Origin of the sequence: Marinomonas atlantica, assembly GCF_001639725.1 — a bacterium.
GTDB lineage: Bacteria > Pseudomonadota > Gammaproteobacteria > Pseudomonadales > Marinomonadaceae > Marinomonas > Marinomonas atlantica.
In genome coordinates, this window is record NZ_LTAW01000014.1 from 1 (window position 1) to 57,309 (window position 57,309).

57 protein-coding genes, 1 tRNA gene and 2 pseudogenes (1 of these 60 only partly in view) are annotated in these 57,309 nt (G+C 44.2%); 27 read left to right on the forward strand and 33 right to left on the reverse strand.

What is annotated here, in order from left to right; all coding sequences use genetic code 11:
• Window positions 1–77, reverse strand: a tRNA-Asp gene (locus AYW75_RS17325).
• Window positions 78–343: 266 nt separating this feature from the next.
• On the opposite strand from AYW75_RS17325, the gene AYW75_RS17330 reads away from it, so the two are divergent.
• Entirely contained in the window at window positions 344–1,264 is a 921-nt protein-coding gene (locus tag AYW75_RS17330; protein ID WP_067102209.1) for a LysR family transcriptional regulator, read from the forward strand.
• Between the two features lie 25 nt (window positions 1,265–1,289).
• Here the strand turns inward: AYW75_RS17330 and AYW75_RS17335 are convergent, their stop codons facing one another.
• Entirely contained in the window at window positions 1,290–1,754 is a 465-nt protein-coding gene (locus tag AYW75_RS17335; protein WP_067102211.1) for an Lrp/AsnC family transcriptional regulator, read from the reverse strand.
• Window positions 1,755–1,929: 175 nt separating this feature from the next.
• On the opposite strand from AYW75_RS17335, the gene AYW75_RS17340 reads away from it, so the two are divergent.
• The 3 genes from AYW75_RS17340 (at window position 1,930) to AYW75_RS17350 (ending at window position 4,675) form a co-directional block, all read left to right on the forward strand.
• Window positions 1,930–2,883, forward strand: a complete 954-nt coding sequence (locus AYW75_RS17340; protein ID WP_067102214.1) for a DMT family transporter — start codon at window positions 1,930–1,932, stop codon at window positions 2,881–2,883.
• A gap of 12 nt (window positions 2,884–2,895) precedes the next feature.
• A complete protein-coding gene (locus AYW75_RS17345; protein WP_067102216.1) occupies window positions 2,896–4,083 on the forward strand; it encodes an amino acid aminotransferase in 1,188 nt (395 codons plus the stop codon).
• A 109-nt stretch (window positions 4,084–4,192) separates the two neighbouring features.
• Window positions 4,193–4,675: a hypothetical protein gene (locus AYW75_RS17350; protein WP_067102218.1), complete on the forward strand. Its 483-nt coding sequence runs from the start codon at window positions 4,193–4,195 to the stop codon at window positions 4,673–4,675.
• 49 nt (window positions 4,676–4,724) lie between these two features.
• Here the strand turns inward: AYW75_RS17350 and AYW75_RS17355 are convergent, their stop codons facing one another.
• The 6 genes from AYW75_RS17355 to AYW75_RS17385 all read right to left on the reverse strand — a co-directional run bounded on the left by AYW75_RS17355 (window position 4,725) and on the right by AYW75_RS17385 (window position 12,253).
• Entirely contained in the window at window positions 4,725–5,705 is a 981-nt protein-coding gene (locus tag AYW75_RS17355; protein ID WP_067102220.1) for an FtsZ/tubulin family protein, read from the reverse strand.
• A complete protein-coding gene (locus AYW75_RS17360; RefSeq protein ID WP_067102223.1) occupies window positions 5,702–6,058 on the reverse strand; it encodes a hypothetical protein in 357 nt (118 codons plus the stop codon). Before AYW75_RS17360 ends, AYW75_RS17355 begins: the two co-directional genes overlap by 4 nt.
• 513 nt (window positions 6,059–6,571) lie before the next feature.
• Window positions 6,572–8,806, reverse strand: a complete 2,235-nt coding sequence (locus tag AYW75_RS17365) for a DUF2075 domain-containing protein (protein ID WP_231886240.1) — start codon at window positions 8,804–8,806, stop codon at window positions 6,572–6,574.
• Window positions 8,807–9,590: 784 nt separating this feature from the next.
• Window positions 9,591–10,601 carry an HNH endonuclease gene (locus AYW75_RS17375; protein ID WP_067102229.1) on the reverse strand — a complete coding sequence of 337 codons (1,011 nt, stop codon included), beginning with the start codon at window positions 10,599–10,601 and terminating at the stop codon, window positions 9,591–9,593.
• Between the two features lie 7 nt (window positions 10,602–10,608).
• Window positions 10,609–11,199, reverse strand: a complete 591-nt coding sequence (locus tag AYW75_RS17380) for a class I SAM-dependent DNA methyltransferase (protein ID WP_067102231.1) — start codon at window positions 11,197–11,199, stop codon at window positions 10,609–10,611.
• 52 nt (window positions 11,200–11,251) lie between these two features.
• Window positions 11,252–12,253, reverse strand: coding sequence for a helix-turn-helix transcriptional regulator (locus tag AYW75_RS17385; protein ID WP_067102233.1), 1,002 nt, complete (start codon window positions 12,251–12,253; stop codon window positions 11,252–11,254).
• A 151-nt stretch (window positions 12,254–12,404) separates the two neighbouring features.
• On the opposite strand from AYW75_RS17385, the gene AYW75_RS17390 reads away from it, so the two are divergent.
• Window positions 12,405–12,842 (forward strand): pseudoazurin, encoded by a 438-nt coding sequence (locus AYW75_RS17390; protein WP_067102236.1) that lies wholly within the window; start codon window positions 12,405–12,407, stop codon window positions 12,840–12,842.
• 84 nt (window positions 12,843–12,926) lie between these two features.
• Here AYW75_RS17390 and ggt read toward each other — a convergent pair whose 3' ends face one another.
• Window positions 12,927–14,678: a gamma-glutamyltransferase gene (gene ggt / locus AYW75_RS17395; RefSeq protein ID WP_067102239.1), complete on the reverse strand. Its 1,752-nt coding sequence runs from the start codon at window positions 14,676–14,678 to the stop codon at window positions 12,927–12,929.
• A gap of 106 nt (window positions 14,679–14,784) precedes the next feature.
• Complete coding sequence (dinB, locus tag AYW75_RS17400; protein WP_082856583.1) at window positions 14,785–15,861, reverse strand: DNA polymerase IV; 1,077 nt, start codon at window positions 15,859–15,861, stop codon at window positions 14,785–14,787.
• A gap of 441 nt (window positions 15,862–16,302) precedes the next feature.
• On the opposite strand from dinB, the gene AYW75_RS17405 reads away from it, so the two are divergent.
• Window positions 16,303–16,689 (forward strand): DUF2158 domain-containing protein, encoded by a 387-nt coding sequence (locus AYW75_RS17405; protein WP_067102244.1) that lies wholly within the window; start codon window positions 16,303–16,305, stop codon window positions 16,687–16,689.
• 266 nt (window positions 16,690–16,955) lie between these two features.
• Here the strand turns inward: AYW75_RS17405 and catA are convergent, their stop codons facing one another.
• The 4 genes and pseudogenes from catA to AYW75_RS17425 form a co-directional block, all read right to left on the reverse strand.
• Window positions 16,956–17,873 carry a catechol 1,2-dioxygenase gene (catA, locus tag AYW75_RS17410; protein ID WP_067102247.1) on the reverse strand — a complete coding sequence of 306 codons (918 nt, stop codon included), beginning with the start codon at window positions 17,871–17,873 and terminating at the stop codon, window positions 16,956–16,958.
• 71 nt (window positions 17,874–17,944) lie between these two features.
• On the reverse strand, window positions 17,945–18,223 hold the full coding sequence (catC, locus tag AYW75_RS17415; protein WP_067102250.1) for a muconolactone Delta-isomerase: 279 nt from the start codon (window positions 18,221–18,223) through the stop codon (window positions 17,945–17,947).
• Window positions 18,224–18,259: 36 nt separating this feature from the next.
• The gene (locus tag AYW75_RS17420) at window positions 18,260–19,378 is read right to left on the reverse strand and encodes a muconate/chloromuconate family cycloisomerase (RefSeq protein ID WP_067102254.1); all 1,119 of its coding nucleotides are present in this window, start codon (window positions 19,376–19,378) and stop codon (window positions 18,260–18,262) included.
• 699 nt (window positions 19,379–20,077) lie between these two features.
• Window positions 20,078–20,857, reverse strand: a pseudogene (locus AYW75_RS17425) (DctP family TRAP transporter solute-binding subunit); the annotation flags it as partial.
• A gap of 71 nt (window positions 20,858–20,928) precedes the next feature.
• Between AYW75_RS17425 and AYW75_RS17430 the strand changes: the two are divergent.
• On the forward strand, window positions 20,929–21,894 hold the full coding sequence (locus AYW75_RS17430) for an IS5 family transposase (RefSeq protein ID WP_067102257.1): 966 nt from the start codon (window positions 20,929–20,931) through the stop codon (window positions 21,892–21,894).
• A 132-nt stretch (window positions 21,895–22,026) separates the two neighbouring features.
• Complete coding sequence (locus AYW75_RS17435) at window positions 22,027–22,767, forward strand: tyrosine-type recombinase/integrase (RefSeq protein ID WP_082856584.1); 741 nt, start codon at window positions 22,027–22,029, stop codon at window positions 22,765–22,767.
• Window positions 22,768–22,778: 11 nt separating this feature from the next.
• On the opposite strand, the gene AYW75_RS17440 is transcribed toward AYW75_RS17435, so the two are convergent.
• The 5 genes from AYW75_RS17440 to AYW75_RS17460 form a co-directional block, all read right to left on the reverse strand.
• Window positions 22,779–22,973, reverse strand: a complete 195-nt coding sequence (locus tag AYW75_RS17440) for a helix-turn-helix transcriptional regulator (protein ID WP_000127614.1) — start codon at window positions 22,971–22,973, stop codon at window positions 22,779–22,781.
• Between the two features lie 121 nt (window positions 22,974–23,094).
• Entirely contained in the window at window positions 23,095–24,789 is a 1,695-nt protein-coding gene (locus tag AYW75_RS17445; RefSeq protein WP_067102260.1) for an FAD-binding oxidoreductase, read from the reverse strand.
• A gap of 25 nt (window positions 24,790–24,814) precedes the next feature.
• Window positions 24,815–25,420, reverse strand: a complete 606-nt coding sequence (locus tag AYW75_RS17450) for a glutathione S-transferase family protein (RefSeq protein WP_067102263.1) — start codon at window positions 25,418–25,420, stop codon at window positions 24,815–24,817.
• A gap of 21 nt (window positions 25,421–25,441) precedes the next feature.
• Window positions 25,442–26,071: an NAD(P)-dependent oxidoreductase gene (locus tag AYW75_RS17455; RefSeq protein ID WP_067102265.1), complete on the reverse strand. Its 630-nt coding sequence runs from the start codon at window positions 26,069–26,071 to the stop codon at window positions 25,442–25,444.
• Window positions 26,072–26,106: 35 nt separating this feature from the next.
• On the reverse strand, window positions 26,107–26,745 hold the full coding sequence (locus AYW75_RS17460) for a DsbA family protein (protein WP_067102268.1): 639 nt from the start codon (window positions 26,743–26,745) through the stop codon (window positions 26,107–26,109).
• 106 nt (window positions 26,746–26,851) lie between these two features.
• Here AYW75_RS17460 and AYW75_RS17465 point away from each other — a divergent pair, with 106 nt between their 5' ends.
• Complete coding sequence (locus AYW75_RS17465; protein ID WP_067102271.1) at window positions 26,852–27,763, forward strand: LysR family transcriptional regulator; 912 nt, start codon at window positions 26,852–26,854, stop codon at window positions 27,761–27,763.
• A gap of 55 nt (window positions 27,764–27,818) precedes the next feature.
• On the opposite strand, the pseudogene AYW75_RS19250 reads toward AYW75_RS17465, so the two are convergent.
• Window positions 27,819–28,010 (reverse strand): annotated as a pseudogene (locus AYW75_RS19250) (glutathione binding-like protein); the annotation flags it as partial.
• A 71-nt stretch (window positions 28,011–28,081) separates the two neighbouring features.
• Between AYW75_RS19250 and AYW75_RS17475 the strand changes: the two are divergent.
• Window positions 28,082–29,047, forward strand: a complete 966-nt coding sequence (locus AYW75_RS17475) for an IS5 family transposase (RefSeq protein WP_067102257.1) — start codon at window positions 28,082–28,084, stop codon at window positions 29,045–29,047.
• A gap of 65 nt (window positions 29,048–29,112) precedes the next feature.
• Here the strand turns inward: AYW75_RS17475 and AYW75_RS17480 are convergent, their stop codons facing one another.
• Complete coding sequence (locus AYW75_RS17480; RefSeq protein WP_067102276.1) at window positions 29,113–29,394, reverse strand: hypothetical protein; 282 nt, start codon at window positions 29,392–29,394, stop codon at window positions 29,113–29,115.
• A gap of 187 nt (window positions 29,395–29,581) precedes the next feature.
• On the opposite strand from AYW75_RS17480, the gene AYW75_RS17485 reads away from it, so the two are divergent.
• On the forward strand, window positions 29,582–30,484 hold the full coding sequence (locus AYW75_RS17485; protein WP_067102279.1) for a LysR family transcriptional regulator: 903 nt from the start codon (window positions 29,582–29,584) through the stop codon (window positions 30,482–30,484).
• Between the two features lie 19 nt (window positions 30,485–30,503).
• Here the strand turns inward: AYW75_RS17485 and AYW75_RS17490 are convergent, their stop codons facing one another.
• A complete protein-coding gene (locus tag AYW75_RS17490) occupies window positions 30,504–31,304 on the reverse strand; it encodes an IclR family transcriptional regulator domain-containing protein (RefSeq protein ID WP_231886241.1) in 801 nt (266 codons plus the stop codon).
• A gap of 177 nt (window positions 31,305–31,481) precedes the next feature.
• On the opposite strand from AYW75_RS17490, the gene AYW75_RS17495 reads away from it, so the two are divergent.
• From AYW75_RS17495 to AYW75_RS17515, 5 genes are read left to right on the forward strand one after another with little or no spacing between them, the layout of a single operon-like run.
• Complete coding sequence (locus tag AYW75_RS17495; protein WP_067102284.1) at window positions 31,482–32,297, forward strand: CoA transferase subunit A; 816 nt, start codon at window positions 31,482–31,484, stop codon at window positions 32,295–32,297.
• A 1-nt stretch (window position 32,298) separates the two neighbouring features.
• Window positions 32,299–33,132 carry a CoA-transferase subunit beta gene (locus tag AYW75_RS17500; protein ID WP_067102287.1) on the forward strand — a complete coding sequence of 278 codons (834 nt, stop codon included), beginning with the start codon at window positions 32,299–32,301 and terminating at the stop codon, window positions 33,130–33,132.
• Entirely contained in the window at window positions 33,129–34,340 is a 1,212-nt protein-coding gene (gene pcaF, locus AYW75_RS17505) for a 3-oxoadipyl-CoA thiolase (protein WP_067102290.1), read from the forward strand. The genes AYW75_RS17500 and pcaF overlap by 4 nt, the downstream gene beginning before the upstream one ends.
• Complete coding sequence (locus AYW75_RS17510; protein ID WP_067102292.1) at window positions 34,340–35,101, forward strand: alpha/beta fold hydrolase; 762 nt, start codon at window positions 34,340–34,342, stop codon at window positions 35,099–35,101. The genes pcaF and AYW75_RS17510 overlap by 1 nt, the downstream gene beginning before the upstream one ends.
• A gap of 45 nt (window positions 35,102–35,146) precedes the next feature.
• Window positions 35,147–35,374, forward strand: a complete 228-nt coding sequence (locus tag AYW75_RS17515) for an aldehyde dehydrogenase family protein (RefSeq protein WP_067102295.1) — start codon at window positions 35,147–35,149, stop codon at window positions 35,372–35,374.
• A gap of 44 nt (window positions 35,375–35,418) precedes the next feature.
• Here AYW75_RS17515 and AYW75_RS17520 read toward each other — a convergent pair whose 3' ends face one another.
• From AYW75_RS17520 to AYW75_RS17565, 10 genes are all read right to left on the reverse strand, one after another.
• Window positions 35,419–36,162 carry a helix-turn-helix domain-containing protein gene (locus AYW75_RS17520; protein WP_156490882.1) on the reverse strand — a complete coding sequence of 248 codons (744 nt, stop codon included), beginning with the start codon at window positions 36,160–36,162 and terminating at the stop codon, window positions 35,419–35,421.
• A 308-nt stretch (window positions 36,163–36,470) separates the two neighbouring features.
• Window positions 36,471–37,760, reverse strand: coding sequence for an amidase (locus AYW75_RS17525; protein ID WP_067102300.1), 1,290 nt, complete (start codon window positions 37,758–37,760; stop codon window positions 36,471–36,473).
• Window positions 37,761–38,053: 293 nt separating this feature from the next.
• Entirely contained in the window at window positions 38,054–38,557 is a 504-nt protein-coding gene (locus AYW75_RS17530) for a flavin reductase (protein ID WP_067102303.1), read from the reverse strand.
• A 28-nt stretch (window positions 38,558–38,585) separates the two neighbouring features.
• Entirely contained in the window at window positions 38,586–39,539 is a 954-nt protein-coding gene (locus AYW75_RS17535; RefSeq protein WP_067102306.1) for a PDR/VanB family oxidoreductase, read from the reverse strand.
• An 81-nt stretch (window positions 39,540–39,620) separates the two neighbouring features.
• Window positions 39,621–40,376: an SDR family NAD(P)-dependent oxidoreductase gene (locus AYW75_RS17540; RefSeq protein ID WP_067102308.1), complete on the reverse strand. Its 756-nt coding sequence runs from the start codon at window positions 40,374–40,376 to the stop codon at window positions 39,621–39,623.
• A 33-nt stretch (window positions 40,377–40,409) separates the two neighbouring features.
• Window positions 40,410–40,892: an aromatic-ring-hydroxylating dioxygenase subunit beta gene (locus AYW75_RS17545; RefSeq protein WP_067102311.1), complete on the reverse strand. Its 483-nt coding sequence runs from the start codon at window positions 40,890–40,892 to the stop codon at window positions 40,410–40,412.
• A 1-nt stretch (window position 40,893) separates the two neighbouring features.
• Window positions 40,894–42,183 carry an aromatic ring-hydroxylating oxygenase subunit alpha gene (locus tag AYW75_RS17550; protein WP_067102315.1) on the reverse strand — a complete coding sequence of 430 codons (1,290 nt, stop codon included), beginning with the start codon at window positions 42,181–42,183 and terminating at the stop codon, window positions 40,894–40,896.
• 52 nt (window positions 42,184–42,235) lie between these two features.
• The gene (locus AYW75_RS17555) at window positions 42,236–42,754 is read right to left on the reverse strand and encodes a nuclear transport factor 2 family protein (RefSeq protein ID WP_067102318.1); all 519 of its coding nucleotides are present in this window, start codon (window positions 42,752–42,754) and stop codon (window positions 42,236–42,238) included.
• Between the two features lie 29 nt (window positions 42,755–42,783).
• Window positions 42,784–43,146 (reverse strand): IacB protein, encoded by a 363-nt coding sequence (locus AYW75_RS17560; RefSeq protein ID WP_067102321.1) that lies wholly within the window; start codon window positions 43,144–43,146, stop codon window positions 42,784–42,786.
• 59 nt (window positions 43,147–43,205) lie between these two features.
• Complete coding sequence (locus tag AYW75_RS17565; RefSeq protein WP_156490883.1) at window positions 43,206–44,402, reverse strand: acyl-CoA dehydrogenase family protein; 1,197 nt, start codon at window positions 44,400–44,402, stop codon at window positions 43,206–43,208.
• A 616-nt stretch (window positions 44,403–45,018) separates the two neighbouring features.
• On the opposite strand from AYW75_RS17565, the gene AYW75_RS17570 reads away from it, so the two are divergent.
• The 10 genes from AYW75_RS17570 to AYW75_RS17615 all read left to right on the forward strand — a co-directional run bounded on the left by AYW75_RS17570 (window position 45,019) and on the right by AYW75_RS17615 (window position 55,920).
• Window positions 45,019–46,164, forward strand: a complete 1,146-nt coding sequence (locus tag AYW75_RS17570) for an ABC transporter substrate-binding protein (protein ID WP_067102324.1) — start codon at window positions 45,019–45,021, stop codon at window positions 46,162–46,164.
• 119 nt (window positions 46,165–46,283) lie between these two features.
• The gene (locus AYW75_RS17575; RefSeq protein WP_067102326.1) at window positions 46,284–47,321 is read left to right on the forward strand and encodes a branched-chain amino acid ABC transporter permease; all 1,038 of its coding nucleotides are present in this window, start codon (window positions 46,284–46,286) and stop codon (window positions 47,319–47,321) included.
• Window positions 47,322–49,121, forward strand: coding sequence for a branched-chain amino acid ABC transporter ATP-binding protein/permease (locus AYW75_RS17580; protein ID WP_067102328.1), 1,800 nt, complete (start codon window positions 47,322–47,324; stop codon window positions 49,119–49,121).
• A complete protein-coding gene (locus tag AYW75_RS17585) occupies window positions 49,121–49,882 on the forward strand; it encodes an ABC transporter ATP-binding protein (RefSeq protein WP_067102330.1) in 762 nt (253 codons plus the stop codon). The genes AYW75_RS17580 and AYW75_RS17585 overlap by 1 nt, the downstream gene beginning before the upstream one ends.
• 79 nt (window positions 49,883–49,961) lie before the next feature.
• The gene (locus AYW75_RS17590) at window positions 49,962–50,945 is read left to right on the forward strand and encodes a ketopantoate reductase family protein (protein ID WP_067102333.1); all 984 of its coding nucleotides are present in this window, start codon (window positions 49,962–49,964) and stop codon (window positions 50,943–50,945) included.
• Between the two features lie 37 nt (window positions 50,946–50,982).
• Window positions 50,983–51,744, forward strand: coding sequence for a class II aldolase/adducin family protein (locus AYW75_RS17595; RefSeq protein WP_067102335.1), 762 nt, complete (start codon window positions 50,983–50,985; stop codon window positions 51,742–51,744).
• 165 nt (window positions 51,745–51,909) lie between these two features.
• Window positions 51,910–52,392 carry a MarR family winged helix-turn-helix transcriptional regulator gene (locus AYW75_RS17600; protein WP_067102338.1) on the forward strand — a complete coding sequence of 161 codons (483 nt, stop codon included), beginning with the start codon at window positions 51,910–51,912 and terminating at the stop codon, window positions 52,390–52,392.
• Between the two features lie 513 nt (window positions 52,393–52,905).
• Window positions 52,906–53,940, forward strand: coding sequence for a TRAP transporter substrate-binding protein (locus AYW75_RS17605; protein WP_067102340.1), 1,035 nt, complete (start codon window positions 52,906–52,908; stop codon window positions 53,938–53,940).
• A gap of 95 nt (window positions 53,941–54,035) precedes the next feature.
• Window positions 54,036–54,593 carry a TRAP transporter small permease subunit gene (locus tag AYW75_RS17610; RefSeq protein ID WP_067102343.1) on the forward strand — a complete coding sequence of 186 codons (558 nt, stop codon included), beginning with the start codon at window positions 54,036–54,038 and terminating at the stop codon, window positions 54,591–54,593.
• The gene (locus AYW75_RS17615) at window positions 54,586–55,920 is read left to right on the forward strand and encodes a TRAP transporter large permease (RefSeq protein WP_067102344.1); all 1,335 of its coding nucleotides are present in this window, start codon (window positions 54,586–54,588) and stop codon (window positions 55,918–55,920) included. Before AYW75_RS17610 ends, AYW75_RS17615 begins: the two co-directional genes overlap by 8 nt.
• A 412-nt stretch (window positions 55,921–56,332) precedes the next feature.
• On the opposite strand, the gene AYW75_RS17620 is transcribed toward AYW75_RS17615, so the two are convergent.
• Window positions 56,333–56,707 (reverse strand): type 2 periplasmic-binding domain-containing protein, encoded by a 375-nt coding sequence (locus AYW75_RS17620; protein ID WP_156490884.1) that lies wholly within the window; start codon window positions 56,705–56,707, stop codon window positions 56,333–56,335.
• Here AYW75_RS17620 and AYW75_RS17625 point away from each other — a divergent pair.
• On the forward strand, window positions 56,694–57,309 hold the 5' portion of the coding sequence (locus AYW75_RS17625; protein ID WP_067102349.1) for a copper amine oxidase. 140 nt of this gene lie beyond the right edge of the window; 616 of the gene's 756 nt are visible here — the first part of the coding sequence; the start codon lies at window positions 56,694–56,696; its stop codon lies beyond the right edge, outside the window. The genes AYW75_RS17620 and AYW75_RS17625 overlap by 14 nt on opposite strands.

The following is a 57,309-nucleotide window of genomic DNA, read 5'->3' on the forward strand; positions in this document are numbered from 1 at the left end:
TGGCGGAATGGACGGGACTCGAACCCGCGACCCCCTGCGTGACAGGCAGGTATTCTAACCAACTGAACTACCACTCCAATCAACGACGTACTAAGTCAGTGCGTCAGAAGATGAGGGCGTATTATAGGTTAAGTTTTCATGAAATCAATAATTTATTTAAAAACAGTTCGTTAAGATTAAAAATATTATTAAATTGGAGATAACAGCCCTATTTTGTTCAAATTTTAAACGACTTGTTAGGCTTTTTATAAAATTTCATTCCTGGCAGGTAGCAGTTTTAGCTATTCTTTCTCGCGGCGCTTAGTTAAGTTATTAAGAAACTCACCATCCGCAGGTTCAATCGATGCTCAACAACAAAAAACGTGCTCTGATTAACCAAATCACTGACTTTGATATCAAGCTCATTCGTTTGTTTAAAACAGTGATTGAGTGCGGAAGCTACACGGCTGCTGAATCCATACTTGGCATTACAAAGTCGGCTATTTCTATTCAAATGAATGACCTTGAAAAACGCTTAGACATGAGACTTTGCCATCGTGGCCGTGGTGGCATCAGACTTACGGAAGAAGGCGAGGCCGTTCTAAATTTATCAGAAGTGCTATTGGCTTCGATTGAGCAGTTTAGAAGTGACGTGAATCAAATTAACAACGAGCTACGAGGTGACTTAAACATAGCGCTCGTTAATAACCTCGTTACGCAACCACAAATGCGTGTTACCCATGCACTAAAAGACCTGCGCAACCTTAGCGATAAGATTAACATCAACATCACCATGTCAACACCCAGTGATATTGAGAAAGGCGTAATTGATGGACGTTTCCACGTTGGTGCGGTCCCCTCAAATAACAAAGTATCAGGGCTGGACTATCACCCTCTGTATACTGAGCAATATTACTTATATTGCAGCAATGAACACCCTCTTTTTTCTTGCTCTAAACTCGATAAGGCTTTAATAGAGCAAAGCAATACCGTTATCACTGGGCACCGTATGACCACAGACGTTGCCTTGCTTTATCAGTCGTTAAATTGTTGTGCCACCGCATCGGATCACGAAGGCATTGCTTTTTTAATTCTCACTGGCACTTATATTGGCTTTTTGCCAGATCATTACGCAGAGTACTGGATAACAAAAGGCCGAATGAAAAAGTTACTGCCCAAAACCTATAAATTTAAATCTGAGATCAATCTGGTCACCAAACGTGTTGCGTTACACAATCAAATTTTAAATCAGTTTCTCGAATTTATACAAAATGAGCGTGCTTGACAGATACCCTGACGGATTGGTCGCTTTATTGACTGTCTTCAATCGGCAACGGGGCATCCGTTTTGACGGCACGAATGGCAAAGTTACTATGTATGTCTTTCACAAAGGGCAAGGTTTGGATGGTGCGAAGAATCGCCTCGTATTCTTTTAAATTGTGTACCACCACTTCCAAGCGATAATCCGATTGCCCAGACACCACAAAGCAGCTCAACACATTAGCCATGGCAATGATTGAGGTTTCAAATTGTAAACTGGTTTGATCTTTATGATTTTCCAGTGAAACATCCACGAACACGGTCATACCAAGCCCCACTTTCTCTCGATCGAGCGTCGCTCTATAACCTGTGATCACCTGCTCACGTTCCAACTTTTTGACACGTCTTAGACAGGGTGACGGCGACAAGTGAATGCGCTCCGACAACTCTACATTGGTAAGACGACCATCTTCTTGCAGTTGGCGTAAAATCGAAAAATCTACTTTATCCGTCATTTGGCATACTCAATCTATTAGTGTCTATAAATTAGCACATTATGCCTTTATGAACATAAAGCCTTACCAACATAGCAAGGACATGCCTCGCCTGTTTCCTGAATAATGATGGCTGACCGATGCGTATTGAAACGCTTTCTTACGCCATATTCCTCATTATTAAAGGTACGCTCAGATGGCTCAACTGCACGCTTCTACATCCTCCACGGTGCCCCAGTATCGACAGCTAGCGCAAGGAAATGCGTTTCAACTTGGCATCGGCTCTGCCCTAGCAACGGTTTTCATCTGGAGCGGTTTTTTACTGTCAATGCGAGCCGGCGCCATATCTGCGTTAACCACGTATGACCTAGCGCTGATGCGTTTTGTTTTACCTGCTCTCGTGTTGTTGCCTTGGATGATTCGAGATTGGTCGTGCGTCATGGCCACCTCTAAGTGGGTGTTAGCGGGCATCGTGATTGGTGCGGGGGTGCCGTTTTTTTACCTGAGTAGCATCGGTGCGTCTTTTGCTCCGGCTGCCCATTCAGGCCTGTTGATTCCAGGCACCTTCCCATTATTCGTCACCGGCATTGCCGTTTTAGTATTTAAAGAGCCCATTTCCAAACAGCGCTTAACGGGCCTAATCTGTATTGCCATCGGCGTCTTTAGCCTAGTTGCAGTTTCCCTGCTAGATGTTGGCAGTCAGGTTTGGAAAGGTGATCTTATTTTCTTGATGGCGTCGTTACTGTGGGCGCTTTACACCCTTTGCCTAAGACTGGCTGGGTTGCCCCCGCTGGCGATTACCGGTTTTTTATGTGCTGTTTCCAGCGCAGCTCTGTTGGTGCTCTATGGGTTGGGCTATGCCAATACAGGCTTAACAGAAACCCCCATCACCACGATCGCCATACAATTTACGATACAAGCGGTGTTTGTTGGCATTGTGGCAGGTTTCACCTATGGCTTTGCGATTAACCGCATTGGCGCGGAATTGAGTGCCGCGCTTGGCTCGTTAACACCGGTTGTAGTCGCCTTATTAGCCATTTTTGTTCTTCATGAGCCGTTTACGCTTTCCACCTTTTTAGGCTTGGGATTGGTCTGCGGCGGCGTATTACTGGCCAGTGGTTTTTCTTTTCGATCAGTCTTCTCTCAATAATAGGTAACGTTTATGTTTTTTAACGCTCTTAGCGCGGCAGCGCCGGACCCGATCATGGCATTGTCTTCTCTTTGCCAACAAGATGCTCGTCCATCCAAGTTAGATTTGGGGATTGGCGTTTACCGCAATGAAGCGGGCAATACGCCAATATTTGAAGCCGTCAAAATGGCTGAACAAACGCTTTTGCATCAGCAAGACTCAAAAGCCTACGTCGGAATGCAGGGCAATCTACGTTTTAACCAAGCCATGACCACGCTCATACTCGGCGATCAACAGCCTTATGATCGTGTGCGTACCTTACAAACCCCAGGAGCCAGCGGCGCCTTGCGCTTGCTTGCGGATCTTATTGCTCGAACACAGCCTCACGCCACGGTATGGCTAAGTGACCCTAGCTACACCAATCACGAGCCTATTTTCCGCGCAGCGGGTCTAAAGGTCCGTCACTACCCTTACTTTGACCTCGCCACCAAGCAGATCAACCATCATGCAATGATGTCTCAATTTGCGCAGCTGGACACAAGCGATGTTGTGCTGTTACATGGCTGTTGCCACAACCCAACGGGCGCAGATCTGACTTTTACCCAGTGGCAGCAGGTAACGGAGCTTGCTTTACACAGGGGCTTTCTACCCTTTATTGACATGGCCTACCAAGGATTTGGTCAAAGTCTTGTGCAAGATGCCAAAGGGGTGCGTTACCTAACGGAACACGTTCCTTCGTATCTATTAGCCAGCTCGTGCTCCAAGAATTTTGGTTTGTACAGAGAACGCGTTGGCGTGGCGATGGTCGCAGGTGAAACCGAGACCGTCAGCGATCACATGTTGTCTCAACTGATTTGCTTAGCACGCAACAGCTATACGATGTCGCCTGATCACGGCGCGGCCGTTGTCGCACACATACTCAATGACATAGCACTAAAAGATAACTGGCAAAACGAGCTCTACACGCTTAATCAACGTATTCGTCATACACGCAGCGCTCTGCGCCAAGCGTTAGAAACTCGTTTTGATAAAGACTTTCGTTTTATTGAACAACACCAAGGTATGTTCACAATGATGGGATTATCCGCTGATAGCATTAAACGTTTGCGCACAGAAAAAGCCATTTACCTACTCGACAACGGCCGACTCAACATTGCTGGGCTAACCTCTTCGCAGGTTGACCACTTTGCAGAAAGTTTGAGAAGCGTGACCGAAGAATAAATTCTAATCGTTAGCTAAATTCTTGATTTTTCTATACTTACTTTTTAACGTATCAGGACGCTAAATAATGCTAAGCTAATCACAGTTTTATCACTCAAAAGGAATGCCCATGTTGAAACGTAACCTAACCTTTGTTGTACTGCCTTTATTATTAACAGCGTGTGCGACATTGTCTGAACCTACGAGTGAAGCTCAGATTACACATCAAATTGCATCTGATACGGCTGTTGCATCACCGAAAACAACCGAACCAAAAGAATTGTCGCTAATTGATAAGATGAAACAAAACCAGCAACAATCCAAGCAAGAACAGTTTGAAACAGAGCAAGAGACCCATTCTCGTCAGGCACGATTCGAGCACAACCTAAAACAGCCCAAGCCAGTCGGCACACAAGTTTGCACATGGCAAAACAGCATTGGTCATGTTTCAGCGGTGGAAAAAGACCGCATCCAGATCAACGTTCATGGACGAGCGCCGGAAACCACCTATGGCGCCTTCTTTGGTGCCAACCCTACAAACCAAGACATTGAAAAACAAGAAGCAATGGTCTGGACCGACGGAGATGATTGGGCAGTGTGTGGCGGTAAATAGTACTTGGGGGCCTACATACAAATCATTTTAATGAGAAAAGCATGAACGGCTAACCTGATAATCGATTGACAAACAACACCACCTTAAAGCTGGGCTTTCCCCAAACACTGAAGCCGCTCGACAAGTCTAAGTTGTCTGAAAGCCGTTCATGCAACTCTTCACTGATTCCCGCATAATCTGACAAAGTGAAACTGTCCGGCGCCCAGATATGCAGTATTACATGAGTATTGTCTTGCATTCTTCGGATATGAGGCGGCCCTTGTAGCAAAGGAAAATCCGTTAGTTTCTCCAAGATACCGTCATAGCTGTCTGCCTCAATGACCGCGCCATGACCCATACCTCGGCCTGCAAGGGCTGATAGAAAGTGGGCAAAGTCGATCCGCGCCACCGCCTCACTGTCGATCAACGCCAGCAAGCCAGTGATCAATTCATTGATATAGTGATTGGCCGCATCAAGGGCATCGTTCAGTTTGACGTTATCGCCTAATGCCTGCTGCAACTTGGCATTTTCCAGTACAAAGGTCGCGCCTGCAGATTGTCGGCAGCGTTCAATCAGCGTATCCGCCAAGATAATCCGGCGCCGCCCTTCAAAAGCAAAGGGTCTTACTACAAAAGCTAAGGTAGGAATATTTTGCTGCTCGCAGATTTCTAACAACACCGGCGTCGCGCCAGTGCCTGTTCCCCCACCGCCACCACTGACGGTGATAACCAAGTCGAACCCTGCAATCATATTCTGCAATGCTTCGGTCGATTCACGGGCAGACTGCTCCCCAACATGAGGCATAGAGCCTGCGCCAAGCCCCCTCGTCAGAACCTCACCAATCGACACCTGCACAGGCGCTTGGGTCAAATTCAGTTCTCGTTGATCCGTATTAACCGCGGCCTGTTTCACCTTGTCCAAAATAGCCGTTTGCGCCATGACCTCCACAGCACTGCAGCCGCAGCCGCAGCCACCAATACCTACTAACAAAATGTTAGGCGCCCCATCTTCAGCAAGATCAAATACCACTTCTGAATGGTTTGTGTTCATAGCAACTCTCCTTGCTCTAACACCATCCAATCCTGGTCTGCACTGTGTGTTCCAAGCCACCAAGCTAGGAGTTCGGTATCATCTTGGCGTCGAGTACCATCACGACGAACGGCATGAATCACTTCCCAACGGCCTTTACCCAAACACTCAAATTCAATCACGCGTTCTTTAACGGGCTCGTCCACTCGATAGACATAGCGTTCACCGTTTCGAATCTGCTCAATAGTGCTTTGAATATGATCGTTCATATATCGTTGCTCGTTATGAAACATCTGCTCGGTTTCGATCGCTGTCAAAGGTGGCTCCGACACAAACGGTGGCATTGGGAAAAACACATCATTAGGTCTTGCCATTAGAGCGAAGCTATGAATATCAAAAATGCCCCCTCAAAATAGAGGTTCTGCGCATAAAATTCAGACAGTAGAGGGTTGTAGAATTCGCGAAATGGACTTGGCGACAACACAGCCATAAACATAGAGAATCTATATGCCTAATATTGGAATATTTTGGTATTTGAACGGAAACGTCATTGGTCGAAGCCGACCTTTTCAGGAAGGAGAATGCAGCCTACCAGGCCTGTGGGATACACCAGATAATCATATCGATATGGGAACATGCCCCCGATAGCATCCAACTGCCGAATGAACTGAGGCAGTTGGAATATCAGTCCATACCGAGAGGGAGAGTCCTATACAATAAAAGAAGCAGAACAGCCGAATCACTCGAAAGTACTGGTAAGCGGCGTATGAATAGCTTGGTGTACCACTGATGCCGAACCTAAAAAGGCATATCTTAACTAGGGCTAATAAAAACCAATATAATTTTAACTCTCCACAAAACTCTTAGTTTTTAAGTAGCCACAATAATCATGACACTATAGATAAAAACTCGCCAATAACCATTAACTCTTCTGAGTCGTCTGCGAGCTCAATATTTGAGTACCCAAATGACGACGTATCTGGTTTAAGAATTACTTTAATGTTCACTTGCTCATCATTATCAAAGCTCTTTAAGCTTTGATAGACCTTTATAGTAAAACTACCGCCATGATCTGGATCTTCGATACTTCGATGTTGAACTAAAACTACTTTACCGTTTCTCGATCCACCGGGGTTTGACTTGAACAAACACCACGATCCACTAGGAATTCTACGATTCATGGACTCACCGATTACTTGAGCAATAAACATACCTTCACTTGCACGAATATAATCAGGAAGCTCCACCCAATCGCTACTATCCGCTATCTGCGCATCACTGAATCCACCTGCAGCTGCTTGTATATCAAATACTGGAACGTGTGTCACATAAGGGTTTGCCTCATCAAACGCAACAATATTTAATGCAAGTCCATCAAACGGTGAAGCCATATTGTTTATCTCTCGCTCGGTTGAGCAAATTGCGCTGGCTTTAAGATAGTCTAAGGTTTCTTTATCAGTAGAGTATATAAAGCAGCCTTTTTGGCCGCGCGTCATTAAGGTTCTATATGTATTCTTTATGATTTCATCAGTCAGGCTTTTTGCAAGCTCTTTGTCTTTCTTGAGCATTGTTTTAAAACCTCTAATTGATCGATCATTAGACGATCGGTTCCTTGCATCAGTGACTACGATGCCATCTCGAATAACGAAATCATCACCTAAAATCACCCCAACGTAATCAAGTTCTAACCCCTGACAAGTATGTATACAACCAACCTGATCAACCGATTTTTCAGCAATTAACCAAAGGCTTCCATCGTCCGTTAAATTCCATTGTGCTTCGAAGTTAAACTCAGGAATTACTATGTCCATTGCAGACTTATCTTTCTTACTCTTCCAATCCCAGCAATACCCTGCAACCATTCGCGCTTTGTTGGACAACCTATTCTTCTCTAAAATTGCTGTACGCATAGCATTTGGGTCATCGAATACACGAACTTCATAGTCGATATCAACGAGTGTGGTGTTCGCTGTTTGACGTACTTGAAGGACGTTATCGACCCACGAAAGATAGCCATCAGAACCGTTACATCGAAACTGAGAGCTCAAATTCAACTCTGTCACGTTTGATGAAAGCATATCCGCCCATGATCGAATAGAATCATTGGTACCGATATCTTGAAGTGTTACTCGCTGATATTCATCGATGAAGAAAATGGACAGTCTCGATCCCGAAATGATCTCTTTAATTTGATTTTCGCCAAGATTTCCATATAAACCAGACTTTAAATTAAGACGGTGAGCCTCGTCGACAATAAGCGCATGAAATTGATCTTTCTCTACTTCAGTATAAGAACCAGAACCTTTAAACAGTTGGTCGATGTGCGTCTTTTTTTTAGTACCAGTCAACTTCTTTTTAAAAACTTCTCGAGGCGCTGCGTTTTTGGAAACATATTGCACTAGCATTTCACGATTTGTCATTTCTACAAGTAAGTTAATCGCAACAACAGATTTTCCTGTTCCTGGTCCACCGTTAACTATTAGTGTTTGCTTTTTGCCAGATTTAGCCTTATGAGCCAAATCAAGCGCAGTTTCATAGACTAGCTTTTGATCATCAATCATCAAAAATTCAGGGTTACCCTTAAGCATTGAAGCTAATGCATCCGCAAGGTTTTTAGAGGGCTTTATTACACCATGCTCTATACGGTACAAAATGTTGTCACTGTCGCCGTAACGGACATACTTTTTTAGAAAGCTAGCCAAACGTATGGCATCTTGTTTAATAAATACTGGCGCCTTATTGGTGTGTGCCTCATAAAATGGATCGTTGATTACATGACCAAAATCCATGTTATGAAGGTATGCACAAGGCTGCAACAGAATGGATTCTTTACGAACGGTTTCATTGTAATCTTGAATCAACGCACCATACGACCATGCTTGATAGGAAGGATGATTTGTTTCTTTCATCCCGTGCTGAAAACGGGTTTTAACGATGGCATCTTTATTTGTCTTCTCAACATTCTGCCATTGCTTTAGCTCTATTAGGACTGCCGTATCTCGTCGATCCTTGTCCTTCCCTGTAAGAATGAAATCTACTCGTCGATTGGTCATTGGTAAATTATACTCAATTGCGACACCAGCAGATGCAGGAATATCCTCGTCCCATAAGACTTGAGACATATATTGAAGCGAGTTCTCCCAAGATATTTTTTCATTTCTAGGGGAGTTACGGTTTAATTTTCGAAAAACCTCAGTCTCTACTTTGTCAGCAATTACGTTCGATCTGACGTCAGCTAAAAATTCGCGCTTAGTTCCCGAATATACAATCATTCGTAATATTATCCATGTACTGATAGTAGCACTATTTTGATACCTCAAAGCTAATATGAGCTTGGAGCCAGTTTCTCAGAAATCCCCCCCCCACTACTACGGACGATGTAGAGTACAGTTAGAGGTTATTGATTGAAGAAATAGCACTCCAACTATATTATCTTTATCAGTTCCTCGTATGCTTAGATTTCAGCAATAACCGACACACTTAGTAAAGTAGAATGAGGCCAAGTGGCCTATATGCTTTTGGTTCTAACACAATCCGCTAAGGTGCTCAAATGAACACCCCATTTAAGCAAATCATTCTATGTGAACGATACCAGATTGAAGGCTTAAAGAAACTAGGATTTTCCGCTCGAAAGATCGCTGACAAGAAGCTGGAGCCAAGCTCATTCCAAACCAAGTATATATTGACTAACGGCCAGCACACTTTGATGCGAAAGAAGGGATTGGACACTGGGAAGGAGATACAGTCTATGGTCAGGGTGCCATCTGGTTACAGTCAAAGAGCGTGTTTCAGAGACACTGCTCATGTGCCAAGCGAAGAATAAGACAAAGAAAGTGGTATATCAGGGGATCAAACGAGTGTTAAAACCCGCACATTCATTTACTAACCCTATATCTAACTAAACACTCACGCCAATCTAAACTCGCTCTTGCTTTGCCATAGGTTCGAAGCGCTGCTCCTCGCTATCTGATACGCCCAATCTGCTACAGCCATGGATTTCTCTTTATCGCACTCAACGTAGCTGGCAAGTTCCTCAGATATCATATTCGCGTGGTTGGCAAGATTGTTTTCTTCCCATTTGTACTTGTGTTCATAGCTGGCGAGGTAATCTCGTTTACTGTTGTTGCAAGCACGATCAGCCAATACAAAGTTGTGGCCAAGATCGAACGCGTATTTGGCAAATGGGATAAAGTGATCCACTTCGGCATGTTGCTCGAGCTTTTTGCCGCAGTAGAAGCAGGTATTTTTCTGTATCTCTTGAAGTAAAGGCTTGGCATAGGCTAAAGCCTTGCGGTCTTGACCAAATAGAAATTCCGGCAAGTTGGCCTGCGCACCTACAAGATATTGGTTGTGCTTGAAAGAAATGATTCTGTCGATCCAAGCGGCCCGTGCGAGGTAAGTGATCAGGTGATAAAACTCACGAAAATAGCCCGCGATGCCAGCATTTAGCTCAATATAATTCTGTTTTTTATCATGCGGATATAAAAAGCATTCTTCTTTTTTTGCCAATATCTGCAAACGCCACAGTGGGCCATTTTTGAGGGCTGTCTTTGCTACTCTATGCACGGTTCTATAATGAGGGCTTTTATATAGCTGATTGATGTTATACAACCCTGTTTGCTGGATGCTTTGTACCGCCGTGATAATAGCGATTTGCTTATGTGAATCACTGTTTTGGTGCAATTGCATTGTTTGGCTAGAACCACCAAACGGTCGGGCCTGGTTCCAATACAAACGAAGCATTTTGTCCGCTAAAACATCTAACTGAATAGGGAGTTTACTGTTTACAGTCACACTAGAACTTTCCACACAGACATCCGCAATCGCATGTAATAACGCATACTTGTATGTTGCGGTAAAATCGCCTTCCACCAACATCCGTTGAATGTAAGCAATAAACTCGATGGCCGTTTTCATCGTTAGACTACTCTTGCTTTTCAACGATTATGTTGAGCCACTGTTCGGACGAGCGGCCCTCTCTCTGGTCACCTGTTACCCACATATCTTTGACCTCAAACCCTTCCAAATACTGCCTGACCGTTTGTTCGGTCTGGTCACAAAAGAAGCGCCCTTTTTTAACACGCTCTTCATCACCATGCTTGAACGACATGTACAAAATGCCATTTTGCTTGAGTGCTTTACGTAATCGTGAAATTGCATCCATGAGTTCTACTTTGGGGACATGCAGTAAACTTGCACAGCACCAGATGCCATCATATAAATCAGACTCATTAAATGTTTGAAAGGTGAGCACGTCGACGTCGATATTCAGATAATTCGATGCGATTAGAGCAAGCTCAGAGCTCGCATCAAAAGCCGATATCTTATGCCCTATTGATTGAAAATACTTCGCATCGCGGCCACTGCCACAACCCGCATCGAGGATATGGCCATATGGTGGGATACAAGGGAGAAAACGCTGATACAACGCAGACATATCGACTGGTAGCGTGCTCTTAGCAAAGTCTTCTGCAAACGTGTCGTAATACAAGGTCGTGTTAGCTTTCAAATCCATGTAGCACCTTGAGCGAAAGGGAATGATATAAAATTGACATGACTACTATCTGTCACGACATCAGCCCCAACACTTCTCTCGCCTGCTGGTGAATATGCTCACGCCATACTTGCGGCTCCTGCACGTCAATCGCAGCCCCGTAGCCTTGTATCCACCAAAGCGTTTGTTGGTCATCTGGTACCGTGGCAGTCAGTTGATACCAGCCGTCTTCTTCTGGTTTCAAATTTTGGTCTTCGCTTAAAGGCGTTTCGGACAGTAACCAAGCGATTTCATTTTTCACACGCGCTTTGAGCTGTACATCGTCGATGGAGACTCTGTAATCAAATGCGCTTTGATTAAGATATTCGCTTAAGTTGAAGCCTTTTAGTGGGCGAAAATTTTTTTGGGAGCGCTCTGCCCTTTGGATTCTATGCAATGCAAATTGGCGTATGTCATCGTAGTCTTTTACGGTTGCTAAAAGGTAGCTGACACTATGACGAACAACGATGGCTTGCGGATGCAGTGTGTAGTCTTTGGGTTCATTATGTTTACGGCTTAGGTAGGTTACGTCAATGGCGTACTCTTCTAACGCCGCTTCGGATACAGCGTCCCAAATACCCTGTTTAACTTGAGCAGGAAGTAAAGCTTTACCATTCGGGATGGCTTTGACGCGATTAGCCCAGCCAGAGTAGTGATTCTTAGGTAGCGCGTTTAAGTATTGTTGGGCCGCTTTGAATTGAGGCGCAATCTGATCTACAGCGATTTGCGGCAGTAAACCAGATAAATACTCATGCGCCAGTACTAACGTTAAGGCTGTTGGTGTATCCAGCCCAAGCTTTGAATCATTAAAGCTAGCTGACAAATTCCAACGGTGCTCGCCATCACCTTCTATACAATTAAGCGGTAAATGGTCCATCATGTCTTTAAGATCACGCTGAACTGTACGCAGGTTGACCACAAAACCTTTTTCTTCTAATTTTCGATGAATGGCTGAAGTGGCTCTGTAACTAGGCTTTTTGGGGATGATTTTCAGCATCGCGAGCGTGCGAAATAAGGTGCCGTGTTTTTTACCCATGTTTGTGTCCTTACATACTTCCTTCTTGACGAAAACCTTACCATAAACCCAATCAGGTAATCGCCTGTTTTATACCAAGCATTGGTTCTCTAAACGGCATTCAATAGCCAATATGCTAAGATGGCATTTTATCTCAACTCTGGGAGCCTTCATGTTACGTCGACTTATTATGGCCTTGGCACTGATCCCCCTTGCAGGGACATCCTTTGCAGCGGAGCATATCGTTAAAATGGTCAATCAAAATGATTGGGGGACGATGGCCTTTGAGCCAAGTTTTTTACACGTCGAGGTGGGTGATACGGTGACGTTTGAGCCAACAGACTATGGTCATAATGCGGTCACGATTAATTATATGGTACCAAGAGGGGCGAACCGTTACCGCGGTAAAATCAACAAGCCCATTACGATGGAGATTAATAAGTCAGGCTTTTATGGCATTGAATGTTCACCGCATTTGACCATGGGCATGGTGATGATTATTCAAGCAGGGGACGGTGATATAACAGAGTTTGAGATCCCTAAGACCTTACCCAAACAGGCCAAGCTGCGCTTCCATGCCATTAAAGACTATGCAATGTCGCAGCATTAGTCGAAGGACAATCAAAAGGTCAATGCACCCATACTTTAAAAGAGAAAGCTCAGCGGCCCTTAAGCTGAGCTTTCTCTTGTGTTATTAATCTCCTAAGACCGTTCCCTCGCGTCGAGGGTCGGCACCACCAAAGAGCTTACCCTCTTCAATCATAATACCCTGTAGTCCAGAATTAAGGTCTCGCAAAGACACTTGGTAGCCCATTGCCTCTAAGTCTTTAGCGAGCACTTCTGCAGAGGTTCCCTGTTCAATATCAAAGGTACCAAAACGGTTTAGCATATTCGGTAACGAGATCGCTTCTTGGATATCCATGCCCCACTCTAAATGCGCTATCAGTGCTTTGGAGACGTAACCAATAATGCGACTGCCGCCCGGAGAACCGACCACTAAGTACGGTTTATCGTCTTTCATCACGATAGTGGGCGCCATGGATGAACGCGGACGCTTACCCGGCTCCAGACGGTTGGCAATTGGGTAACCTTGCCTGTAAGAGGCAAATGAAAAGTCTGTTAGTTCATTATTCAGCAGGAATCCATTACTCATCACTCGGGAGCCAAAACCGTTTTCAATGGTCGTTGTAACGGACAAGGCATTTCCCTCTGCGTCGACAATAGAAATGTGGCTGGTGCTCGGGAATTCGATGGACTGATCGTCTGCCAAAGTAATGGCATTTTGCCAGTCAGGCTCGCCTGCTGACACCGTTTCTAAGGCTTTACCGGGGGTGATTAGCTTCGCTCGGCTGGCAAGATACTGTTCATCCAGCAAGCCCTTTGGCATGGGCACAAAGTCGGTATCGGCTATGTAGCGACCGCGATCAGCAAACGCTAGGCGTGAGGCATCACCAATGATTTGCCAAGCGGTTGGTGATTCAGGCCCCATGGCCGCTAGGTCAAAATGCTGAGTCATACCTAAGATTTGACCCACCGTTAATGCCCCCGAACTCGGCGGTCCCATGCCACAAATATCAAATTGCTTATAAGGCAAACATGTGGCATCGCGCTCCTTGATTTTATAAGTCATAAAATCTTCTAAGGCCAACACGCCGGGATTGTCTGATGTCGAGCGCACAGCGGTTACGATGTCTTGTGCAATGTCACCCTGATAAAAAGCATCCGCCCCTGACTTGGCAATGCTCGTCAGCGTTTTGGCATAGGCTGGATTTTTAAGCCGTGTTCCCTCTTGCAGAGGTGCGCCATTAGCATCTAAGAAATACGCGGCGGTATCAGGAAAGCGCGACAGAGATTCTTTAGTGTTAGCGATGGCACCAGCAAGTCTAGGCGAGACGTCAAAGCCATCTTGTGCCAACGCAATCGCAGGCTCAAACAGAGCTTTCCAAGACAGTTGCCCACCTTGCTCATGCAGCGTTTGCATTAAGGCCACGGTGCCGGGTGTACCCACTGAGCGCCCACCAATCACAGCATCATAAAACTTAAACGTCGTACCATCTTGGTGTTGAAATAATTCAGGTGTGGCTGCTTGAGGGGCGGTTTCACGACCATCAAAAGTTGTTAGTTTTTGAGAGTTAGCATCGTAATACACGGCAAACGCCCCGCCTCCGAGCCCAGAAGACTGTGGCTCTACCAGCCCTAATACCGCTTGCACTGCGACATAGGCGTCTAATGCCGAGCCGCCCTTTTTCAAGATGGCATAACCCGCTTCTACCGCTTTAGGGTTGGCAGCCGCCACCATGAATTGCTTTGCTTCCACTAACTGCTTTTGCTGTATTTCCCCTGCCATTTCCGGCGCCACAGCATCGGCTGTTTGCTGGGCCGCAAACGCCATTTGCGCAGAGACTAAAGACATTGATAACACTAAAGATTTGAATACAAAACGCATAGATACATTCCTTATATAACGATTGTAACGGCGGGTATTACCCGTTTTCTTAATGCTAGGTTTTCGATTTTTCTATGAAGGGGCTTTCGTATTGATCACGTTATTTTTAAAAATCTAACAAAAGCTGTCGTACTTCGCCTTCTGAACGCAACATAACACTGAGGCCCAGCAACCGAATTTCGCGACCGTTTTGACGTGTTAAAACCTCTTTCAGTAGATCATGAAAGTAAGTCAGATCCAAGCCGCTGTGCACATGCTCAATGGTCGTCTGCTGAAAGTCGGCAAATTTGACCTTAATACCTTGCTTGCTGATCAATCTGTCGGGCGATACTTTTCCTAAGCGCTCAAACAACTCTGGAAACAGCTTTTGCTCAATGATCTGCCAGCACTCATCAAAGCTGGAAATATTATGAGAAAACGTTCGTTCCACCCCTACAGACTTGCGTTGACGGTGAGGGGTGACTTCACGGCGATCAATGCCATGGCTTCGATTCCAAAGTGAGTGACCTAAGCGCCCAAATTTACGCGTTAGCTCAAGATAATCACTATTGCGAATATCTGCACAGACATAAAGCCCTGCTTCATGCAGTTTCTGTAGACTTACTTTGCCAACACCAGGAATTTTCTCTAGGGGAAGCGTATTAATGACATCTTGCATCTCTCTGGGCGTAATCACGAACTGACCATCGGGCTTGTTCATATCCGATGCAACTTTGGCAAGAAACTTTATCGGTGCGACACCAGCCGATGCAGTGAGATTCAGTTCAGTACGAATGTCATTGCGAATGGCCTCAGCAATGAGAGTTGCGGACCCTTGTAAATGAGTGCTGTCCGTAACATCTAAATACGCCTCGTCTAGGGACAAGGGTTCTATCAGATCGGTGTAGCGTGCAAAGATTGCTCGCACTTTTTGGGAGATATCTCGATACACCTGCATTCTGCCAGGCACAACGGTAAGATGAGGACAGAGCTTCTTAGCCCAAGCGGTCGACATTGCGGAATGAACACCGAATGTCCGTGCTTCATAGTTACAGGTACTGATAACACCACGACGCTTTTCGCTGCCACCTACCGCTAATGGAATTTTACGGTAGCGTGGCTCATCTCGCATTTCGACCGACGCGTAGAAAGCATCCATATCAATATGGATAATTTTCCTTTGGATTAAGTCATCGTCTTGCATTCTTAATACTGTTCAAATAAACAGTATTTATACAGATATTCTTGAACTTGTCCAGCGCCTAAAACACTTTACCCATGACTACTTAATACATAAGCTCAAATAAAATCTTTGCTCCTTTCGTTTTACAGATATAAGCAACAATTATTATCCAAATGTAACAACACTTCGCTTATGCTCTTATACAATCGCGCTAGACTGAACATAACTGAAGGCCAAAGTGAGGTTTTAGCGATAGTGTTTTTGACACAATCGACTTTGGTTCTTAGGTGTCCTTAGCCGTCATCCTGTGATCTAGCCAAGCTGCATCGTGATAAGTAAGTTAGAGTGAATGATGCCTTACGATATACTTAACAAACGTTAAGGAGAGAAGCCTCATCAACTTAGGCCTGCTAATCAGCGGCATAATGCTGATCAGTTTAAATTGTGAACGAGGAGAAGATAATGAATGATCGCTTTAACGTTGGAGACATTGTCAGATACTGTGAAAATGGCCCAAAATTAGTCGTAGAAAGTCTATCTTCGTATCCAGAGCATTACCGTTGTATATGGTTTGATGACTTCAATCGCCTACAGATCAACTCTTTTATACCAGAGACTCTTACCTTCATTGAAGCGATTAAATGCGATGAAGAAGCGCTGCACAAAGGTGAAAAAGTCAAATTAGTCTGGGGCGGACCAAAATTGATCATCGAGGCTACCAATGATGACGGAGATACTTATGTATGTTCATGGTTTGATGATCACAAGGAGTTTCATCGATCGGATATAAAGAGAGACGTTTTAAGACGTCTTGATACGTTAAGAAAACACCGTATTGACGATTTTTAGTACAGACAACGGCCATTGATTGTCTGATCGAACTTATTTCTCAAACCGCTTTTAGGTTTTGGATGTTTTATTGCTTGGCAATAAAGCCAGACACGGTCAAATCAACGTATCCGTTCGGCACTCCCCTCTATAACCTACCTTTGATGAATAGTTAAATATCGCTTAACTAAGCAGATGCCTTATATTTTTTCTTTTTCTAGCACATAAAAAAACCCCTATGATAATCATAGGGGTTTTCATTGAGCGGCCTAAAAAAGAATCAAATGTTAAGCTACTGTCGCACGTGCGCGGGCGTGTTTGTCTTCTAAATCCGTATTGTCCGTTTTAAGGATTTCAACATTGAACTCAACATCTAGGTATTCACTGTCAAAGCCATGTGCGTTGTCATTCTTTGGTGTTGCGTCAACAACCAATTCATCACGAGTCGCAAAAGCGAAGTCATCATAAGTGTATGCATCACCCGCCAAGTTAATCTGTGTTGTTAGATGCTTGTAACCTGGTTTAGATACAAAGTAGTGAATGTGAGCAGGACGGTTACCATGACGGCCAAGGCTCTGAAGCACTTTAATTGTGTTACCTTCCGGCGGCACGCCGTAGCCGTTTGGCACGATGCTGCGAGCACGGTAGCAACCGTCTGCATCCGTAATCACTCGACGACGTAGGTTGAATTCACTTTGTGTTGGATCAAAGTAAGAGTAACCACCTTTAGAGTCAGCATGCCATAGGTCAACAACTGCACCGGCTACAGGGTTACCATCTTCATCAAGTATTTTACCGTGGAGCCACATGCCTTGACCTGGAGATTGACCATCGTCCATGCGTGTTTCGCCTTCTGAGATAGGCGCATTTTCGACATATAGAGGGCCTTCGATAGTACGTGGTGTACCACCTGCTAGGCCTGCTGCTTCATCTTTAGCGTCTTCGCGAATATCTAGGAAATGATCAAAACCTAAACCTGGTGCAAGCAAAACAGCTTCTTTCGTTGTGCCAAGGTCATTTAGATAATGTACACCTTCCCAAAACTCATCAGGTGTAATGTCTAGGTCATCAATCATTTTGTAAATATCAGATACTAGGCGATAAACAATTTCTTTCATTCGCGGGTTACCTTGGTCTTTGTCCAAACCTGCCACTTTTTTCAATAACGTTTGTACTGCTTCTGTTTGAATTGTTTTAACAGTCATCTTAATCTCTCCGATTAGAGTGCCGTTAGAGCACTATTATTAAGTTTTATTTTTGTTTTAATACGTTAGAGTTACTTTATAGACGATGGGTGTTGGCATAGAGCCGTTACTTCCATCGTCATAAAAGGGTACAAAGGCAAACCTGTGAGGACTTCATGCAAATGAGCATTATCTTTCACATCAAATATACTCACATTCGAATACTGTCCGACGACACGCCATAAATGCACCCAAATCCCAGCTTTTTGTAATTCTTGTGAATAATTCTTCTCTTTCAATTTGATTGCGTCAGCTTCTTCGGACGGAAGGTCTTTAGGAATATTCACTGTCATTTCGACTTTATAAAGCATGTTCATTTCCTCATAATTGTTTGCGTTGGTGTCGTGTTATTTGCGTCGATAAAGCGCAAGCTTCTGTTCGTCAATTTCAATCCCTAAACCGGGTAAATCAGGAACATCTACACCATTTTTGTGGTAGCGAAGCGGCTGCTTGATGATGTCATCTTGTAAAAGAAGAGGGCCAAACATTTCACTACCCCAATGCAATTTCGGTAAAGTAGACCAAGCATGGATTGAAACCGCTGTGCCGATAGAACCCTCTAAAAGAGTGCCCCCGTATACTTCCAATCCCGAAGCCAAGGAAACCGTCGCAGCCTGAAGTGCTTCGATTGGTCCGCCTGACTTGGCAATTTTTAGAGCGATCGAGCCGCTAAAGCCTCGATGTGCTAATTGATATACGTCTGATGCATCAGCCACCCCTTCATCGGCCAAAATGGGGATATTAAATTTTTGCGACAGTCGCGCTAAAGCATCCCAATCTTTTGCAGGAGTGGGCTGTTCAACTAAATCCACACCCGCCTCTTGTAATGCTGCCATTCCTTTAGTTGCAGTGGATTCATCCCATGCTTGATTCACGTCGACTCGAACACTTGCGCTATTGCCTAACGCTGCTTTGATAGCCGCCACATGGGCAACATCATCATTGACATGTCGAGAACCGATTTTAAGTTTGAAATCACAGTGTCGGCCGCTTGAGATCAGCTCTTTGGCTTCTGCAATGTCTTTGTCTGTGTCGCCCGAAGCCAATACCCATAAACACGGGATATGTTGGTGAATAGCGCCGCCTAATAAAGTAGAAACAGGAACGTTTAAGTGTTTACCCTGTAAATCCAGAAGTGCGGTTTGAAGCGCAGACTTGGCAATCATATTGCCACGTACGGACATATTGATGCGCTGGATAAGCGATTTAATACTGTGTAGCGGCTGATCAATCAGTAAAGGAGCGAGATAAGTATCGATGTTCGTTTTGATGCTTTCTGGACTTTCTGGGCCATATGCCAATCCGCCAATCGTGGTGCCCTCACCTAAACCTTCACGGCCTTGATCATCCCTAACACGGACAATCACCATGGTTTGAACAGCCATAGATGTCATGGATAATTTGTGAGGTCGGATCGTAGGAATATCCACAAGCATTGTTTCAATGTGAGCAATTTTCGATGTCATGCTAAGTGTGTCCGTTTATTGTTTTTACTTACGATAGACCTCGGTAAAACTGCGTACAAATATCAAATTAGTTGTGCGAGATACCTTTTAAGTATTGCCGGTTTTTTTAATTTGCTTACTAAGTAAAGAACTTGATTCAATGCCAGTGTTTATGACACTTAGCGAGCTATTTGGTGTGATACAACCTTTCCAAGCCCCTCTGAAAACCATAAAAGCCCACATCGGTTAAATTTGACCTATATCAAATTCTGCTACTTTTTCACAACTAAATGACATAACAGTTTTATTGAGATCGCTCCGTCTCACATACCAACTCAACTTCAAAAGTGAGTCTTTTAGGAACGTTGAGGCTAAATTAATACATTTAGACGATACTGCGGGAAGGCGTCGAGTAAAGTTTGTAGGAATGGTAGGGAATGTTTTAATTCAATATACCAATCATGATTAGGTACGCTTGAAACACTCACCGTTTGAAAAACCACTTACTCTAAGACTGAGCATCATTGGTTTCGGTTAAACCCTGATGGTTAAATTACATCCTGCTGTAGCGTGGCAGAGGATATTAAGAAAAGACGTTAAAGTGGAATATCGCAGGTTATTTAAGCATTTAATGAGTAAGCCTGTTGAAACAGCTTAGGGTGTCTAGTCCTTATACAAAAAAGAAAGTGCCTCTTAGCAAGGCACTCTTTATCTTCAAAACTAGGCCCCAGCAGCCGTTTCAATAAGACTTTTACCGATTGAAGGTTCAAACTCGTCCCATATTGGAGACATAGTATTCACCCATTCAGCGCGCTGTTCAGGTGTTAATATATTAATTTTGCCTCCAGCATCAAGAATGTTTTCGCGATTCGCAGCATCCTTCTCTTTCACTAACTTGTTAGCCGATTGGTTGGCTCTTTCAGCCAGTGCTAAAAATTGCTTTCGGTCTTCATCTGACAAGCTGTTTAAAAAGTCATTCGACGTGACAAACAAATACGCTAACACCTGATGATTGGTTTCAGTAATACTGTCTTGCACTTCATAGAATTTCTTGGTGTAGATATTCGACCACGTATTTTCTTGCCCATCGACTACACCTGTTTGTAAGGCACCATAGACTTCAGAGAAAGCCATAACTTGAGGCGAAGCCCCCATCGCTCTGATCATTTCTTTGGCAATGGTTGATGACTGAACACGTATTTTTAACCCTTCGGCGTCGCTTGGAACAATCAAGGGTTTATTGGCAGAAAAATATTTCATACCTGACATCCAATATCCTAACCCCACAAAGCCTGCCGATTCTTCCATCACGTTAAGTAAATCTTTAGCATCTGGCGTTTTAGTAAAACGGATAATCTAATCAAGATCTTTAAACAAGAAAGGTAAATCAAAGACTGCATATTTGTCTGTGTATGCGCCAAATTTAGCAAGAGACGGTGCTAGCAATTGAACATCACCTAGCAGTAGAGCTTCGAGCTCTTTTGAGTCCCCAAATAAAGTCGAGTTAGGGAACCTGTGATTAAGTCCCTAGCATGAGATAATCCTCACCTTCATGATTTGAGGAATATTCGATGGATCATCAGCTTACCTTCGCCGACAGTGAATACTGTTCTAAGCGTCGCCAAACCCGAAAAGAAATCTTTCTAGGGCGTATGGAGTTGCTGATTCCTTGGCAGAGGCAGGAGTCGGTGATCGAGCCTCATTACCCTAAGGCAGGTAACGGCCGCCGCCCATATCCACTGACAACGATGCTACTTATTCATTGTATGCAGCAGTGGTACAGTATGAGCGATCCAGCAATGGAGGATGCTCTTTACGAAATTGCATCTATGCGCCTGTTTGCAGGTCTATCACTGGACAAGCCGATTCCCGATCACTCTACCATTCTAAAGTTTCATCACCTTCTGGAGCGTCATGGCTTGGCCAGAAAGGTCTTTTCTGAAGTCAGCAACTGGCTGACTGAAGCAGGAGTACTAATCAAAGAGGGTACGCTGATGGACGCCACAATCATCGAAGCGCCCAGTTCAACCAAAAACAAAGCGGGTGAGCGTGACCCCGAGATGCATCAAGCAAAAAAAGGCAATCAATGGCACTTTGGCTTGAAAGCCCATATCGGTGTCGATGCTCAAACGGGTCTGACACACACGTTTACAACAACTGCGGCCAATGAACACGATCTAAATCAGGCAAAGCATTTATTGCACGGTGACGAAGATTTTGTCTTCGCGGATGCGGGCTACCGCGGAGCAGAAAAGCGAGAAGAGTTAAAAGATGTAGCCGTTGATTGGCACATTGCAGAGCAGCCTGGAAAGGTAAGGACGCTGAAGAAGCATCCGAGGATTAATAAAATGGCTATCAATATCGAATACATGAAGGCCAGTATTCGTGCCAAGGTTGAACATCCGTTCCGCATCATCAAGTGCCAGTTTGGTTTTACCAAAGCACGTTACCGAGGTTTGATGAAGAACGACTGTAAGCTGGCTATGTTGTTTGCTCTGGCGAATATTGCTCGCGTGGATCAGATGCTTCGAGCGTAAGATAGATCCGTCTGCAAGCCTGAAAAAGGCGTGCAGGTGGTCAAAAAACAAACAAATAATAGCGGTTAAGCGGCCGAAAGGCTTTGATAATAGATACTGCGAAATAGACAGGACTTAATCACAGGTTCCCTAGTGTCTGTGCTGCATAAGTTTTATGACTGGCTGATTGATGAACAAATTTTGGAAATTAACGCTGCCGCTGGGATCACAGCAAAAAAGGTTGGCGGTAAGAAAGGTAAACGAACTAGGGTGCTAAACGATAACGAGATCAGGATACTTTGGCGCTATTTGCACGAGTCAAAAATCACTGAGAAGAACCGCATCTACATAAAATTGCTTCTGCTATTGGGCGGTCGCAAGGGCGAACTCATTCAAGCTGAAAAGCATCACTTTGACTTGCAATCTGCAATGTGGACAGTGCCCATAGAGATCCGCAAACAAGGTGAGAAAATAGGAGCGCCGATCATGCGGCCATTAATCAAACCAGCTATCGAGCTGATTGAACTGGCGATGCAGATGAGTAAATCAACTTACTTGTTTCCTGCTAACGGACAAGAAGAACTTGCCACAAATGGCTTTGATACCACTATTCCTAACAATGTGAAAATCTGGGCTCGCAGGTCGCTTGGTATTGAGATGGAACATTGGTCTATGCATGATCTTCGCAGAACGATGCGAACACGAATGTCGGCCATCACGACGCAAGAAGTTGCCGAGTTGATGATTGGCCACAGCAAAAAAGGGTTGGATGCTATCTACAACCAATATCAGTACCTGGATGAAATGCGTCATACTTACGACGTTTGGTATCAACAGCTAGAGACCATCATCGAGCCGACAGGCTTTCCATTCAACTGGCGTTTCGGACAGTAAAAGAAAGAGGCTCAGTCCTCTTTCTTCTCATACTCTTCCAAGTCTTCAATGTGCCACAGCTTGTTTCGTGTATTTCGGTTGATACGAGGTTGCGGCAAGCTGCCATCTTTTATTCTTCGCCAGAGCGTCGTATAGCTAATGTGGTAACGAGCCATAACTTCGTAAGATGTTAGAAAAGGGGTTACCTGGTGCGCTACTGCTGTCATCTACATTCTCCTGAAAATCAATGTAAAGCTATCATCGCCTGATTCATCACTTGTTGATGATCAGAAAGATGCATGATTTGTTCAGAAGATCAGCATGTATGAGGACACTGTAATTAATAGGCTAAAACTCGAAACTCTCAATATGAATCTGTCCAGCAGGAACTCCTATTGATACCAAATATTCTGTCATATCTCTCATAAACAAGGTTGGGCCACATATATACGCATACTGAAGTTCAGCATTAGGCACCAGAGTTTGTAAATGCTCTTTTGTCAATCGGCCTTGATTACTACTAATAATATTAGTGTAGCTAAAGTTTGGGTAGTTTCTTGAACGACGTACTAATTCTTGATGACAGAGAATTTCTTCTTCAAACCTTTCAACATGAATCATGGTTATTTTAGTCTGATCTTGTAGAGAAAAAGCACCAATGCCTCGTACCATAGACAAACTGGGGGTAATGCCAATACCCGCACTTAATAGAAGGAGATTATCAGGTACCACTGGCTTTTGGGTCAGTTCGTCTAATTGGATTGCGGTCATTTCACCTTGAACACCATTTAATTTGACTTCCAAACCCACTTCCGCATGGTCATGAAGCCAATTAGTAACTAAGCCGTTTGGCACACGTTTTACTGAAATATCTAAGGTATTATCACCATTGATACTATTAGGCGTTTCAGACAAGGTCCAAGTACGAATTTCAGAAGCAGCCCCACCAGAGATATCTGCAAACTCAAATGTGGCGTATTGTCCGGGTAAAAAAGCAATACGTCGAGGCACGACAAAACGAAAAGTCTTAACACTTTCAGTTTCGTTAACGATTTTAGCCAAGGTTGCCACTTGTGGGTATTCACTTTCAAGGTCGACGCTTTCTGTACCTGACACCGTAGGATTGTAAGGCGAATAATCTAAACGTTTCCAACGGTGACTAGTTACATTGTTGGTTCGAATCAAACTTGTAATATGAAAAACTATTTTTCTTGAAGCCCCTTCATAGCTGCCATCATGCTCCCAATCAACCGTTGCTCTGCCAGTCATTTGAATCATGCTGCCAGTGTCAAAATCAACCAAAGTAACACCCGCCCTATCATGGGATTCCAAATTACCGGACGTAAAGAACATGCCATTGCCTCTATACTCTGGCCACTCAATTGTGGATGGAGAAACAACACGGATAAAGCCTGGCTTACCTCCTCTATGATTGCAGTCAGTACCTACGCCTGGTGCGTAGCTACCTATCCATAAGGTGTCCATAGACTGAATAAAGTTTTGGTCATCTTCGCTTAACTTTGTACGTTCTTCTCGAATCGCATTTTTATTTATTGGATGAGCGTTGTTTGCATCATAGATAATTTCCCTACGATTAATGTATTTAGGACAATTAGGGCTGTATTCATCTACTTGTAGATTCAAGCCAGAAGTTCCCCCAACTTCCGAGGCCACTGAATGCCCATTAATTCGGTGTCTAATTCTTCGGTTTAGATCTATACCTAGCAGTGACAATGGTGTACCTGCCTCTATGAAGTTAAGGATGTCTAAGTTTGGAATGCAATCGCTAGAGATAGCCATTTCCTTTTCTGAGATCGCGGTTAAATCACCAGGTTTGCCAAACAGCGGGGTCACCCATACAGACTCACTTTTCAAATCAACACTGGCGAGCGCTGCAAATGACTGGGCTGCTAAAAATGCATCATGGCCAGAAGCAAAACTGAGAGCACTACGCTTACCCGCCGCAAGTTCAGCGGCGACACCTTTGGTTCCCGCTTTGTCTTGTGCGCTTAGTTCACCAGGATGGTAAGTTGAAACCGACATAGTACTCTCCTCATTTCACTATTGTTTAATTGGCGTGCATCATTGCCTTGAAGCCATCAATGGCCTCTACAGCGCGAAGCCATTTTTGAATTGAAGGGTAAGCATCAAGGCTAAAATTCCCTTCAGTCACTCGCGCGATATAACTGTAACAAGCAATATCAGCAATGGTCGCATGCTCACCTACTAGCCAATTGTTGCCAGATAAATGGGGTTCAAACAAATCATTAAATAATTTTTCGGTTTTTTCCCTTGCTGCAGCCTCGTCGGCTGGCATGCCGAATAATTGAATTGCCCGTAAGACGAATGGCCCATTCATTATTTCGTGCACAGCAACAGACAACCATTGCTGAATTTGTGCTTGAACCAATGCCTCTTGTGGATACCAGCTATTAGATTTATCGAACGTTCGTGCAAGATAAATAAGAATCGCTGTTGAATCGCGCAGAGTTATATCATCATGTGTAAAGGTTGGAACCTGACCTAAAGGGTTTTTCGCTAAGTATTCTGGGGCTTTATGCTCGCCTTTGGAAAGATCAACAACCTTGTCTGAATATTCCAACCCCAGAATATTTAAAAAGTTAGCGACACGGTGGCTGTTACCTGAAATAGGGTGACCGTATAGTGTAATCATTGGTATTACTCCTTAGTTGATTCAGTAAGCAACATTAAAAATTGTTCTAAAGTGCGCTGGGGTTTCTATTTCATCTAGCATTGCGATAGCAAAATCTTCTGCGCTGATATTGCTTTTGCCGCCTTGAGGATTAGTTAGCATGGTTCTACCAGCAATGCGAAACGTTCCTGTTCTTTCACCTGGTGCTATCATTCCACCTGGTGCTAATACAGTAAAATCAATGTCTGCAAGGGTCATCAGAGCAAAACCTTTCCGCATTCCGGTAGCCTCCGGCAAAATGCTTTCTGGTGTTAATTCCAGTGCACTTTGTCCATTTGGCATTTGTAATGAACTACCGCCTCCAACAGTCAGCAAGCGTTTGTTAGACTTCTGCTGAATTGCGATAAGTGCTTGCGTGAAGGCTTCGGCTTCAGCTACACCGTCATCGGTATTGCGTGGACTTAGTGCTGATACAATAACATCGGCTTGCGCTGCATGTTCGGATATAAACTCAACATCGTAAACATCGCCTTTTACTATGTTTACATTTGCAAGAGCAGGTACATTTTCAATATTACGGCTTAACGCTGTAATCGTATGGCCTCGTTCTACCGCTTCGTTCAAAATTCGGCTACCTATCATGCCTGTTGCACCAATTAAAAGAATGTTCATATGTAACTCCTAGTTAATAAAATCTATAAATACGTTTAAGCACTTGTTTCTAAGAGGCTTAAAACTAGTTCTGGACTACCATAAAACGCGCTGTGATCTACCTGTTCAATCTTTTCACCCTTAACTTGCAGTATCGTTGGTACGCCAGCAGAACCAACAAGACTCATTAGCTCGATAGCGCGCTGAGAAATGCTCTGAGCTTTTTTAGTATTTGAAAGGTGGTCAAGCTGTACGGCTTGGTCGTAATCAACACCTTCATCAACAAGAGCATTAATTACAGCTTGCTTATCTTGTGCGGACGTCCCTTCAACAAAACGCAATTTCTCTAACCTACGACGAAGAGAAAATTCTTTTTCTGCACCTTGATCATGCACAAGCGCAGCGGCGAGCGCTGAATAGCTAGAGTCTAAAACTTCGACTTTCGATCTAATAACATTCTGCGTATATATCTCACTGAAATTCTGTCCTGTGAGCTCAGCAATTCGGGCATCCATACGAATGATATAATCCCCTTTCCCATCTTTCATTTGAGGTGCATTGTCTCCTTGAAAAAGATGACGATGTAACACTTCTACATTTGCACCGCTTTCCAACAAGGCATCAAAAATTGGGGCAGCGCCGTAACACCAACCACAATAGGTGTCGTAGATGATGATAAAATTGTTTTTGCTCATATTACGTCTCTATATAAATCGCCCTAGTTGATGTAAAAACTATACGCCTACGAGACTGTTTGTAATATACTGACTTTACATAAACACTGTCAGCTTTTTATTTACAATGAACAATCACCTTAAGTACAACCTCAATCGCTTGGCTTACTTTGTCGCAATAGTCGAAGAAAAAACCATTACCGCAGCGGCTCAGCGTTTAGGTCTGAGCAAAGCGGTGGTGAGTAAGCAGTTACAGCTTCTTGAAGAGGAAGCTGGTGTTAATCTTATTGTGCGTAATACGAGGCATATGCATACAACAAAAGCGGGGGAAGTGTTTTATTTACAGAGTAAGGACGTACTAAATTATGCACAGCTTGCCTACGAAGGCTTAGCTCAAATAAGCCAAGAACCTACAGGCACAATCCGCATAACCTCACCTATTGATTTTGGTGTGGCGCAGTTATCGGCGTTTGTGGCTAATTTTTGCCAAAAGTACCCAAAAATTCAGATTGAATTGAGCTTGAGCGATGATATTGTCGACATTGTCAGTCAAGGCTTCGACCTATCTTTTCGAATTGGCTGGCTAAGTGATTCCTCTAACCGCGCAAGAAAACTTGGAACCTTTAAAGAAGTATTAGTGTGCGCCCCTAATAAAGTAACTGAGTGGCATCCTGAGAGCCCTAGTGACCTTAAACAACTTCCCTTTGCTGCGTATTATGGTATTGATCACTCCGCTCGTATATTTACGCAAAAAAATAAAACCAATAACCCAATACAAAGAACGGAAGTGCAGCTTCATTCAAATTTAACATTTAACGTGACTTCAGCACTTCGACAAGCATTACTAGAGGGGCATTACTTTGGCATTTTGCCCGATTTTGCCATTCAACAAGATTTAGACGCAGGTACTTTGGTGCTGCTTTTGCCTCATTGGCAGTTGCGAGAAGGAGGAATTTATATCGTGAGTCCACCCAGTACCTTACGAAGCCAAGCGGTTAAACTATTCATTAGCGAACTGGAAAAGAAGTTTATCTCTTAGTCATTATCGCTGAGAGCAAATACATTTATTTGCTCTCATATCCTATACCTCAACCTTAGTTAAAGGCACATACACTAAGCCCCTTTTCAAACGCTGGACGGCTTCGCAGCACTTTGACCCACTTATTTACATGTTGAAATTTTGACAGTTCAAGTCGCTCTGTCGCTAGATAATAATCCGTTAAACAGATCACCCATGGCGCAGTAGCAAAATCAGCAATAGAAATTTTGTCGCCTGCCAAGTATTCATTGTTAGGGAACCCGTGATTAAGTCCCTAGCATGAGATAATCCTCACCTTCATGATATGAGGAATATTCGATGGATCATCAGCTTACCTTCGCCGACAGTGAATACTGTTCTAAGCGTCGCCAAACCCGAAAAGAAATCTTTCTAGGGCGTATGGAGTTGCTGATTCCTTGGCAGAGGCAGGAGTCGGTGATCGAGCCTCATTACCCTAAGGCAGGTAACGGCCGCCGCCCATATCCACTGACAACGATGCTACTTATTCATTGTATGCAGCAGTGGTACAGTATGAGCGATCCAGCAATGGAGGATGCTCTTTACGAAATTGCATCTATGCGCCTGTTTGCAGGTCTATCACTGGACAAGCCGATTCCCGATCACTCTACCATTCTAAAGTTTCATCACCTTCTGGAGCGTCATGGCTTGGCCAGAAAGGTCTTTTCTGAAGTCAGCAACTGGCTGACTGAAGCAGGAGTACTAATCAAAGAGGGTACGCTGATGGACGCCACAATCATCGAAGCGCCCAGTTCAACCAAAAACAAAGCGGGTGAGCGTGACCCCGAGATGCATCAAGCAAAAAAAGGCAATCAATGGCACTTTGGCTTGAAAGCCCATATCGGTGTCGATGCTCAAACGGGTCTGACACACACGTTTACAACAACTGCGGCCAATGAACACGATCTAAATCAGGCAAAGCATTTATTGCACGGTGACGAAGATTTTGTCTTCGCGGATGCGGGCTACCGCGGAGCAGAAAAGCGAGAAGAGTTAAAAGATGTAGCCGTTGATTGGCACATTGCAGAGCAGCCTGGAAAGGTAAGGACGCTGAAGAAGCATCCGAGGATTAATAAAATGGCTATCAATATCGAATACATGAAGGCCAGTATTCGTGCCAAGGTTGAACATCCGTTCCGCATCATCAAGTGCCAGTTTGGTTTTACCAAAGCACGTTACCGAGGTTTGATGAAGAACGACTGTAAGCTGGCTATGTTGTTTGCTCTGGCGAATATTGCTCGCGTGGATCAGATGCTTCGAGCGTAAGATAGATCCGTCTGCAAGCCTGAAAAAGGCGTGCAGGTGGTCAAAAAACAAACAAATAATAGCGGTTAAGCGGCCGAAAGGCTTTGATAATAGATACTGCTAAATAGACAGGACTTAATCACAGGTTCCTTAGGATATACCTGAACGCATAACCTACCATTCTTTTCTCGATTAACGTTGGCAGCAAATTCATTAACCAATACAACTTTAGGATGTGTTGTCCCCCCTGTAACATGGCTAAATTTAACAACTTGTTCACCTGGATCACATTCATTTGCATGAACAAGGCTGCTTATTAGAGCTGTAGAAAGGGCTAAAGCGGTTAAGCTAAAAGATTTTTTTTCCATGACAGGGCGCCTATTGTTATAGTTATTAATTGCGGAGACTCGAAATATACAAATAAGTTTTACTCTCTAAATCCAGAGTTGCTTATTAATTGGCGTACATTTCTTACGGGTAAGTGAATCAACCTTAGACCCAGTATTTACAGAGAACCAATATCAAATAAGTTGCTAGCAATACCTTGGAGGTATGATGGAGTTTAGACATTTACGCTATTTCTGTGCGGTGGCAGAAGAGAAAAATCTCACTCGCGCAGCAGAAAAGCTGTTTATTGCTCAGCCCCCTCTAACGCGCCAGATTAAGCAATTAGAAGAGGATGTGGGAGCGCAATTATTTCATCGTCACTCACGAGGACTAACACTGACGCCTGCAGGGGAATACTTCTGGCAACAAGCCAAACAAATGTTGGCGAAAGCTGACATGGTCGTTGAAAATACTTGCCGTATCGCAGAAGAACAAAAGGCCGTTTTCAGTATTGGCTTTGTGCCATCCGTGTTTTACGGCCAGTTACCTTCTCTGGTTAGGGATTTGCGCCAACAGACTAACGCGAATATTTTGCTGCACGATTTAAAGACCGGTGAACAAATAGAAGCGTTGAAAACGGGGAAAATCGACATTGGTTTTGGACGTTTAATGATCCCTGATGAACAAGTTGAACAAGCTATTTTGTTTCAGGAACCCTTATTGGTTGCCTTGCATGTTGGTCACCCACTCCTTGAGCAAGGCGAACCGACGCTAGAAGATTTGGCGAAAATGCCGATGATTCTGTACCCCGCAAGCAAGGCTGCAACCCCAACCTTTGCTGATATCTGCACGTCTCTATTTACTGGTCGTGGGCTCACCACCAAAGTGACACAACAAGTCAATGATCTACAAACGGCGCTTGGGTTGGTGGCATCCGAAATGGGATTTACGTTAGTATCCGAACAAGTTCGCCATTTTGGACGGGATGATGTGGTCTTCATGCCCTTGCAAGACAAGTCCATCACCTGCCCAGTGATTTTCAGCCGTCGAAAAGAGCCAATGGACGCCATTACTGAGCTGGCTGTTAAGATCCTTAAAGATTTAGTTCAGCAGCGTCAAATTAACGATTAGCCTCATGTCACATTATGAACTATTTCGTGTGCAGTCGAATCTGTTCCGCGGCGTCTTGCAGGACTGGCAAACACTCGTCAATCAAAGTTTGATGACTGACACGTGACGCATTAGTACTCAGGTTGATTGCACCCAGCAAGGTCCCATCATACGTGAAAGCCGGCACAGCTAACGACCGTAAGCCAAGATCTAATTCTTGATCTACCACACAATAATTCTGCTCAGCGACCTGTTTCAGTTCACCCTCAAAAGCCAACTTGTCAACAATACTATGCTGAGTATAAGGATTCAGTGTCACACTTTTAAGCCATTCATCTTTTTCTTTATCCGGTAACTTGGCAACCAACATGCGCCCCATAGAAGTATAGGCTGCTGGCAGTCGAGTACCTGCGCTTAAAGTGATGGACATTAAACGATGGGCGGCGGGTGAACGAACAACATACATGATGTCTTGATTATCAAGTACAGCAAGCGACGAAGACTCTCCAAGTCGTGCCGTGATGTCATGTAAATAATGCTCTACCACATTGAGATGGTCGTTACTGACATTGTACGCATAACTTAGTGACAACACTTTAGGCGTCAACATGAACTTGCGCCCTTCTCGTTTAATGTATCCAAGCGCATGCAGGGTTAATAGAAAACGACGGGCTTTGGCTCTATCCATGCCAGTTTGCTCAGCCACTTCCGACAGCGTCATATCTTTATGCTGCGGATCAAATGACATAATGACATCCAAACCTGAAGCCAATGCACACACATAATCACGATGATCTGGTGACAGCTTTTCCTCACTCATACCCTGTTTTCTCATTGCCATTAATAACCCCGCCATTATTTATGATTCGGTACGCGCCTACCAGAGGGAAAGCACCCTTTCATAATATTTTTTGTTTAAGTCAAGACAAAATTTCAATTTTATCTTGACCAATAAACTTGGATTGATTTATCTTGTTCGCAATGCAAACTTATATTCGTATAACGAACAGGATACATTATGACAAAGTTTATGACACTAAAAGACGCTGTCGCGGCCTATATAAAAGATGGTGACACTATTGCTCTTGAAGGTTTCACACACCTCATACCTTTCGCTGCTGGACATGAAATCATCCGTCAGAAGAAGCGTGATCTGTCTCTGATTCGTATGACGCCTGATTTGATTTATGACCAATTAGTAGGTGCCGGTTGTGTACGCAAACTGACCTTCTCTTGGGGTGGTAATCCAGGTGTCGGCTCTTTACACCGCGTGCGCGATGCAATTGAACATGATTACCCTTGTAAGTTAGAAACGGTTGAACACAGCCATGCAGCTATGGCCAATGCTTATGAAGCAGGTGCAGCGGGCTTGCCATTAGCAGTTTTCCGCGGTTATGTAGGCAGTGAGTTACCTCTGGTCAACAAAGAAATTGCTTCCATTACATGCCCATTTACTGGCGAGCAATTAGCCGCTATCCCTGCCATCAAGCCTGATGTAGGCATTATTCATGCCCAAAAAGCAGACCGAGCAGGCAATGTACTGATCGAAGGGATTGTTGGTGTTCAGAAAGAAGTGGTTCTGTCAGCTAAAAACAGCATCGTTACCGTGGAAGAGATTGTTGATGACCTAGAGGTCACACCAAACGCTTGTGTGTTACCAGCTTGGACTGTGGATGCGATTGCGGTTGTGCCAGAAGGTGCGAAACCGTCTTATACACTGGGCTATTACGATCGAGACAACAACTACTACAAACAATGGGACAACATCAGTCGAGATAGAGACAGTTTCAACCAATGGTTGGAAACTCATGTGTTTGGTAAAGGAGAAGCTTAATATGACAACACGTAACGATTCAGTCCAATATACTTCTGCTGAAATGATGACCATCACAGCGGCACGTGCATTAAGAAACGACATGACCTGTTTTGTGGGTATTGGCTTACCAAGCGAGGCGGCCAACGTAGCACGTTTGACTCATGCACCAGACGTCACTTTGATCTACGAATCTGGCACATTGCAAACCAAACCCGAAGTGTTGCCGCTGTCAATTGGTGACGGTGAACTGTGTGAGTCTGCCCTAAACACCGTTTCGGTACCCGAAATGTTTCGTTATTGGCTACAAGGTGGACACATTGATGTTGGCTTTTTAGGAACGGCACAAATTGACCGTTTTGCAAACTTAAATACGACCGTCATCGCAGCCAATCACCCTGAAGATGGAAAAAGCGGCGCACACAGTTATGCTAACCCAAAAGTGCGCTTACCAGGTGGTGGTGGCGCTCCTGAGATCTCTACCAATGCGAAAGAAGTCTTTATCACCGTTAAACATTCAAAACGCACATTTGTGAAAGACGTAGATTTTATCACTACCATTGGTTTTGGTCGTGATGGTAAAGGTCGTGATAATCGACCAACCATTGGTCGGGGCCCTAGTGTGGTGATTACGGATTTATGTATTTTGAAACCCGATCCAGAATCCAAAGAACTGATTGTCACCAGTCTTCACCCTGGTACAACAAAAGAAGACGTCATTGAAGCAACGGGATGGGACATCAAATTTGCCGATGCCCTTGAAGACACACCTACGCCAAGCGAAAAAGAGCTTTCGATATTACGTGAGTTGAAAGCACGAACTGAAAAAGCACACAGTGCGCAGGAGGAAAAATGAGTTCTGTATACATTTGTCACCCTAAACGTTCTGCCGTAGGTCGCTATGCAGGCTCCTTGGCAGCAGTTCGTCCAGACGACATGCTGGCTCAAGTCATTCAAGCCGTGCTTAAAGACGTACCGGACCTAGACCCAGCAGCCATTGATGACGCTATTTTTGGTTGTGCCAATCAATCTGGTGAAGATAATCGAAACGTAGCACGCATGGCGACCCTATTATCCGGTATGCCTTACAGCGTCTCTGCGACGACGATAAACCGCTTATGTGGGTCCGGAATGGACGCTGTTGGCGCTGCATTTCGTGCCATTCAAGCGGGCGAAGCTGACTTAATGCTTGCGGGTGGTGTTGAGTCCATGTCGCGTGCGCCATTTGTGATGGGAAAACCCAACGCAGCATTCGACAGACAACAAACACTTGAAGACACCACCATGGGTTGGCGCTTCATTAACCCTGTCCTGAAAGGTTTGTATGGCACTGAAACCATGCCAGAAACTGCGGAAAACATTGCGGAACGCTACAACATAACGCGCGAGCAACAAGATCAATTCGCACTGCGCTCTCAGCAAAAAGCCAAAGCGGCGCAAGAAGAAGGTCGTTTTGCAGAAGAAATCACGCCAATCAAGATCCAACCTAAACGTGGCAATCTTATTGTGGTCGATCAAGATGAGCATCTGCGACCCAATACCACCTTGGAAGACTTAGCAAAACTGAAAGCGCCTTTTCGTAAGAATGGCTCTGTGACAGCAGGTAATGCATCTGGAATAAATGATGGTGCGGCCGCAATGTTGATTGCTAATGAAGACGCCGTTAAAAGTCATAAACTAGAACCCTTAGCAAAAATCATTGGCATGGCAACTGCTGGTGTTGAGCCAACCGTAATGGGGATTGGACCAGTCCCTGCGGTACAAAAATTATTAAAGCGTACTGGTCTTTCACTTGCCGATATGGATGTTATCGAATTAAATGAAGCCTTTGCGGTACAAGGGTTAGCCTGCATGCAAGAGTTAGGTCTTTCAGCTGATGACGAACGCATTAATCCAAATGGTGGCGCAATCGCCCTTGGACATCCACTAGGTATGTCGGGGGCTCGCTTATTACAATCTGCCGCGATGCAATTAAAACGCACGGGGGGACGCTATGCCCTGTGCACCATGTGTATTGGCGTTGGCCAAGGCATTGCCATGCTGATCGAACGGAGTGACATTTAATGCAGAAGTTATTTTTTACCTTTGAAGGTGATAACAGCAAACCTGTTATGGTACTTGGCCATCCACTTGGCATGAACAGCCGAGTTTGGGATGAGATTATGCCCGCGCTATTGAAGCATTATCTAGTGATTCGCTGGGACCTCCCCGGACACGGACTCAGTGACCCCCTTGAACCAAGCGCTTCTCCATTGACAATCAATGCATTGGTCAAACCGTTGATCGAAAAATGCGATGAACTAGGAATTGAAAAATTTCACTATGTTGGAACGTCCATTGGCGGGATGATTGGCCAACAGTTGGTTACTCAATACCCAGAGCGTTTGATCAGTGCAACCTTAACCAATACTGGAGCGAAAATTGGCAGCAAAGAAGCATGGCTAACTCGCCAGAAAGATGTCATGGCTCAAGGGTTGGAGAAAATGGCAGCGACCTTAGTAGTACGCTGGTTTAGCGAACATAGCATTCAAACAAAGCCTGACTTGGCAGACTTTTGGCAGAAGCAATTAGCTCAAGTAGATAATTATAGCTATGGTGCACTCTGTGAATGGCTTGGCAATATGGATCTTACAGATGAGTTAGGATCAAACTCGTTACCCGTTACATTAATTTGTGGTGAAAAAGATGTCGCAACCACACCAGAATTAATGCAAAAACTTGCTTCGTTAATGCGTATTAACGAGCTAAAAATCATCAATCAAGTTGGACATGTGCCATCTGTAGAGTCACCTGATGAACTTTTAGCTCTGCTTAACATTCATTAACGAGTTAGTGGTTAGTTGGCCTGGGGGGATTACCAGGCCATCGCTATGGCGAATGACAATGAGGCAGGACTTGGTGGCTCTGTCTGGACAAATGATATGAATAAAGCAAATGATGTTGCCTCAAAAATGGAATGCGGAAGCGTTTGGATCAACAAACATGGTGCGGTTCAACCTAATTCACCGTTTGGTGGTGTAAAGTCATCAGGACTAGGGGTTGAATTTGGTGAGGAAGGTTTATTAGCCTACACTAATATCCAATGTATATTGTCGTAATGCTTGGCACAGTCACCTAATAAATTTAGGTGACCTTTATAATTTTAATATTGGGTCGTTGAGATTGCATTTCGCTTAATAACGATATTTGATGTTTCTTTTATAAATTGCTTGGGTGTCAAACCAGTAAAATATTTCACTTCTTTAGATAAGTGAGATTCATCATAATAAGAAGAAAATGTTAAATCGCTTAGAGAAAAAGATTCTTTACTTCTATTAAAAACAATAAACTCAATTACACTTTGGAACCGAACTACTCTACAAAATTGCTTGGGTGACATACCAACTGAATTAGTAAATTTATCTCTAATTAAACGCTCACTTGAACCAATGTAATCAGATAAATCGGAGACTTTCAAACTTCCCCTATCTTCCAAAATTTTATTGATACTATAATCAATAAAATCCATTTTTTTGGGTTCAAAAAAACCCAAATCAAGCAACCACTTTTGAGTCAATAAGATACGCTCTTTGAAACTGATAGCATGCGTTATTTTCTCAGATAATTCACTACCGAAATTATTAACTCCAGATAAAGAAACACCTTTATTAATAAGTTCGGCATAACGTAAGAAGGTCAATCTTCGACTTACTGAGGTCGAAAGTCTAATTCCAAAATAGGTTCTACCCTTATTAAATTCTATAGATTGGGGAGCTAGGACGGAACCCCAAACGGTAGACGACACATTCTCTTTATCACAACAAAACTGAATATCCGCACATCCATCCGCAATCACTTTATTATGATCAGATGACGCATAAAACTGATATGTTTTTATAGTTAACAATACACTCTTGATAATCTTCAAAATCAGAATAAAAACAAAATTGAATAGGTATAGAACGATGGCTCATATGGAAACCTTTTTACTATTTTTGTGCCATATTTACCTGACACAAAAAATGAACTCTGTCTGCTATCCGAGCGTTTCTCCTAATCTTCCTTTTGAAACAATACGCTAGCGCCCCAGAACAAGCATTAATTTGGTCTAGGACGCTTTAACACGAGCCAACTTAATAGATGAACATTAAATTAGCTTAATTAAATAAATAGCATAGATTGATGTACATCACACATTTTTTACCGATCATTAACTTAATTTAACAATTCCTTAAACCAACTGGCGTAGCTTAGCAAAGCGTCATCTTCTCTGTATTTACCTATAAGTTGCAACCCAAGAGGAATGCCGTTCTCGTCTTTCATACCAGGCACGTTAATCACTGGTAGCCCCATGGCTTGCCATGGTCGACTCATATGTGGTGCGCCTGTAGCACTATGACCTAATGGAGCGATATCCGGTGCCGCTGGTGCCAACACAACTTCGACTTCGGGTGCGTAAGACCAAAGCCACTCTTGACACATTTGTGTCTCATGCAAGGAGTTAATATAGGTAGAACGATCCATGGTAAGGCCTTGTTTCATCAACGCCGCTAAAGGGTCGCTAAGCTGCTCTTCCTCAAAAGACTCTGTCGCTAGGTTACGACATACTTCCCAAGCCATAATATTGATGTGGTGATTAACCATGTCTTTTATGCGATTGCCTGCGTCTAGTTCAATCACTTGAACGCCTTGTGACTTAAGCAGTTCGATCGCACTTTCTGTCGCTTTTTTCATAGCAGTTGAGGTTTCACCCACACACTCACCATGGCAGACCATTACGCATTTTGGCGAGACAGCTTTGTTTGCTTTTATGGAAACGGATTGACGTAACAGTATGGCTCGTAAAAGCTGAATATCCTCGACGTTGCGCGCGAACAATCCGAGTGAGTCGAGCGATTGGGCTAAGGGTTGACCGCCGCGTAAAGAGAACTCTCCCCGACTTCCCACATAACCAATCGCGCCACAGTAGGCCGCTGGGCGAATGACTGAAGCCGCAGTTTGAGATCCCAGTGCCATAGGCACCATATTGTCAGCAATGGCAGCAGCAGATCCACTGGATGAACCACCCGGTGTGCGCTCTAAGTCGGCTGGGTTTTTGGTCTTACCGGGTTTAAAATAGGCGAATTCTGTCGTCACAGTTTTCCCTAATACGATACCACCCGCCGCACGAATTAAGGCAACACAGGTTGCGTCTTCAACTGGTTGTCTACCAACATGGATCGGAGATCCCATTTCAGTGAGCATTTCCTGAGTATCGATAATATCTTTCACACCCAGCGGTAAGCCTTTCAGTACACTGGCATCAAAAACTGCTTTGTTGGCTTGATAGTAGGCCAGATACTCTTCACGAGTACGGTTTACTTGCCATGCACCTACGTCGGATTCTCGAGCCTCTATACGATTAAAGCACGCCTCAATAAGCGCTTCGGTTGTGCAAGCATCATCCTCCAATGCACGTAGCATTTGACATAAGCCCATTTCATTCAGATCGATGTTGTTTTTCATAAATAAACCGCCTAGGGCTGCTTTATAAACGTAAAGACGTCTAATTAGTTAAAAAAGAACAAGTCAGAATTCAAACATTTCAGTCATGCTAAGCAACCGCTGTCGGACACCATAGTAGGCAGTTAGGACTTTGCCGAAAACGTGTGTTTGCGTTTTTAACATAGACAACACGAATTCGGCACTGACCAAAGTAATCCTTTTAATTCGGTAAGGCCGACCCGTAAGGAAGATTCTTGAGGATCTCGATCCTAAACAGATGAGTATTATGACTTGCTCAGTAGGATGTATTAAGGTTACTTAGTTTGAGCAACAGACTTTTCGTTCAAGCAATGATACGCTCGGTTGAAATACACTAAACCTTGACCATCCTTACCCACTTTTGCATCTTTCACACGACAATAAAATACAGTATGAGATCCAATTTCATGGCTTTCATGGATTTCACAGTCAAAACTCACTAGTGCCTCATCCAACGCAGGCGCGCCCGTTTTTAATGTTGTCCATTCGTGTTTAGCAAAGCGCTGTTCACTGTCTAATTCGCGGTTAGCAAAATCCCAAGAAACACCTTGGTGATGACTTTGTAAAACGTTTACACACAACACAGCATTCTTTTTAAAATGCGGATTAGCGAAAGAATTTCGGTTCATACACACCAACAAAGTTGGCGGCTCATCAGTCACACTGGTTACCGCCGTAGCTGTAAAACCAAAACGTCCAGCTTCACCATCGGTCGTGATCACGGACACAGCGCCACCAAGCAAGGACATACCATCGCGAAAAATTTTAATATCTATCATAGTGTTCTCCTACCCTTGTTAAGGGGTGTTAAATATCGAGGACTAGTCGCGGAGTCTGTGAGCGAGAACAACACAAAGTAATTTGATCGTTGTCTTCTTTCTCTTCTTCCGTCAAGTAAACGTCTCGGTGTTCAGGGGTGCCTTCAATCACATCGCATAGACAAGTGCCGCATGTTCCCTGTTCACAAGAAACCTTCACTTTCACTCCGGCTGCTTTCAGTGCGTCGGCAATACTTTCATTTTCACCGACCTGTACTGTTATACCGCTCTGCTCGGCAACGACTTCGAAACTTGTGCCACCCGTTTCAACTTCAACGTTAAAAAACTCTTTATGAACATTTTTATCTGCCATTCCGAGATTTTTTGCTGTGCTGATCACCCACTCCATGAAACCATTGGGCCCACAAACATATAAGTGGGTGTCTGCATCTGCATCTTTTAGAACGGTTTCCAAATCCAAGCGCTGATCGTTAGAGTCAAAATGTAAATTGACGCTGTCGGAGAAAGAGCATGAAGCTAATTCATCTAGGAAGCCGCTTGTTTCAGGTGATCTGCTGCAATAATGCAACTCAAAGGCTTTGTCTTCTGCCTTCAAGGAGTACGCCATCGCAATCATCGGTGTAATCCCAATGCCACCCCCAATCAATATGGATCGCTTGGCACTTGCCTCTAATGGAAAATGATTACGTGGGACACCAATGGATAACTCAGTACCCTCTTGCAAATTAAGATGGGCAGCAACTGATCCACCGCGCGAGTTAGGATCTTTTAGAATACCCAAACGATACGCACTGGTGTCGGCAGGATCATTACACAATGAATATTGACGGATCAGATCTTCATCAAGATGCACATCAATGTGTGCACCGGCCTCAAAAGCTGGCAATGCCTCACCATTGAGGCTCGCAAGCTCTAAAGCAACCACACCGTCGTTGTGGTTTTCTCGTTTACGAACAACTACTTTCAATAATGTTTCAGACATCCAACTCTCCTCCCGAACCAGCCTAATTCGGGCACTGGTTCTCAGATATAACTAATAAAACTCGTCAAACAGTCGGACTGTTTAACGCATAAACAAACCACCATTAACATCCCATGTTGTACCCGTGGTGAAGTAGGCTTCTGGTCGTGCGAATTGCACAACCATGTCACCTATAAAGTCTGCATCACCTAGTTGGCCAACAGGAATCGCCCCTAATAAAGTAGGTAAGCGCTCTTCTGGCACCAATGCAGAAACCATAGGCGATTCAATTGGACCTGGTGCGATGGCATTAACCGTCACGCCTTTACTCGCAAGCTCTTTGGCAAAGACTTTGGTTACCGTCAAGATACCGCCTTTGGAAGCGGCGTAATGAGCACCGGTAGAAGTGCCTCCATTTTGGCCTGCCAAAGACGACATATTGATGATACGGCCATAGCCTTGTTCAGCCATGTATTTACCTAATACTTGGCAGCCTACAAATACACCACCAAGATTGATATTTACCACTTCATTAAATTCTTCAAGGGAAATATCCATAACCGGAGTGGCTTTAGTGACTGCCGCGTTATTGACCAACACATGCAGAGCACCAAATTCAGCTATTGCAAACTTTAATGCCGCTTCAAAATCGGATTTCTTGGCGATATTCAACTCGCAAGCAATGGCGTTTTCCCCTTTGGAATCAAGGGAAAGCGCAGCGGCTTTCGCCGCTTCGCCATTAGCGTCCGTTAATACCACACGAAAACCTGCCGCAAACAATCGCGATGCGATATGAAACCCTAGCCCTTGCGCAGCACCAGTTACCAGTGCCACGTTTGATTGTGTAGATTGAGACATTTTTTCGCCCTCTTTTTGAGTCATGAAAGACCGTTAAAAGATGAAACTTACTGTGCGTAAGAACCCGTCAGCATGCATCAGCTTGACCACTTTACGATCAATCACAAAACCGTCAGCAGATGGTTTCAAGCGATATTCCAAGTCCGCTGGGTATGACACAAGATTACCGTGACGCAATTCATTCAATGTCATCGCACAGCGCACAACAATATAGTCTGCTGTTTCTTCCAAAATACGCAGGCGGGAAATCATTCGAACCGTACCACTAACAGAACCAGCGGATACCGATTCACCACTTTCCAAACGAGCCACACGCATGCGGCGCATATCGGCGTCATCTAGCGCTAGGTTCAAGGTGTTTTCATAGTCCGTTTCATTATTGTCAGTCGGTACAATATATAAACCGTCCTTACTCCAAAGAGACAACCAGTCTTGATACTCTTTGTGATCCAATAAATCAGCTTCATGCCAAATAAATGCCGTTGCCTTGTTAAGCAGGTCTGTATTAATGGTCATCTTATTTCTCCCCTTCGGCAGCCATCATTTGCTTGTATTTTTGGTACGCTCCACGCATGCCGGTTTCAGAACACACGGCACCAGCGACATTACCATCTGGTGACTTATGTAGATTTTCCATACCACGGTTAACAAGAATCCAGCCATCTTTACCTGCCATAGATCCTTTCTGAACACGCTCCCACGCTTCACCATCATCAGGCGTCCCGAAGCCCATAGGCCCTTGGAAATGCTCGTGTAGACGCATACGCTTACGATTGAAGGATGCAGGAGCGCCTTCACCACCCAGTGCGACGTGCTGAATTTCTGTTACCTCAGCACTCACTGGGCGCAATACGCGGAAGAACGCCATCGAACACGATACATTAGGGAATAAGTTCAAGTTGAAGCCAGTACCGTGTGCGGCACGAACAAGACGTTTCACTTGCTCTTCGTCTTGACCTTCATCACGCAAGGCTTGGGCAAGATCTTCAAAACGCTCAGGAATCGGCTGATCCAAGTCGTCTTCTAAATCCACTAAGTCAGGGATCATCACCATAACGCTGTGACCATGGCCCAAATCTTCAACAAAACCATCACCATCAAGGAAATCGAAAATATCTGCCGTAGCGTCATCTAATGAGCTGATGAATGACTTATGGATAATTGGAAAATGATAAGCATCCGTTGTATTTTCAAGCTGAATTTTCCAGTTACCTGGGAAGTTGAAGCGATGCTCACCTAAGACTTTTAGTGGATAACCGCCACCTTGTTTAACAAACAGATCGATCCATTTTTTCGCGCCACCTAAGAAATCTTCTAGTGGCTCAATGTCGTCTTTAAAGGTTGCAAACACCAAACCTTGGTAGGACTCATGACGCAAACTATCCAATGGCAGATCGTTTTTATCGAGGACACCCTCGTACTCTTCTGCTTTTGGAATGGCACGTAAACTACCGTCTAGACCGTAACCCCAGCCGTGGTATGGGCAAGTAAACGCTTTTGTCTTACCTTTACGGCCTTCACATACCGTTGCCCCACGGTGACGACAGCGGTTCAACAAGACATGTAGATTCTTTTTACGGTCACGACTCAAGATCACAGGATGACGACCAACGAACGCTGTTTTAAAGCTGCCGGCATCTGGCACTTCGCTTTCGTGACCAATGTAGATCCAAGTGTTCTGGAAAACTTTATCAAGTTCTTCTTCAAAGATTTCTGGGTCTGAATATAAGGCTTTGTGAACACGACCCTCTTCAACCATATCTGCCGCTTTTTGACTGATATTTTTTAATTCAATTAATTCACTCATCTTCTTTCTCTCTCTAAACTTTTGAAATCGACCCTATTGCTCTTATGTCAGCTTATTTAGGGACAGGCAATGTGGCGTCATCATTCCAATCTGATACAGGACGACTGAACAGATTTTCAGTTTGAAAGTGTGCCATTCGCCAAATGCCGTCATCACGGCGAAACGACACGCTCAAACGTGCACTGTTCAAGTGAGATCCACCGGCACTAAAACTCGACACTTGAATCATGTTCCAACTACCAAAAGCCTTGTCGCCATCCACTTGAATGACTTCAGATGACAGGTAGTGCACATTTAAAGAAAAATGCGCGGGCTCAACGGTGTATTTGGATAACATAGCGACGATGGCATCACGACCTTCAAATCCACCAAAGCTCTTCGCATAGCGGGCACCTTTACCCTCCCACTTAGCGTCTTTGGTGAACAAATCACCCAATTCATCCAATGGCGTTGATGGATTGAGGTGATCACATAAGTCCATATAACGATTGATACAAGCACGAATCGCGCGGTCGCTTTCCAAAGCGTCAATTCGTGCCAATATCGCTTCTAGCTCATTCGTGTTCTTCATACTTGTACCCTTAAATTTATCGTTAGGCCTTAGGCGCGCTGTACAATTAGTTCACGACCGATACGAGATTCGATTTTCACGTAACGCCAAAGTTTGTATGGCGTGTCGCCAACCGCTGTCGTACGTAGCAAGTTGCAGCAGGCAACTACCGTGTCGTAGTCTTTAACATCCGCTAGAAGGTAAGTAGTCCAAGGGTAGCCATCAGAAGGACCCACCATGCTTTGATCGTCATCCATATTGCCAATCACTTGAACACCATCCATATCGTGAATGCCGTTCCACATTTCACCGAATGCCGCCCAAACATCTAGTTGCTCTTCGCGTGCTGCGTCCATGAAGTTCTGGTTGATACCCATGCAAAACATAACGCGTAATGGTTTTTTTTCGCTCATCGTTCATTTCTCCAATAGTCAATAATTTTGTCTAATTACAGATAGATTTAGGTTTAATCTTATAAGTAACCTGGTAACGGTTTTTGTCCGAAGAAAATGGCTCCGGCATTTTGCCAAGTAATATCTCCCATAAACGCATGCTGAGTAACGACTTGCGCATCGTTAACAAAGCGTGACAATGGGCTGGCTTTATATACGCCCGTCATACCGGATACCATTTGCACTTTACGTGCAACATCAGCACCCACACGAGAAGCATGCGTCGAAGAAAGACGTAATAAATTGATTTGCTCTACAGATAAGGCTTCGTTCTTTTCTAAGGTCTGCCAAGCATCATTGATTGACTCATAAAAGAAGCAACGAGCAGCACGAAGATCAGCATCGGCTTTTGCCACTTCGGCTTGAGTTAGAGGACGCTCGCCGATGTTTGGTGCGCCAGTTACCGAGGCACGACCAGCCGCCATAGCTTTAAGTTCGTCCAATGCTGCTCGTGCAATACCCAAACTAACGACTGCCAACACTTGAGTTGCTAAAGAAAGCGAAGGATAACGGAATAAAGGACCTTCAACGGTAGAAGCACCGCCACGAATACAAGTCCAGTCTTCAGGTACATCAACGTTGTTTACAACCAAGTCGTGACTACCAGTACCGGCCATCCCAGTCACATCCCAGTTATGTTCTATTTTTAATTTACCTGAAGGCATTACAGCCATGCGAGGTGCACCGATGGTCTCGCCCTCACCGTCTTTAGGTAAGATACCCACACCAATCATATCAGCGCCTTTGGAGCCACTAGACCAGCTCCACCGACCTTTCACATCGTAATTTCCTGCACGAAGCTCTGCAGGTTGAGGCGGGAAAATCCCCCCTGCGAAAACAACATCGGGGGATTCTGAATAAATTTTCTCTAAAGTGGCCACAGGGAGTCCGGATAGGTATATGGCACCAATACCAAAGCTCGCTACCCAACCTGCAGAACCGTCAGCCTTGGAAATTTCTTCAACAACTTCACAAAATTGAGCTGGAGTAATTTCGTCACCACCAAATTTCTTAGACACCAAGGCGCGATAAATACCTAAACGTCGAAACTGTTCAATAACATCTTGGCTAATGAACTGTTGTTCATCGAACTCGTGATCACGAGCACGTGTTCTAATGTCATCCATTACTTTCTTAAACTCTTCAGTTCCTAACACATCAAACACAGATCCTGAGGTGTTCTTATTGTTAAGCGTTTCTATGCTATTCAGACTCATATTTAGCTCCTCAAATGCAGACTTGGTTACAGGCTCTACAGGGCGAGTGCAATATTTGATTGAAAATTCTTGTTATTTTTACTGCATTAATAAAAAACTAAAAAACTTCCTTTACTTCATCAAACCACACTAACCAGCCTTTAAACGCCCCGTTTTGCATCATTCAAAAACATCAAATAAACGTATAAAGAATGTTAATAAGGTCGTACTAATTACTTTACTTGTCAACTAATTTTTCAATTTAAAGATCAACAAAAGAAAGATACTCATAATTTTATAAAATCAAGACGAAGGGTAATAATCCACCCAAAAAAGCCATATATTTTTGATTTTAAACAAAAAAAACTATTTTTTCTTATGAATCTGGTCGTTGTAAAATATTTAAAAATCTACTTTTAAGAGTTTTTTATATTTTTAAAAAAGTGTTTTTGTTGTTTTTTTTATGTTGTTTTTTACAAAAAACAATGGCACGCTGAATTCAATCAATGAAAAAATGTGCACCTATTCGATGAATATTAAAAACATAATAAATGCCCATTGAAGCGTGACGTAATGAAGCTTTAGAGGGCTATAAGCACTCAAAAACAACCAGTTTTGATGACAAAAGGAAACTCTTATGACACCTAAAAAAGTAATTTCTACTTTATTTTTAAGCTCTATTCTGCTCACTCCTATGGCTCATGCCGACATAAAAATTGGTGTTGTAAGCTCCAGCACTGGCCCCATAGCGCTAGTAGGCATTCCTCAGAAAAATACCGTTCCATTGCTCCCAACGTCTGTCGGCGGTGAGAAAATCTCTTACATCACTTTGGATGATGGCAGTGATCCAACCGCTACAGTCAAAGCATTCAAGAAACTAATTGATGAAGAAAAAGTGGATGCCATCATAGGTCCCAGCGGGTCTGGCAATGCGATGGGGGTTATTCAGTTCGTTGCCGAGTCAGGCACACCAATGCTGGCACCTGTAGGGACCGCTGCAGTTGTTCTACCTATGACAGAGCAGAAGAAATGGGTATTTAAAACTACACAGAATGACGACCTCATTGCTGATGCATTAGTCGACTATATGAAAGCAACGGGGGTTAAAAGCATTGGTCTTATTGGCACGGCGGATCCTTATGGCGAAAACTGGTCCAAGGTTATGGAAGACCTAACTCAAGATGCAGGCATTGAAATTGTTGCAAACGAGAAATTCCAGCGCCAAGACACCTCGGTAACAGGTCAGAGCTTAAAAGTTCTACTGGCCAACCCTGATGCTGTTTTAATTGCCGCTCCTGGCAGCTCATCAGTCATGCCTCAAACCACTCTTAAAGATCAAGGGTACGGTGGAAAAATCTATCAGACTCATGGCGCAGCACTCGATCCCTTCCTTCGTCTAGGTGGAAAAGCTGTCGAAGGTACCATTCTGGCTGCAAGCTCTATGCTGGTGTTAGACGAAGTTCCAAGCAGTGACTCTAAAGACATCGCCACCAAATACATCACCGATTACAAAGCCCTTCATGGTGAAATACCCGCTACGTTTGGTGGCAATGTTTTAGATGCTGGTCTGCTTCTTGAGAACGCCATTCCAAAAGCACTTAGGTCAGGTAAACCTGGTTCAGCGGAGTTTCGTAGCGCACTTCGTGATGCACTTGAAAACACAAAAGAAATGCCGGCGACACAAGGCGTTTATAACATGACCCCAGAAGACCATAGCGGCTTTGATGAACGCGGCCGCGTTTTAATCACCGTCAAAGATGGCAAATGGACACTCTTAAAATAATACCTGCCCCATAAGGAGGTGGGCATCCACTACACCTGCACACCTCCTCTTAAATACCAAAAAAACAATTGCGGTCACGAAGCTGCAAAATTCGATGAGAACAAAAGGAATCACACTAAATGAACTTTCAGATTGCCACACTGCTTGGACAGGATGGCCTAACCAATGGGGCTATATATGCCTTATTGGCTCTGTCAATCTTGCTGGTTTTTACGGTTACACGGATACTTCTTATCCCATTAGGAGAGTTTGTTACATTTGGTGCACTAACGATGGCAGCCATGCAAATGGGCAAAGCCCCCAATATAGAATGGTTGCTGCTGGGACTTGCCCTAATCGATTGTGCACTGGACCTATACCAATACCTCAAGCACCGAGCAGAGTCTAAAAAACTCAAAGTCATCGCACTTAAGCTAAGTTACGTCGCCATTATGATCGGCCTTCTGAACCAGCTTCCGCTGTCAGAGATTCCAATGGCCCTACAAGTCGTCTTAACACTATGCTTAATCGTGCCAATTGGCCCCATTATGTACCGCCTATTCTTCCAACCCTTAGCAGAAGCACCCGCATTAGTTTTACTCATAGTGTCCATTGCCCTTCATGTCTCTATGGTAGGCATAGGTCTATTATTGTTTGGGCCTGAAGGCGCTCGTACAGAACCCTTCTCTGACTCCAATTTCCGCTTAGGGTCAGTGATGCTAAAAAGCCAAACACTCTGGGTCATTTTGGTTTCAATTGTCCTAATTGTGACGTTATTCATTGCCTTTGAACGTACTCTCTATGGCAAAGCACTGCGTGCCACAGCCGTTAATAGAATGGGCGCTCGCTTACAGGGTATTTCCCCTATTTTTGCTGGTAAAGCAACTTTTGCCCTCGCCGCCTTTATTGGTAGTGCATCGGGCATTTTGATTGCTCCGATCACCACCCTATATTACGACTCAGGTTTCATCATCAGCCTTAAAGGATTCGTTGGTGCCATCATTGGCGGACTTGTCAGTTACCCTCTTGCTGCCTTTGGCGCCATTGCTGTGGGCATGATCGAAGCCTTTTCCATGTTTTGGGCCAGCAGTTACAAAGAAATCATCGTTTTCACCCTGATTATTCCATTCTTAATCTGGCGCTCGATGAATAGCCATAACGTAGAGGATGAAGAATAAATGAAATCACGTTACTTAATTATCATTGGCTTAGTCGTACTCGCCTTTGCGCCCCAAGTACTACCTACATTTCAAGTTGCGCTATTGAACTATATTGGCCTGTACGCTCTCGTTGTATTGGGTTTGGTATTACTAACAGGCGTTGGTGGCATGACCAGCTTTGGTCAAGCCGCTTTCGTTGGACTGGGTGCATACTCCACTGCCTATCTAACGACAACCGAGCAACTACCAGGCTGGCTCGCTTGGTCAGCAGGGTCACCTTGGATTGGCTTGCTGATCGGCTTGATATTAACCGCCGCTGTGGCTTTATTTCTTGGCGCTTTAACCCTTAAATTATCTGGACACTATTTACCGCTAGGCACGATTGCTTGGGGTATTTCACTGTATTACTTGTTTGGCACCATGAGCTCTATGGGCGGTCATACAGGTATCAGCGGTTTACCCTCTTTAAGTCTGTTTGGTGTCGTTCTTGATAAAGGCGAAAAAATATACTACCTGATTTGGGCTATTTTGATGTTCGCTGTGTGGGTTACCAGCAACCTATTAAATTCTCGCGAAGGTCGAGCCATTCGTGCTCTAAAAGGTGGCCAGTTAATGGCGGAGTCCATGGGAGTGAACACCTTCCGCTCGAAAATGATTATTTTCTTAATCTCAGCATTGTTTGCAGGCATTTCGGGGTGGCTTTACGCCCACACTCAACGCTTTGTCAATCCAACGCCTTTTGGGCTTAGCATGGGCATTGACTACCTATTTATGGCATTAATTGGTGGTGTGGGAAGTGTATGGGGCGCTCTACTGGGTGCCGGCATCCTAACCATGCTTAAGCAATGGCTTCAAGATTGGCTGCCACTTATTATGGGTGGAGATGGACAATATGAAGCGATTGTTTTAGGTTTGCTAATCGTTTTCATGATGCATCGCTCACCTGGTGGCATTTGGCCTTTGCTCGTAAAACTCGCACCGGCCTCTTGGCGCAATCAGAATCACTTGAAGATAGCGCCTTCAGCAAAGAGCCTAACGCGTCGAGATTTGCCTGAAAAAGGTCAATTAATATTAGAAGCCTGTAATGTTACTCGCCGCTTTGGCGGTTTGGTTGCCAACAATCAAATGAACTTACAATTACATGCGGGTGAAATACTTGCTCTTATTGGCCCAAATGGCGCTGGGAAAAGTACGATGTTTAACCAGCTCTCTGCCGTCGACACCCCCAGCGATGGTGAAGTGCTATTTTTGGACCAAAGCTTAAAAGGTAAAACCTCTCGTGAAGTGGCACACATGGGGATGAGCCGTACGTTTCAGCATGTAAAATTGCTAACCACAATGACGGTATTAGAGAACGTTGCCTTGGGCACTCACATGCGTGGTAATAAAGGCATTATCAGCTCAGCACTTCACGCTGAAAGAACAGAAGAGCAACGCCTTCTAAAAGAAGCTGAATACCAACTTGAACGAGTGGGTTTAGGGGATCACCTATACACAGAAGCGGGAAGCCTATCCCTAGGTCAACAACGTATTCTTGAAATCGCCCGCGCACTCTGTGCTGACCCATGCGTGCTACTACTTGACGAACCCGCAGCTGGACTTAGACACAAAGAGAAACAAGCACTCGCAGAACTACTTAAAAAACTCAAAAAAGAAGGACTAGCCATTTTATTGGTTGAACATGATATGGACTTTGTGATGAATCTAGCCGATCGCATTGTGGTAATGGAATTTGGTGAAAAGATAGCGGAAGGCTTACCCGAAGAAATCCAAACCAATCCGGCGGTCTTAGAAGCCTACTTGGGAGGCGCAGAATAATGACTCAACTCACTGATAATATCCTTTTAGACGTCAGCGATCTTCATGTTGCCTACGGCAAAGTAGAAGCTCTTACAGGTATTGACCTAACCCTCAAAGAAGGAAAGCTGGTTACCGTTATCGGCCCAAATGGTGCGGGGAAAACCACGCTTCTGTCGGCAATCATGGGCATCTTACCGTCTAAAGGAACCATTCATTTTAACGGCAAAGACTTTATTAGCCCTGAGGTTGAAACCTTAGTGTCTCACGGTCTGGGACTGGTGCCAGAGAAGCGTGAGCTTTTTGCGACCATGACCGTTCAGGACAATTTATTGCTTGGCGCATTTCAACGCTACCGTCGTGGCGATAAAAGTTACGATCAAACATTGGATGAAATATACCAGCTCTTCCCACGCTTAAAAGAACGCTGCGAACAGCAAGCTGGCACCTTATCTGGTGGTGAAAGACAAATGCTAGCCATTGGTCGAGCTATGATGAGCAAACCAAAGCTCTTGATGCTAGACGAACCTAGCTTAGGGTTAGCCCCTTTAATTACACGTGAGATCTTTCGAATATTTGCCGACCTGAGAAGCCAAGGCGTGTCAATTCTTCTCGTGGAGCAAAACGCCCGCGCAGCCTTAAAAGTAGCAGATTACGCCTATGTTCTCGAAGGAGGACAAGTGGCTATGCAAGGTCCAGCGACAGAACTTGCGAACGATCCTAAGGTTATTGAAGCCTACTTAGGCTTTGCAAGTAAGCACCAAGAGTTGCTTTCCAGCTAAAGTAATTCAAACCCCTACCTCCAGTTGGAGAGAGTCCTCGCCTTAGAGGCTCTCTCATTTTTTTAAGGAACCTTTCATTATGGACATTTGTATCGCTGGCGCTGGCGCTATTGGGTGCACACTCGCCGCCCGCCTATCTGAATCAGGACAAAATGTTAAAGTACTCGCTCGGGGAACCACGCTTGAAACACTTAACAATACCGGCATCCATCTCACCGACATCGATGGCGAACACACCGCCAAGGTCTTTGCCTCAGACTCAGCAGAAGAAATTGGCCCACAAGATCTCATTTTTATTTGTAGTAAAGCCCCAGCCTTGCCTGCCATGTTAAAACTCATCGCACCCATGTTACATGAGAAAACGATTGTCATTCCCGTGGTAAATGGTATTCCCTGGTGGTATTTCGAAGGGGTTGAAGGGCGCTTCTCTGGGGACACCATACAAGCCATCGACCCTGAAGGAAGCGTAAGCAAACTGCTCCCCCAACATCATCTTATTGGCTGCGTGGTGTTTATCACAGCGTTTAGAAATGCACCCGGCGTGGTCACCTCCACCAACCCTCACCTCATTGTATTAGGGGAAATCAATCACGAAATGACTGATCGACTCGAACAAGTCCGAAAAGTCATTGAAGATGCGGGAATAGAAGCACGCACTACCGACAACATCCGTGATCAGATATGGACCAAAGTCGCCGCCAACCTCACTTCAAACCCACTCTCTGTTGTGACCAAAGGTACACTGGAGCAACTGTACGGTGACCAACGTTTGAAACTTCTGGTGCGTAAAATACTTGATGAAGTGATGCTGGTTGCTGCCGCCTACGGAGCCCGAATTCGCTTTGATCCCTATACCTTTATGGAGCTCGGAGCCGGCATGGGCTCGGTAAAAACTTCAATGTTACAGGACTATGAAGCGAATAACCCCCTAGAACTGGATGCGATTGGCTATGCTGTTTTGGAACTGGCTGACAAGATCAGCATACCGATGACTGCCACAAAGCAACTCCTAGACCTTACTCACTTTGTTGCTTCACAGCCTCTACCTAACACGCAATCTTAACACTGACATAACCATGAATTTATAAGAGTGACATAACATGAATCATTCAGCACAACGACCAACCCACATCAGCGAAGAAGAATGGGCACTTCGCGTAAAGCTAGCTCACTGCTACCACCTAATAGACTATTTTGGATGGACAGAAACCATCTTCAATCACATTTCAGCTCGCCTTCCTCATATTGAGGGTGAATATTTAGTTAATCCATTTGGTCTTAATTACACCGAAATAACCCCTGAAAATCTAATAAAAGTGGATGTTAACGGCGAAAAGCTGGATGACTCGCCATTCGATGGCAACCCAGCAGGCTTTGCTCTTCATGGCGCCATTCACGCTGCTCGAGAAGACATACACTGCGTCATTCACACCCACACTAACGAAGTGTCTGCCGTCGCAATGAAAAAGCATGGCTTTAACCATGATAGCTTCTACGGAGCGCAACTATATGGACGCATTGGCTATCATGATTTTGAGGGTATTACGCTATTTGATGACGAAAAAAGCCGCATGCTAGAAAGCCTAGGACAGAAGCATATTCTTGTCTTGAGAAATCATGGCATCGCTGTGGGCGAATTTGATATAGAGCGCACTTTTTTCCTGTTATGGACCGTACAACGTGCCGCAGAAATTCAGGTAACATCTGGCGCGCTAGGTGGTGAAGATGTAACGCTCGAGCAAAACATACAAGAAAAGTGTGCGGATCTGACGCAGATGCTGATTAAAGATAGCGGCTTTGCAGACAAGTTTTACAATGCCATGGTTCGAAAAATGGAAGCCGAGAAAGGCTCCTGCTGGTGATTTAAACATAGTCATAATGGTCAGTTTACGCTGATATTTTTTAACAATAACACACAGATCAAGATTGTAATTAAGAATCATTATTGATACAAATTATTGACAATTCAATTGACTGAAAACGTCGTATTTTGTACATTCAATTGTTAATTACAATCAAGGATTTTTATGAGCAACACGCCAAAATCACCGCGAAGTCAACGGTTTAATCCAGCTAGCGATGACTTCCATAAAGAAGATTTTCCGTTTTACTGGTTAAATCAAGTTCATGGTCGCTATAGTGCTGCCGTAGAAAGAGCCTTAAAAAAAGTCAATCTTGATATCCCAAGATGGCGTATTTTACTGACCTTAAAAGAAGAAGGTATTTGCAGCGTTTCAGAAATTGCAGTTCATGCGATCGCCAAATTACCCACTGTAACGAAAATTATCCAACGGATGAAACAAGACGGCTTGGTTGACACAAGAGTAAGAAGTGACGATGGTCGTGTTACAGAAGTAATGATCACAGATAAAGGTCTTGAGGCTGTCGAGGATATTCGTTTTGCCACTAAGGATTTGTTCAAACAAAGTTTTAAAGGACTAACCGCAGCCAAAATACAAAGACTTAATAAACTATTGGAAGAGCTTTTCCACAATTTACCTGAACACTAATGCACATGAACGGGGAATATTCTCTATCCCCATCACCGCCTTTTCTTAGCGCCAATGCTATTTCAAGCAATATTATTGTCCAAATATGGTGCTGTTGCATTTTCTTGTAACCAAAAAGCATTTTTAAAAACATAAAGTTTTTACACTATAGATGCGCTTAACAAACTTCCTCACTATCCATAAAAATCTTAATTAACATACACTTATTTAGAAAACATTCAATTTTAATGGATATGGAACGCGCTAATTCACCTCGTCACAAAGCAAAGAAATTAAAGAAATCACGCATGGCATGATACTTGAATGCATGAATCTTTATTTGAATATTCAAATAAAAATGTGCTTTTATAAAAGTGCATTATAACTCCCTCTCAGGTGAGTCGAATTAAAGTTCAAATAAAAATTACCGCGGATCAAACCGCCAAATGCAGCTCAAGTTATCTTTAGATGTTGAGCATAAGTTAGGAAGCTCAAGTAATCTATCGGTCGCGAGCACCAACAAGGAGAGACCCTATGTGTTACAAGCCATTTGTCACAGCTGTTATTTCATCCATAGCCGTATTAGGATCCATTGGAGCCACTGCTGCTCCAGTCCGCTTAGATATTCAAAGTGCTTGGCCGCTGACACTGCCTGCCAGTGGACAAAGTGCTCAGCATTTAGCTGATAGACTCAAAACCACCTCAGAAGACATTAAAGTAAAACTTTACTCTGCTGGAAAGCTGGTGCCTGCACTGGAGATATTTGATGCTGTACAACAAGGAACGCTCGATGCTGGCTACACCTCACCGCTTTACGTTGCTGGACGATTCCCTGCCCTACAACTTTTCGGTGGTATCCCATTTGGCCCATCAGCTATAGAGATGTTGGATTGGGTACACAATGGTGGCGGCTTAGAGATTTGGCGTGATATTTATGCCAAACAAGGTGTTGTAACAGTGCCATGCGGCCTTATGGACGCTGAAGCGGGTGGTTGGTACAACTTCGAAATCAACTCGATAGATGATTTAGATGGCAAAAAAATTCGCTTTGCAGGGCTTGCAGGCGAGGTCATGAATAAAGCCGGTGCATCGGTTGTATTACTAGGTGGTGGTGATATTTATCCTAATCTAGAGCGCGGTGTCATAGATGGTACTGAGTTTTCTATGCCAGCCATTGACGTGGCTATGGGGTTTGAAAAAGTCGCTAAGTACTATTATTTACCTGGCTGGCATCAACCTGCCGCGGTCAATGAACTTATTATCAATAAGCGTAAATGGGACTCGATGAGTACAGCGCAACAAGGTTTAATAGAAGATACCTGTAGAGAAACGCAATTATGGACTGTCACGTCCACTACTGCTGCCAATTCTGATGCGATTACTCAATTCAAGGCCGCAGGCACCGAAATTAAATCATTCCCTCCTGAAGTACTGGCCGAGTTCAAAAAAGGTACAGAGGAAGTTATGCAAGAAGCCGCAAGTAAAGATGCTGACTTCAAGCGCACCTTAGATTCACTGAATAGCTACCGCGAAAAAATAGCTTTATGGTCAGAATATAAAGGCAGCTAAAGTCTGGTAAAACCGAGAATCTCGCGCTCAGAATTCTCGGTTTTGCTTTCAAAATACGCCCTCTTACTTACCTTACACAACCGGAGTGTTTTTTAATGCGCAGCATAAACTCCATAGCACATAAAATAGAAGTCATATCAGTTGCAATAGGCAAAGCGGGCTCACTCATTCTGCCGCTGCTGATCTTAACCATCTTGATCAACGTTATTATGCGTTACGTGTTTAACATCGGGTTAGTCGAATTAGAAGAAGTGCAATGGCACTTAAACGCCATTGTTGTAATGTCCTGCTTGGCTTATACCTACCAAGCAGACGAGCACATTCGAGTGGACATTCTCCACAGTAGGTTCAGCCCCAAACGCCGCGCTTGGGTCGAAATTCTAGGCATTTTATTTTTGCTGTTCCCTTATGTCATTCTCGTCTCTTGGCATGCATGGGGCATCGCCAGCTACTCTTGGTCGTTGCGCGAAGGTTCACCAATGCCCTCTGGTTTGCCCGCTCGCTATATTATCAAGGGCGTAATGGCGCTTGGTTTAAGTTTGTTGGCTCTCCAAGGTGTCGCTATTCTATTGCGTAATGTGGCTTTTTTAATTCAACCGAGCAGCGTATCGGCCCCATCAACTTCAGTGAATAAGGGGACGTTCCATGAGTGAGTTATTCGTATTTCTACTGTTCTCTAGCTTCATGCTCATTCTCTTTTCAGGCTTTCCTGTTGCCTTTATTTTGGGTGGTGTCGGCGTATTATTTGCTACGTTAGGAAGCATACTTGTTTCATTTGAGATCTACGATGTAGCCGAGTTACGCACCATTGGCTTTGTCGCCAATCGAACATTTTCCACCATTTCCAGCTATTCGCTTATCCCCATGTCGATGTTCATTTTTATGGGCTACATGCTTGATCGATCTGGCATTGCAGAGCGCTTAATTGAAGCCATGCGCCGTGTGTTGGGTAAGACACCAGGCGGGTTAGCAATCGCCGTGGTTTTGATTGGTGTCGTACTGGCCGCCTCTACTGGGATTATTGGTGCCTCCGTGGTTTTGCTGTCCACCATTGCTTTGCCCACCATGTTTAAAGCAGGATATGCAAAATGGATTAGCGCAGGAACCGTCGGAGCAACGGGCTGCCTTGGCATTCTGGTGCCACCTTCCATCATGCTGGTTGTGATGGGAGATCAGCTACGAATTCCTGTTGGTGACCTATTTATGGGCGCCATTATTCCAGGACTGTTACTTGCCACCAGCTTTGTGCTTTTTATCTTTATTTATGCGCTGCTTAAACCTTCCAATATGCCGAAACTGGTCTCAGAAGAAGATGACAGCATTAGTAAGTTCGACATTGTTTTAGACATTTCTAAAGCTTTGTTTGCACCGCTTCTGTTAGTTTTAACAGTATTAGGGTCCATCATTGCTGGTATTGCCTCTCCAACAGAAGCATCTGGCATCGGTGCAGCTGGAGCTACCTTATTAGCTTGGAGTTCTGGTCGACTCAAATGGCTGGATTTACGTATCGTTTGTTATCAAACAGGTCGATCTGTCGCATTCTTATATGCACTTATCTTTGGTGCATCCTGCTTCTCAGTTGTCTTACGCGGCTATGGTGGTGATGAAGTCATTGAAAACGCACTTTATGCTTTACCACTGAGTCCGGAAGGTATTCTGTTCTGCGTGATTTTCATCATCTTTCTATTAGGATTTTTCTTAGACTGGATGGAAATTGTCTTAATTATCGCCCCTCTGGTCATGCCAATTTTAGTCAATTTTGGCTTTGATCCCGTGTGGGTAGCGATTCTAATGGCTTTGTGTTTGCAAACGTCCTTCTTGACCCCCCCTGTTGGTATGGCTTTGTTCTACATCCGAAGTGCTGCCAGTGACATCGGTATGGCGGAGATATACAAGGGTGCTATCCCATTTGTCTTACTGCAATTATTAACACTTTCCATCGTAGCGCTTTACCCCTCACTGGTTACGTGGTTGTTGTAAAAAAGGGTGATAGAGGCAAACTTTATCCCGTCTACATCAAGCATACGTTATACCTAAGACATAAAAGCCACCTAGCATAGGTGGCTTTTAAGCAAGAGAAGGCCGTGCAATTACCCGCAGAGTGAACTCTGCTAAAGAGTAAGTTTCCCGCTTAAAGTTAAGTATCAAGCATAATTTACGCATTGCAGCGGGCTCGCTGCTTGAGGTGGAAATATTGTCGAATGAATGCTAATGGAGCAGCCAGATAGCGCCATTACAGTTACTTGCCTTAAACCTTCTATCGCGCAACACCTACTAAAAAAGATATCTACCTAATATGCGCAGAAGCATTTAAAGATCCACTTGCCTATCAGGCTTTTCGCGACATTACTCATAGGTTTTTTTGAGTTAATGTAAAACGCACACGCTTGTCTTAAATTGAACTTGCTGGCAATCCCCCCTGCCAGCGCCCTGCTAACCACTCCGATTTAGTAACCTCTTTGATGAGAGGTATACTTGCGTTTAACAAAACCGTTTGCGGGCGATCTGAGGTCGTCGTAATAGCAACATCTCGCCAGAGATTCGGCTCAATAATCTCGACCGCTTCAATCTGATTGGTATCCTGTAGATGAAAAAATGCAGAGGTGGGAGCTAACAATATTCCATGACCATCCATGACATAACGCAACGTCGTCATCAGCTGACCAAAGGCTGATTTATGAAACAATTTAATACCGGTGCGATGTTCATATTGACTTATCACAAACCCAAGCGAGTCACGAGGCCCTGTTACAATGACCTTTACCATTTTAGATGGCAAACAAGTTATTGAAGGCACTGTCAACTTGGCAACCAAGACCGTCACACGTTGGCAGCCCATTAAAGACGTTCACGGAATGGTCATCTGGGACGATTTTATTGCCGCTCAGGAGATTATTGAAAGCAGTAAAGAATATGCCGATGCCCTTAAAAAACGTGGCATAGACAATGTCAAAGAAGTGGTGGCTACGCCGCTAACTGTTGGTTTCTTTGATGGCGAAGATGGGCTAAAAGAAGACGACCGTTTGCTGAAAATAGTCTCTTATTTAGACATTGGTGATGGTAATTTTTGGGCCCACCCTATTGAAGGGCTAGTGGCTGTGGTTAACCTAGAAACCAAGTCTATTGAAAAAATCGAAGACAGCGGTGTGATCCCTGTTCCCATGAAGCCAAACCCTTATGATGGTCGTGATCAGAAAAATATGGCCACGGTAAAACCCATCGCCATTTCAGAACCGAAAGGTTCGAATTACAAAATGTCCGGCAACATCATCCATTGGCAAAACTGGGACTTCCACTTAAAGCTTGATCCTCGTGTTGGCCCTGTTCTCTCGACGATGACCTACAACGACCAAGGCACCAAACGCAAAA

Bases quoted from the DNA above. Each gene is read 5' to 3' on its own strand.
- AYW75_RS17330 (WP_067102209.1), top strand. From the start codon at position 344: ATGCTCAACAACAAAAAACGTGCTCTGATTAACCAAATCACTGACTTT.
- AYW75_RS17335 (WP_067102211.1), bottom strand. From the start codon at position 1,754: ATGACGGATAAAGTAGATTTTTCGATTTTACGCCAACTGCAAGAAGAT.
- AYW75_RS17340 (WP_067102214.1), top strand. From the start codon at position 1,930: ATGGCTCAACTGCACGCTTCTACATCCTCCACGGTGCCCCAGTATCGA.
- AYW75_RS17345 (WP_067102216.1), top strand. From the start codon at position 2,896: ATGTTTTTTAACGCTCTTAGCGCGGCAGCGCCGGACCCGATCATGGCA.
- AYW75_RS17350 (WP_067102218.1), top strand. From the start codon at position 4,193: ATGTTGAAACGTAACCTAACCTTTGTTGTACTGCCTTTATTATTAACA.
- AYW75_RS17355 (WP_067102220.1), bottom strand. From the start codon at position 5,705: ATGAACACAAACCATTCAGAAGTGGTATTTGATCTTGCTGAAGATGGG.
- AYW75_RS17360 (WP_067102223.1), bottom strand. From the start codon at position 6,058: ATGGCAAGACCTAATGATGTGTTTTTCCCAATGCCACCGTTTGTGTCG.
- AYW75_RS17365 (WP_231886240.1), bottom strand. From the start codon at position 8,806: ATGTCTCAAGTCTTATGGGACGAGGATATTCCTGCATCTGCTGGTGTC.
- AYW75_RS17375 (WP_067102229.1), bottom strand. From the start codon at position 10,601: ATGAAAACGGCCATCGAGTTTATTGCTTACATTCAACGGATGTTGGTG.
- AYW75_RS17380 (WP_067102231.1), bottom strand. From the start codon at position 11,199: ATGGATTTGAAAGCTAACACGACCTTGTATTACGACACGTTTGCAGAA.
- AYW75_RS17385 (WP_067102233.1), bottom strand. From the start codon at position 12,253: ATGGGTAAAAAACACGGCACCTTATTTCGCACGCTCGCGATGCTGAAA.
- AYW75_RS17390 (WP_067102236.1), top strand. From the start codon at position 12,405: ATGTTACGTCGACTTATTATGGCCTTGGCACTGATCCCCCTTGCAGGG.
- ggt (WP_067102239.1), bottom strand. From the start codon at position 14,678: ATGCGTTTTGTATTCAAATCTTTAGTGTTATCAATGTCTTTAGTCTCT.
- dinB (WP_082856583.1), bottom strand. From the start codon at position 15,861: ATGCAAGACGATGACTTAATCCAAAGGAAAATTATCCATATTGATATG.
- AYW75_RS17405 (WP_067102244.1), top strand. From the start codon at position 16,303: ATGAATGATCGCTTTAACGTTGGAGACATTGTCAGATACTGTGAAAAT.
- catA (WP_067102247.1), bottom strand. From the start codon at position 17,873: ATGACTGTTAAAACAATTCAAACAGAAGCAGTACAAACGTTATTGAAA.
- catC (WP_067102250.1), bottom strand. From the start codon at position 18,223: ATGCTTTATAAAGTCGAAATGACAGTGAATATTCCTAAAGACCTTCCG.
- AYW75_RS17420 (WP_067102254.1), bottom strand. From the start codon at position 19,378: ATGACATCGAAAATTGCTCACATTGAAACAATGCTTGTGGATATTCCT.
- AYW75_RS17430 (WP_067102257.1), top strand. From the start codon at position 20,929: ATGGATCATCAGCTTACCTTCGCCGACAGTGAATACTGTTCTAAGCGT.
- AYW75_RS17440 (WP_000127614.1), bottom strand. From the start codon at position 22,973: ATGACAGCAGTAGCGCACCAGGTAACCCCTTTTCTAACATCTTACGAA.
- AYW75_RS17445 (WP_067102260.1), bottom strand. From the start codon at position 24,789: ATGTCGGTTTCAACTTACCATCCTGGTGAACTAAGCGCACAAGACAAA.
- AYW75_RS17450 (WP_067102263.1), bottom strand. From the start codon at position 25,420: ATGATTACACTATACGGTCACCCTATTTCAGGTAACAGCCACCGTGTC.
- AYW75_RS17455 (WP_067102265.1), bottom strand. From the start codon at position 26,071: ATGAACATTCTTTTAATTGGTGCAACAGGCATGATAGGTAGCCGAATT.
- AYW75_RS17460 (WP_067102268.1), bottom strand. From the start codon at position 26,745: ATGAGCAAAAACAATTTTATCATCATCTACGACACCTATTGTGGTTGG.
- AYW75_RS17465 (WP_067102271.1), top strand. From the start codon at position 26,852: ATGAACAATCACCTTAAGTACAACCTCAATCGCTTGGCTTACTTTGTC.
- AYW75_RS17475 (WP_067102257.1), top strand. From the start codon at position 28,082: ATGGATCATCAGCTTACCTTCGCCGACAGTGAATACTGTTCTAAGCGT.
- AYW75_RS17480 (WP_067102276.1), bottom strand. From the start codon at position 29,394: ATGGAAAAAAAATCTTTTAGCTTAACCGCTTTAGCCCTTTCTACAGCT.
- AYW75_RS17485 (WP_067102279.1), top strand. From the start codon at position 29,582: ATGGAGTTTAGACATTTACGCTATTTCTGTGCGGTGGCAGAAGAGAAA.
- AYW75_RS17490 (WP_231886241.1), bottom strand. From the start codon at position 31,304: ATGGCAATGAGAAAACAGGGTATGAGTGAGGAAAAGCTGTCACCAGAT.
- AYW75_RS17495 (WP_067102284.1), top strand. From the start codon at position 31,482: ATGACAAAGTTTATGACACTAAAAGACGCTGTCGCGGCCTATATAAAA.
- AYW75_RS17500 (WP_067102287.1), top strand. From the start codon at position 32,299: ATGACAACACGTAACGATTCAGTCCAATATACTTCTGCTGAAATGATG.
- pcaF (WP_067102290.1), top strand. From the start codon at position 33,129: ATGAGTTCTGTATACATTTGTCACCCTAAACGTTCTGCCGTAGGTCGC.
- AYW75_RS17510 (WP_067102292.1), top strand. From the start codon at position 34,340: ATGCAGAAGTTATTTTTTACCTTTGAAGGTGATAACAGCAAACCTGTT.
- AYW75_RS17515 (WP_067102295.1), top strand. From the start codon at position 35,147: ATGGCGAATGACAATGAGGCAGGACTTGGTGGCTCTGTCTGGACAAAT.
- AYW75_RS17525 (WP_067102300.1), bottom strand. From the start codon at position 37,760: ATGAAAAACAACATCGATCTGAATGAAATGGGCTTATGTCAAATGCTA.
- AYW75_RS17530 (WP_067102303.1), bottom strand. From the start codon at position 38,557: ATGATAGATATTAAAATTTTTCGCGATGGTATGTCCTTGCTTGGTGGC.
- AYW75_RS17535 (WP_067102306.1), bottom strand. From the start codon at position 39,539: ATGTCTGAAACATTATTGAAAGTAGTTGTTCGTAAACGAGAAAACCAC.
- AYW75_RS17540 (WP_067102308.1), bottom strand. From the start codon at position 40,376: ATGTCTCAATCTACACAATCAAACGTGGCACTGGTAACTGGTGCTGCG.
- AYW75_RS17545 (WP_067102311.1), bottom strand. From the start codon at position 40,892: ATGACCATTAATACAGACCTGCTTAACAAGGCAACGGCATTTATTTGG.
- AYW75_RS17550 (WP_067102315.1), bottom strand. From the start codon at position 42,183: ATGAGTGAATTAATTGAATTAAAAAATATCAGTCAAAAAGCGGCAGAT.
- AYW75_RS17555 (WP_067102318.1), bottom strand. From the start codon at position 42,754: ATGAAGAACACGAATGAGCTAGAAGCGATATTGGCACGAATTGACGCT.
- AYW75_RS17560 (WP_067102321.1), bottom strand. From the start codon at position 43,146: ATGAGCGAAAAAAAACCATTACGCGTTATGTTTTGCATGGGTATCAAC.
- AYW75_RS17565 (WP_156490883.1), bottom strand. From the start codon at position 44,402: ATGAGTCTGAATAGCATAGAAACGCTTAACAATAAGAACACCTCAGGA.
- AYW75_RS17570 (WP_067102324.1), top strand. From the start codon at position 45,019: ATGACACCTAAAAAAGTAATTTCTACTTTATTTTTAAGCTCTATTCTG.
- AYW75_RS17575 (WP_067102326.1), top strand. From the start codon at position 46,284: ATGAACTTTCAGATTGCCACACTGCTTGGACAGGATGGCCTAACCAAT.
- AYW75_RS17580 (WP_067102328.1), top strand. From the start codon at position 47,322: ATGAAATCACGTTACTTAATTATCATTGGCTTAGTCGTACTCGCCTTT.
- AYW75_RS17585 (WP_067102330.1), top strand. From the start codon at position 49,121: ATGACTCAACTCACTGATAATATCCTTTTAGACGTCAGCGATCTTCAT.
- AYW75_RS17590 (WP_067102333.1), top strand. From the start codon at position 49,962: ATGGACATTTGTATCGCTGGCGCTGGCGCTATTGGGTGCACACTCGCC.
- AYW75_RS17595 (WP_067102335.1), top strand. From the start codon at position 50,983: ATGAATCATTCAGCACAACGACCAACCCACATCAGCGAAGAAGAATGG.
- AYW75_RS17600 (WP_067102338.1), top strand. From the start codon at position 51,910: ATGAGCAACACGCCAAAATCACCGCGAAGTCAACGGTTTAATCCAGCT.
- AYW75_RS17605 (WP_067102340.1), top strand. From the start codon at position 52,906: ATGTGTTACAAGCCATTTGTCACAGCTGTTATTTCATCCATAGCCGTA.
- AYW75_RS17610 (WP_067102343.1), top strand. From the start codon at position 54,036: ATGCGCAGCATAAACTCCATAGCACATAAAATAGAAGTCATATCAGTT.
- AYW75_RS17615 (WP_067102344.1), top strand. From the start codon at position 54,586: ATGAGTGAGTTATTCGTATTTCTACTGTTCTCTAGCTTCATGCTCATT.
- AYW75_RS17620 (WP_156490884.1), bottom strand. From the start codon at position 56,707: ATGGTAAAGGTCATTGTAACAGGGCCTCGTGACTCGCTTGGGTTTGTG.